The sequence below is a fragment of the Verrucomicrobiota bacterium genome, assembly GCA_039192515.1.
GTDB lineage: Bacteria > Verrucomicrobiota > Verrucomicrobiia > Methylacidiphilales > JBCCWR01 > JBCCWR01.
The window spans coordinates 1-57,671 of the sequence record JBCCXA010000007.1; the positions used below are offsets into that span (position 1 = coordinate 1).

At 43.3% G+C, this 57,671-nt stretch carries 49 protein-coding genes (1 of these 49 running past the window's edge); 28 read left to right on the forward strand and 21 right to left on the reverse strand.

Going from position 1 to position 57,671, the window contains the following annotated elements; genetic code table 11:
• From AAGA18_04660 to AAGA18_04675, 4 genes are all read right to left on the reverse strand, one after another.
• A partial coding sequence (locus AAGA18_04660; GenBank protein ID MEM9444625.1) for a S8 family serine peptidase occupies window positions 1-2,674 on the reverse strand: 2,674 nt, incomplete at its 3' end.
• Between the two features lie 1,186 nt (window positions 2,675-3,860).
• Window positions 3,861-7,613 carry a S8 family serine peptidase gene (locus AAGA18_04665; protein MEM9444626.1) on the reverse strand — a complete coding sequence of 1,251 codons (3,753 nt, stop codon included), beginning with the start codon at window positions 7,611-7,613 and terminating at the stop codon, window positions 3,861-3,863.
• Between the two features lie 15 nt (window positions 7,614-7,628).
• The gene (locus AAGA18_04670) at window positions 7,629-7,916 is read right to left on the reverse strand and encodes a hypothetical protein (protein MEM9444627.1); all 288 of its coding nucleotides are present in this window, start codon (window positions 7,914-7,916) and stop codon (window positions 7,629-7,631) included.
• 1,218 nt (window positions 7,917-9,134) lie between these two features.
• Window positions 9,135-9,305, reverse strand: a complete 171-nt coding sequence (locus AAGA18_04675; protein MEM9444628.1) for a hypothetical protein — start codon at window positions 9,303-9,305, stop codon at window positions 9,135-9,137.
• A 136-nt stretch (window positions 9,306-9,441) separates the two neighbouring features.
• Here AAGA18_04675 and AAGA18_04680 point away from each other — a divergent pair, with 136 nt between their 5' ends.
• From AAGA18_04680 to AAGA18_04700, 5 genes are all read left to right on the forward strand, one after another.
• Window positions 9,442-10,449: an AraC family transcriptional regulator gene (locus AAGA18_04680; protein ID MEM9444629.1), complete on the forward strand. Its 1,008-nt coding sequence runs from the start codon at window positions 9,442-9,444 to the stop codon at window positions 10,447-10,449.
• A gap of 117 nt (window positions 10,450-10,566) precedes the next feature.
• Entirely contained in the window at window positions 10,567-11,433 is an 867-nt protein-coding gene (locus AAGA18_04685) for an NAD(P)H-binding protein (protein MEM9444630.1), read from the forward strand.
• 73 nt (window positions 11,434-11,506) lie between these two features.
• Complete coding sequence (locus tag AAGA18_04690) at window positions 11,507-12,001, forward strand: anthrone oxygenase family protein (GenBank protein ID MEM9444631.1); 495 nt, start codon at window positions 11,507-11,509, stop codon at window positions 11,999-12,001.
• Window positions 12,002-12,145: 144 nt separating this feature from the next.
• Window positions 12,146-12,700: an NAD(P)H-dependent oxidoreductase gene (locus tag AAGA18_04695; GenBank protein ID MEM9444632.1), complete on the forward strand. Its 555-nt coding sequence runs from the start codon at window positions 12,146-12,148 to the stop codon at window positions 12,698-12,700.
• A gap of 694 nt (window positions 12,701-13,394) precedes the next feature.
• Window positions 13,395-18,059, forward strand: a complete 4,665-nt coding sequence (locus tag AAGA18_04700; protein MEM9444633.1) for a hypothetical protein — start codon at window positions 13,395-13,397, stop codon at window positions 18,057-18,059.
• A 421-nt stretch (window positions 18,060-18,480) separates the two neighbouring features.
• On the opposite strand, the gene AAGA18_04705 is transcribed toward AAGA18_04700, so the two are convergent.
• From AAGA18_04705 to AAGA18_04720, 4 genes are all read right to left on the reverse strand, one after another.
• Entirely contained in the window at window positions 18,481-19,500 is a 1,020-nt protein-coding gene (locus AAGA18_04705; protein MEM9444634.1) for an NAD(P)H-binding protein, read from the reverse strand.
• Between the two features lie 224 nt (window positions 19,501-19,724).
• Window positions 19,725-20,309 (reverse strand): tRNA (adenosine(37)-N6)-threonylcarbamoyltransferase complex dimerization subunit type 1 TsaB, encoded by a 585-nt coding sequence (gene tsaB / locus AAGA18_04710; protein MEM9444635.1) that lies wholly within the window; start codon window positions 20,307-20,309, stop codon window positions 19,725-19,727.
• A gap of 3 nt (window positions 20,310-20,312) precedes the next feature.
• Complete coding sequence (locus AAGA18_04715; GenBank protein MEM9444636.1) at window positions 20,313-21,059, reverse strand: SprT family zinc-dependent metalloprotease; 747 nt, start codon at window positions 21,057-21,059, stop codon at window positions 20,313-20,315.
• Between the two features lie 373 nt (window positions 21,060-21,432).
• The gene (locus AAGA18_04720) at window positions 21,433-21,927 is read right to left on the reverse strand and encodes a hypothetical protein (protein ID MEM9444637.1); all 495 of its coding nucleotides are present in this window, start codon (window positions 21,925-21,927) and stop codon (window positions 21,433-21,435) included.
• Window positions 21,928-22,074: 147 nt separating this feature from the next.
• On the opposite strand from AAGA18_04720, the gene leuB reads away from it, so the two are divergent.
• The 8 genes from leuB to AAGA18_04760 all read left to right on the forward strand — a co-directional run bounded on the left by leuB (window position 22,075) and on the right by AAGA18_04760 (window position 28,074).
• Window positions 22,075-23,151, forward strand: coding sequence for a 3-isopropylmalate dehydrogenase (leuB, locus tag AAGA18_04725; GenBank protein ID MEM9444638.1), 1,077 nt, complete (start codon window positions 22,075-22,077; stop codon window positions 23,149-23,151).
• 115 nt (window positions 23,152-23,266) lie between these two features.
• Entirely contained in the window at window positions 23,267-23,461 is a 195-nt protein-coding gene (locus AAGA18_04730) for a hypothetical protein (GenBank protein ID MEM9444639.1), read from the forward strand.
• A gap of 36 nt (window positions 23,462-23,497) precedes the next feature.
• The gene (locus AAGA18_04735) at window positions 23,498-23,746 is read left to right on the forward strand and encodes a hypothetical protein (GenBank protein ID MEM9444640.1); all 249 of its coding nucleotides are present in this window, start codon (window positions 23,498-23,500) and stop codon (window positions 23,744-23,746) included.
• Window positions 23,736-23,996 carry a hypothetical protein gene (locus tag AAGA18_04740; GenBank protein MEM9444641.1) on the forward strand — a complete coding sequence of 87 codons (261 nt, stop codon included), beginning with the start codon at window positions 23,736-23,738 and terminating at the stop codon, window positions 23,994-23,996. Before AAGA18_04735 ends, AAGA18_04740 begins: the two co-directional genes overlap by 11 nt.
• A gap of 3 nt (window positions 23,997-23,999) precedes the next feature.
• A complete protein-coding gene (locus AAGA18_04745) occupies window positions 24,000-24,857 on the forward strand; it encodes a PA domain-containing protein (GenBank protein ID MEM9444642.1) in 858 nt (285 codons plus the stop codon).
• Window positions 24,858-24,952: 95 nt separating this feature from the next.
• Window positions 24,953-25,543: a hypothetical protein gene (locus AAGA18_04750; GenBank protein MEM9444643.1), complete on the forward strand. Its 591-nt coding sequence runs from the start codon at window positions 24,953-24,955 to the stop codon at window positions 25,541-25,543.
• Window positions 25,544-25,801: 258 nt separating this feature from the next.
• On the forward strand, window positions 25,802-26,254 hold the full coding sequence (locus AAGA18_04755; GenBank protein MEM9444644.1) for a hypothetical protein: 453 nt from the start codon (window positions 25,802-25,804) through the stop codon (window positions 26,252-26,254).
• A gap of 17 nt (window positions 26,255-26,271) precedes the next feature.
• Window positions 26,272-28,074, forward strand: coding sequence for a PA domain-containing protein (locus AAGA18_04760; GenBank protein ID MEM9444645.1), 1,803 nt, complete (start codon window positions 26,272-26,274; stop codon window positions 28,072-28,074).
• 662 nt (window positions 28,075-28,736) lie between these two features.
• Here AAGA18_04760 and AAGA18_04765 read toward each other — a convergent pair.
• Genes AAGA18_04765 through AAGA18_04775 form a run of 3 tightly spaced genes read right to left on the reverse strand, consistent with a single transcriptional unit; the run spans window position 28,737 to window position 30,478 of the window.
• Window positions 28,737-29,765 carry a hypothetical protein gene (locus AAGA18_04765; GenBank protein ID MEM9444646.1) on the reverse strand — a complete coding sequence of 343 codons (1,029 nt, stop codon included), beginning with the start codon at window positions 29,763-29,765 and terminating at the stop codon, window positions 28,737-28,739.
• A gap of 18 nt (window positions 29,766-29,783) precedes the next feature.
• Window positions 29,784-30,119, reverse strand: a complete 336-nt coding sequence (locus tag AAGA18_04770) for a helix-turn-helix transcriptional regulator (GenBank protein MEM9444647.1) — start codon at window positions 30,117-30,119, stop codon at window positions 29,784-29,786.
• On the reverse strand, window positions 30,116-30,478 hold the full coding sequence (locus AAGA18_04775; protein MEM9444648.1) for a type II toxin-antitoxin system RelE/ParE family toxin: 363 nt from the start codon (window positions 30,476-30,478) through the stop codon (window positions 30,116-30,118). Before AAGA18_04775 ends, AAGA18_04770 begins: the two co-directional genes overlap by 4 nt.
• A gap of 468 nt (window positions 30,479-30,946) precedes the next feature.
• On the opposite strand from AAGA18_04775, the gene AAGA18_04780 reads away from it, so the two are divergent.
• Window positions 30,947-31,120: a hypothetical protein gene (locus tag AAGA18_04780; protein MEM9444649.1), complete on the forward strand. Its 174-nt coding sequence runs from the start codon at window positions 30,947-30,949 to the stop codon at window positions 31,118-31,120.
• Window positions 31,121-31,264: 144 nt separating this feature from the next.
• Here AAGA18_04780 and recA read toward each other — a convergent pair whose 3' ends face one another.
• The 4 genes from recA to AAGA18_04800 are packed head-to-tail and all read right to left on the reverse strand — an operon-like array spanning window position 31,265 to window position 41,803.
• Window positions 31,265-32,347, reverse strand: a complete 1,083-nt coding sequence (gene recA / locus AAGA18_04785) for a recombinase RecA (GenBank protein ID MEM9444650.1) — start codon at window positions 32,345-32,347, stop codon at window positions 31,265-31,267.
• 18 nt (window positions 32,348-32,365) lie between these two features.
• Window positions 32,366-33,622: a competence/damage-inducible protein A gene (locus AAGA18_04790; GenBank protein ID MEM9444651.1), complete on the reverse strand. Its 1,257-nt coding sequence runs from the start codon at window positions 33,620-33,622 to the stop codon at window positions 32,366-32,368.
• On the reverse strand, window positions 33,612-34,799 hold the full coding sequence (locus tag AAGA18_04795) for a small ribosomal subunit Rsm22 family protein (GenBank protein MEM9444652.1): 1,188 nt from the start codon (window positions 34,797-34,799) through the stop codon (window positions 33,612-33,614). The genes AAGA18_04790 and AAGA18_04795 overlap by 11 nt, the downstream gene beginning before the upstream one ends.
• Window positions 34,800-34,816: 17 nt before the next feature.
• Window positions 34,817-41,803: a PAS domain S-box protein gene (locus tag AAGA18_04800; protein ID MEM9444653.1), complete on the reverse strand. Its 6,987-nt coding sequence runs from the start codon at window positions 41,801-41,803 to the stop codon at window positions 34,817-34,819.
• 144 nt (window positions 41,804-41,947) lie between these two features.
• Here AAGA18_04800 and AAGA18_04805 point away from each other — a divergent pair, with 144 nt between their 5' ends.
• Window positions 41,948-43,456 (forward strand): carboxypeptidase M32, encoded by a 1,509-nt coding sequence (locus AAGA18_04805; GenBank protein ID MEM9444654.1) that lies wholly within the window; start codon window positions 41,948-41,950, stop codon window positions 43,454-43,456.
• Window positions 43,457-43,463: 7 nt separating this feature from the next.
• Here the strand turns inward: AAGA18_04805 and AAGA18_04810 are convergent, their stop codons facing one another.
• Window positions 43,464-43,889 (reverse strand): thioredoxin family protein, encoded by a 426-nt coding sequence (locus AAGA18_04810; protein ID MEM9444655.1) that lies wholly within the window; start codon window positions 43,887-43,889, stop codon window positions 43,464-43,466.
• Between the two features lie 50 nt (window positions 43,890-43,939).
• On the opposite strand from AAGA18_04810, the gene dnaX reads away from it, so the two are divergent.
• The 4 genes from dnaX to AAGA18_04830 are packed head-to-tail and all read left to right on the forward strand — an operon-like array spanning window position 43,940 to window position 47,296.
• Window positions 43,940-45,700, forward strand: coding sequence for a DNA polymerase III subunit gamma/tau (gene dnaX / locus AAGA18_04815; GenBank protein ID MEM9444656.1), 1,761 nt, complete (start codon window positions 43,940-43,942; stop codon window positions 45,698-45,700).
• Between the two features lie 45 nt (window positions 45,701-45,745).
• Window positions 45,746-46,060 (forward strand): YbaB/EbfC family nucleoid-associated protein, encoded by a 315-nt coding sequence (locus tag AAGA18_04820; GenBank protein MEM9444657.1) that lies wholly within the window; start codon window positions 45,746-45,748, stop codon window positions 46,058-46,060.
• A 7-nt stretch (window positions 46,061-46,067) separates the two neighbouring features.
• Window positions 46,068-46,664 carry a recombination mediator RecR gene (recR, locus tag AAGA18_04825; protein MEM9444658.1) on the forward strand — a complete coding sequence of 199 codons (597 nt, stop codon included), beginning with the start codon at window positions 46,068-46,070 and terminating at the stop codon, window positions 46,662-46,664.
• Entirely contained in the window at window positions 46,661-47,296 is a 636-nt protein-coding gene (locus AAGA18_04830; protein ID MEM9444659.1) for an HAD-IA family hydrolase, read from the forward strand. Before recR ends, AAGA18_04830 begins: the two co-directional genes overlap by 4 nt.
• Window positions 47,297-47,304: 8 nt before the next feature.
• Here the strand turns inward: AAGA18_04830 and AAGA18_04835 are convergent, their stop codons facing one another.
• Window positions 47,305-48,108, reverse strand: coding sequence for an Hsp33 family molecular chaperone HslO (locus AAGA18_04835; protein MEM9444660.1), 804 nt, complete (start codon window positions 48,106-48,108; stop codon window positions 47,305-47,307).
• A 120-nt stretch (window positions 48,109-48,228) separates the two neighbouring features.
• On the opposite strand from AAGA18_04835, the gene AAGA18_04840 reads away from it, so the two are divergent.
• The 3 genes from AAGA18_04840 (at window position 48,229) to AAGA18_04850 (ending at window position 50,500) form a co-directional block, all read left to right on the forward strand.
• Window positions 48,229-48,522, forward strand: coding sequence for a hypothetical protein (locus AAGA18_04840; GenBank protein ID MEM9444661.1), 294 nt, complete (start codon window positions 48,229-48,231; stop codon window positions 48,520-48,522).
• Between the two features lie 94 nt (window positions 48,523-48,616).
• The gene (locus AAGA18_04845) at window positions 48,617-49,396 is read left to right on the forward strand and encodes a ParA family protein (GenBank protein ID MEM9444662.1); all 780 of its coding nucleotides are present in this window, start codon (window positions 48,617-48,619) and stop codon (window positions 49,394-49,396) included.
• Between the two features lie 84 nt (window positions 49,397-49,480).
• The gene (locus tag AAGA18_04850; protein MEM9444663.1) at window positions 49,481-50,500 is read left to right on the forward strand and encodes a DUF4126 domain-containing protein; all 1,020 of its coding nucleotides are present in this window, start codon (window positions 49,481-49,483) and stop codon (window positions 50,498-50,500) included.
• Between the two features lie 354 nt (window positions 50,501-50,854).
• Here AAGA18_04850 and AAGA18_04855 read toward each other — a convergent pair whose 3' ends face one another.
• From AAGA18_04855 to AAGA18_04865, 3 genes are all read right to left on the reverse strand, one after another.
• Complete coding sequence (locus AAGA18_04855; protein MEM9444664.1) at window positions 50,855-51,190, reverse strand: P-II family nitrogen regulator; 336 nt, start codon at window positions 51,188-51,190, stop codon at window positions 50,855-50,857.
• A gap of 179 nt (window positions 51,191-51,369) precedes the next feature.
• Window positions 51,370-51,714 carry a P-II family nitrogen regulator gene (locus AAGA18_04860; protein ID MEM9444665.1) on the reverse strand — a complete coding sequence of 115 codons (345 nt, stop codon included), beginning with the start codon at window positions 51,712-51,714 and terminating at the stop codon, window positions 51,370-51,372.
• Window positions 51,715-51,789: 75 nt separating this feature from the next.
• Window positions 51,790-53,175 (reverse strand): ammonium transporter, encoded by a 1,386-nt coding sequence (locus tag AAGA18_04865; GenBank protein MEM9444666.1) that lies wholly within the window; start codon window positions 53,173-53,175, stop codon window positions 51,790-51,792.
• Between the two features lie 391 nt (window positions 53,176-53,566).
• On the opposite strand from AAGA18_04865, the gene AAGA18_04870 reads away from it, so the two are divergent.
• Window positions 53,567-54,577 carry a 2-hydroxyacid dehydrogenase gene (locus AAGA18_04870; protein ID MEM9444667.1) on the forward strand — a complete coding sequence of 337 codons (1,011 nt, stop codon included), beginning with the start codon at window positions 53,567-53,569 and terminating at the stop codon, window positions 54,575-54,577.
• A gap of 13 nt (window positions 54,578-54,590) precedes the next feature.
• Here AAGA18_04870 and AAGA18_04875 read toward each other — a convergent pair whose 3' ends face one another.
• Complete coding sequence (locus AAGA18_04875) at window positions 54,591-55,172, reverse strand: polymer-forming cytoskeletal protein (GenBank protein ID MEM9444668.1); 582 nt, start codon at window positions 55,170-55,172, stop codon at window positions 54,591-54,593.
• Between the two features lie 123 nt (window positions 55,173-55,295).
• Here AAGA18_04875 and AAGA18_04880 point away from each other — a divergent pair, with 123 nt between their 5' ends.
• From AAGA18_04880 to AAGA18_04900, 5 genes are all read left to right on the forward strand, one after another.
• Window positions 55,296-55,616: a Dabb family protein gene (locus AAGA18_04880; protein MEM9444669.1), complete on the forward strand. Its 321-nt coding sequence runs from the start codon at window positions 55,296-55,298 to the stop codon at window positions 55,614-55,616.
• Window positions 55,617-55,942: 326 nt separating this feature from the next.
• Window positions 55,943-56,218, forward strand: a complete 276-nt coding sequence (locus AAGA18_04885; protein ID MEM9444670.1) for an HU family DNA-binding protein — start codon at window positions 55,943-55,945, stop codon at window positions 56,216-56,218.
• A 104-nt stretch (window positions 56,219-56,322) separates the two neighbouring features.
• On the forward strand, window positions 56,323-56,949 hold the full coding sequence (locus AAGA18_04890) for a beta-ketoacyl synthase N-terminal-like domain-containing protein (GenBank protein ID MEM9444671.1): 627 nt from the start codon (window positions 56,323-56,325) through the stop codon (window positions 56,947-56,949).
• The gene (locus tag AAGA18_04895; GenBank protein MEM9444672.1) at window positions 56,933-57,604 is read left to right on the forward strand and encodes an SDR family oxidoreductase; all 672 of its coding nucleotides are present in this window, start codon (window positions 56,933-56,935) and stop codon (window positions 57,602-57,604) included. Before AAGA18_04890 ends, AAGA18_04895 begins: the two co-directional genes overlap by 17 nt.
• Window positions 57,605-57,669: 65 nt before the next feature.
• Window positions 57,670-57,671 carry a 2-nt sliver of a phosphopantetheine-binding protein gene (locus tag AAGA18_04900; GenBank protein MEM9444673.1) on the forward strand. Its footprint extends 262 nt past the window's final position, so just 2 of its 264 coding nucleotides fall inside the window; the start codon is cut by the window's right edge — 2 of its three bases fall inside, at window positions 57,670-57,671; its stop codon lies beyond the right edge, outside the window.

Sequence of the window (57,671 nt, forward strand, 5' to 3'; positions counted from 1 at the left end):
GGCCAAGTAATTGCTTTGCTCTCCACTTGTAGGGCGCTTTTTTATGTCGCATCACCAGATCATCATCCAAGTAGAGTTCCACATAAGTGACTTTCCCGTCAGGATCCGAGGCTTCCGCCTCGATGTAAATGGAGCTATAGTCTTTGTCCAGATCCAAAGTGGATGCCGCTTTAAAGAACACTAAAGGCGGTCTATTTAGAGGGTCATTTGGGTCATTAGAACTAACTGAACGGCCTAAGTCACCCGGATCCACCACCAGCCAACGAACCTCTTCCATAGCATGGGTTGCATCCATATCGTATGTATCAAGTGAAAAGTCTTCCTCTAAATTGATGCCAACAAATTTGGAATCATACATAGGTATATTCCAAGCGTTGCGAACATTACAGGTATCATCCTCGTTAATGGTGCTGAGCTGAGCAAAGAAATAAATATCACTATATTTTTTTGAAAAGTAAACTGAGGTATACTTCGTGTCTTTAGCCATTGTCAAACCTATCTCAAAGCTCATGAATTCTGTGCTGCCCGATTTCGCATTGTCATCTTGAACTGCAATGAAATGCACGGTTTCATTCGGATGAACCACGCCACCTTTTTGATTGACCTCTGCTTCCTGTAGCAACATATTGAAGGTGTTTTTGTTAATATCCTTGAGACGCACCACCACTGCGTGATTACTATTATCCCCATTAGAACCAGCTGTGACTACCTGGGGCAAAACGGTCTGTGACCCGGCAAAAGCGTTATCAAGTGTAACCTGTTTCCAGTCCTGGTTATTAACTTGCGCGCTACCTGCCTGCCAATGCCTGCCGCCGATGTAGTGCAGTCCTTTTTCCATGACCATGAAAAAAACGGTTTCTTCGAGATGTGCACCTCCATCACTACTATTAGCACTATCACTCCATTCTTCGATTTTGGCATCAAAACTGGTTGGTGTCACATTTCGTATTCTGACATGAGCGGGCTCCTGATCATATACAGTAAGAGGACTGGCTACGACTATTGGATTCGTGTAGGTATGGGAAAACTTGAAGGTTTTCCAATCCTCACTGCTTTCAGCGTCGAAGTCGGTTACTTTAATGAACTCATAACCTGGGAATCTTAGTGTGAGAGACTGGTAAATGTTTAGCCTACCCGCACCATATTGGTTGTAAGTATCGCCGTTATTACCTGGTACTTGATCCGCTCCATCTTTCAAATAACTTCTGATCTTTTCAGGAGTCAAGGTATTATCTATCGATAAAAATAGGGCTGCAGCCCCGGCTACCATAGCTGCAGCATAGCTGGTTCCCGACATCAGGTAGGTGCCACTTCCTGTGTTTACTGAAACTCCTGGTGCGACTAAATCCACTTCCGGACCATAGTTACTACCTTCGACTAACTGCGGTTCACCTCCAGAGTCGTTTAATTCGTAATACCATATTGCATCATTGTTATCGACAGCCCCAACGGCAATGACTTCTGGATACTTTGCCGGGTAGGTAACCTCATTTAAGCCGTTGTTCCCAGTGCCTGAGACCATAACAACTTTCTCTGCGCTGGCAGCTGCCACTGCATTTGAGACAACATTGGAATATCCGGGTGAATCAAAGCCCATATAAATAACATCAGCATTAAATGCTAGGGCGTCTAGAATGGCCTTAGAAGCTATAGAATCTGGCACATTACGGAGATCGTCCATAACTTTTAAGGGCAGGATTTGACAGTTCCAGTCTACACCCGCTCCTTTAGTGTTATTATTGGCATTGCCGGCGAGAATACTCGTTGTTTGGGTTCCGTGAGCAGTGTAACTCTTGTCAAGTGGAAGATAATTGTTATCGACAAAATTCCATCCATTCGAGTTGATGCGACCGGCAAATTCGTTGGATTGGCTAATAAGCTTGCCATTGGTTAGGTCTCGTTTTAACGAAGCCAACCCAGTGTCCAAAACGGCTACCAGCACTTCATCACTTCCCTTGGTCATTCCCCAGGCCGCTTCTGATTGTATCTTTTGATGATGCCACTGACCGTTATACTCGGGGTCATTCGGCGGGATGGTATCAGCGCCGGTAGCTCTGCCTATGCCGTCGAGTTCAATCACCGCACCGGTATCTAAGAGCAGGGAGGTAACCTCCTCCAGGGTTTTATGGATCTCTTGGGGAGTATGCCCTTTGGGAGTCAGATAAAGAAAAGGCGTGAATTCGTAGGGCTGACGAACCTCAAAGCCTGATTCACGCAGTAGCGCAGCCAATTCAGTGAGGTCTGTTTTGTTGTGGGTAGGCGATATGACCAGATGCTCCGCACTATACTTACGCACTTTGCCGGTGCTCCTATTTTGCTTCACCAATACTTTGCCCAAGAAGGCAGAATCCGTTTCGATAACACTGTGAATTTCTCTTTCCCCGGAAGCAGTGGCTATGTCATCGACTGCTAACACCTCTAAGACATTCATATCATCGAGAACCTCGGAGGGTAGCTGGTATGTATTTGTTGAAGCGCCTTGAACCGCAACAACCCCTACTCCAGCCTCTCTATCCTTGGATAGTGAGGGGATTGAGTCATAAGAGGCAGTTTCTGAGGTAATCTTTTGCTCCGTTTTACCAGATGGCAAGATGCGACTTAGCTGGGATACCCCAATTAAGGCTAAAATTGTTAGCGCAAATAAGGCTAGCGTTCGTTTTCTATTATCCTTCATATAGATCTCCTCTTTGAGTTTAGTTTGTTCGTTGAATCATTAAACTTGGGATTCCTTTAGATCAAAAATATCTTGTGGCCTATAGCCCAAACTCAGATGCGCAGAGAACAAAACTACCCAAGACCGCAAAGCCGCTATGAGGTGCTCTAATGCCCCCCTAACTCGCCCATGATCCTTTCTCGAAAGATGGGCTAAAACCAAGCCGATCGTTTTGGTCTTGCGAATTTGGTTAGAGAGGCAGGTGCGTTGCTTTGATCTGAGTAGTAGCATCATTTGAGCGACCCAATCGAGTTAGGAATGTGTGGTTCATTATTTGTTTAGCTCCTGACTTGTGCGATATTTCACATTTGTAGTTATTTTTTATATCTAGAAACAAATTTGTCCTGGACGATCTAAATTAAATAATTAAGTGTCTGAGTAAGTCTGTGTATAGTATTTATAAGAAACTCTGTTTTTTATATATGGAGGAGTTAATATGGTAAAGAACAAAATTTCTTTTAGATAAGATGACTTTGTTTAGTCTCATCTCTTTCATAGAGACTTTGTATGGAGAAAAACAATCGTAGGGAGAGAAAAATATAAGCTTATCAGGCAAATTATGGATTTATTACTTAGATACCGCTCTTGAGTTAAGTAAGGTGATGCTTTTGCAGAAATCTACTGGATTCCCCAGTCGAGCCGGAGGATGGCAGTTGGGGGGAGTCGTGCGGGATGACGTTAGGTTATGGGTTGGAGGTGAGGTATGGTGTTAGGGAGGAGTCATGATATGATCTGGGCTTGGGTAAAGGATCATACCCATGCGATTTAACACCCTTTACGTCACAACCCGATTGAATCGGGTTGTCCAGGGGAAACAAGCAGGCCTGTTGCATGAGTCCTTTTATCGGAGTATCCTTTTCCGCAAGAGTCTTGTCGGAATAGCGTAGTCCTCTACTCTAATTAATCTTCTGGATTCCCCGATCAAATCGTGGAATGACCGGTATAGGGGGAGTCATGGGATGATCTGGGACATGGGCAAAGGATCGTGCCCATACGGTTTAACACCCTTTACGTCATACCCCGGTTTAACCGGGGTATCCAGGGCAAGCAATTTTTAAGCATTGCCTTGAGCGGATCTACTCTTGAGAGAGCATGTCATCTCCCAAGACATCAAAAGTCATAGGGATTCGACAAGCAGACTGGAGGCTTAACGTTTTTTAGCTTGAGTGGACTTGACGGTCAGGTTCTTGGTAGCTTGAGCTGTAGCGCCATCATTATCGGTTGCCACCAGCTTGAGCTTGTAGGTTCCTGTTGCTAAGCCCTGCAATCTCTTGTTATTGATGCTCTTCCACAGGTAGGGGGCGCCTCCCTGTCGTCCCACCGATTTGTTGCCAAGATAAAGCTCCACCTGGGTAACACTTCCGTCTGCATCCGAGGCCTTGGCTTCTATCAAAAGGGAGCTCTTTCCATAGCCCTTATTTAAATCCAGGGTGGAGGAGGATTTAAAGCTCACCGTAGGTGGCTTATTACCGCCGCCTCCAGGTCCACTGCCGGATCCTCCCACGCTCAGGGTGGCAAAGGCCTGGGAAGTAGCCCCCTGGTTATCGGTGGCCTTGAGTTCTATCTGATGGGTTCCCTTACCCAGGCCCAGTAAGTTCTTACCACTCCACTTGTAGGAGGGCTTTGTTTGTTTCCCCTTGGATTTGTTGCCTACAAAGAGTTCCACCTGCGCAATATTCCCATCCGGATCAGAGGCCTCCGCTTCAATGGTCATAAACTTATACCCTTTATCCAGATCCAGAGTGGATGAAGGCTTGAAGCTCACCGCAGGCGGCTTATTGCCGCCGCCTCCAGGTCCACTGCCGGATCCTCCTACGCTCAGAGTTTCAAAAGCCTGAGCGATAGCTCCCTGGTTGTCAGTGGCTTTGAGTTTTAACTCATAGCTCCCTGGTTTCAATCCCATTAGCTTTTTGCCTCCACTCCACTTGTAGGCTTGTGTTTTTTGTCGCCCAACGAAATCTCCATCCAGATAGAGCTCCACATGGGCAATACTTCCGTCCGGGTCATAGGCATCAGCCGCTACGGTAATGGACTTGTACTTCTTATCCAGATGAAGGGTGGATAACTCATCAAAGTAGACTTTCGGGGACTGATTACCCGCTCCTCCTCCGATGGTCAGGGTCTCAAAGGCCTGGGCAGTGGCCCCTTTCTTATCGGTAGCCTTGAGTTTTAGGTCGTAGGTTCCAGGTTTTAAGCCCACCAAATCAGGATCCGCCTGATCCCATTTGTATTTGGGGCTGGTGTCCTTTCTGACCAATTGGCCATCGAGATAAAGCTCCACCTTGCTTATCTTCTTCTTACTGGAAGCCTCCGCCTCAATGTAAATGGAGCTATAGTTCTTATCCAGATTTAGAGTTGATAAGGAGACAAAGTTTACGCCTGGCTTATTAACCGGGTCGCCTGAGTCATCCGAGTCATTAGAACTGACTAAACGACCCAATTTACCTGGATCCACCACCAGCCAACGAACCTTTTCCGTAGCATGGGTTGCATCCCTATTATCGCTTGTATCACTTGAAAAGTCTTCCTCCAAGACGATGCTTGCCGTTTTAGAGTCTTGCAGAGGTACATCCCAAGCGTTGCGAACATTACAGGTATCATCCTCGTTAAAGGTGCTGAGCTGAGCAAAGAAATAAATATCACCATATTTTTTTGAAAAAGAAACTGGGGCAACCTCAGTATCTTTAGCCATTGTCCAACCTGTCTCAAAGCTTATGAAGTTTGTGCTGCCCGATTTCCCATTGTCATGTTGAACTGCAATGAAATGCACGGTTTCATCCGGATGAACCACGCCACCTTTTTGATTGACCTCTGCTTCTTGTAGCAACATCTTAAAGTGTTTTCCGTCAATCTCCTTAAGACGCACCACCACTGCGTGATTACTATTACTATTTTTCACATGAGGAGTCGTTGTGACTACTTGGGGCAAAACGGTCTGTGCCCCGGCAAAAGCGTTATCAAGTGTAACCTTTTTCCAGTCCTGGTTATTAACTTGTGCGCTACCTGCCTGCCAATGCCTGCCGCCGATGTAGTGCAGTCCTTTTTCCATGACCATGAAAAAAACGGTTTCTTTGAAATGTTGACCTCGATCAGGACTAAAAGCACTATTACTCCATTCTTCGATTTTGGCCTGAAAACCTGTTGGTGTCACGTTTCGTATTCTAATATGAGCGGGCTCCTGATCATTTACGGTGAGAGGACTGGCCACGACAATTGGATTCGTGTAGAGTTGGTTATAATTGAAGGTTTTCCAATCCTCACTGCTTTCAGCGTCGAAGTCGGTTACTTTAATGAACTCATAACCCGGGAATCTTAGTTTGAGAGACTGGTAAATGTTTAGCCTACCCGCACCATACTTGTTGTCAGGATCACCGTTAGTACCTGGCACTCGATCCGCTCCATCCTTCAAATAACTTCTGATCTCTTCCGGAGTCAAGGTATTATCCAACGATAAAAATAAAGCCGCTGCACCAGCTACCATAGCCGCGGCATAGGAGGTCCCCGTGACCATCTCATAGCCTTCTCCGTCTTCTCCTACAAATCCTGAGTTTACCAAAGCTCCTGGTGCGACTAGATCCAGTGCCGGACCATAGTTACTACCTTGGACGTTCACCGGTTCACCTCCAGAGTCGTTTAATTCGTCATACCATATTATATCATTGTTATCGACAGCCCCAACGGCAATAACTTCCGGATACTTTGCCGGATAGAAAACCTTATTATCGGCGATGTTCCCTGAAGGTGCGACCATAACGGTACCAGCTGCGTGGGCAGCTCCCACTGCCTGTGAAAGAAAAAACGAATATTCGCTATTAGCAAAGCCCATAAGAATGACATCAGCCTCATAGGATAGGGCATATTCAATTGCTGTAGCAGCCTGACTATTACTCACATAGCCCGAATTATCCATAACTTTTAAGGGCATGATTTGGCATTTCCAATCAATGCCTGCACCATACAACTTGTTATTTGCATTGGCGGCAAGAATACTCGTCATTGCGGTTCCGTGATGATCGTCACTTTCATCAAGTGGTGCACTAAGGTAATCGAGAAAATTAGCCGCATTCGGGTGGATGCGATCGGCAAATTCCTCGGAGTCGCAAATAACATGGAAGTCATGGGGGTCAAATCTTAAATCAGCCAACCCGGTGTCCAAAACGGCTACTAGCACTTCATCACTTCCCTTGGTCATTCCCCAGGCCGCTTCCGATTGTATCTTTTGATGATGCCACTGATCGTTATAGTCGGGGTCATTGGGCGGGATGGTATTAGCACCAGCCGCTCTGCCTATGCCGTCGAGTTCAATCACTGCATCGGTATCCGAGAGCAGGGAGGTAACCTCCTCCAGGGTTTTACGGATTTCTTGGGGAGTATGTCCCTTGAGAGTCAGATAAAGAAAGGGCGTGAATTCGTAGGGCTGATGAACCTCAAAGCCGGATTCACGCAAGAGCGCAGCCAATTCGGTGAGTTCTGTATTGTTACCGGTAGGTGATACGACCAAATGCTCCGCACGATACTTCCGCACTTTACCGGTGCTTCTATTTTGCTTCACCAATACCTTGCCCAAGATAGAATCCGTTTTGATAACACTGTGAATCTCTATCTCACCGGAAGCCGTCTCTATCTCATCGGCAGCCAGGACTTCTAACACGTTCATGTTATCCAAAACTTCTGCTGGTAACTGGGAGGGATCTGTGGTGGCTCTCTGAGCTCTGACGAGCTCTGAATGAGCTGCTTCACTTTGAGTCAATGATGGAATTGATTGCTGGGAAGTCGCTACTGAGGCAACTCTCTGATTGCTTTCATGGGGCTTGAATACATGGCTTAGCTGGGATGCCCCAAGCAATACCAAAAAAGTTAGCGCAAATAAGGCCAGAGTTAAGTTTTTTCTATTTTTCATGATTCTTTCCTTTCCTTACGAGGTTGATTCCATTTTGTTTTGCTTGCAAACAAGCCTCCATTCAGAGATTTCCAAGTTGACTGCTTGAGTAAAGGTATCGAGGGGCTTATCACAGAGACAAAGATTGGGAGAAAACAAGTTGACCCAAGATTCTAAAACCCCCATGAAGTGTCCCCGTGACTTCGTGGTTAGCTCATAACCTTTTTTCAAAGGGTGGGCTAGGGCTAAGCCGCTAGCTTTTTTCTGGGGAGCTTGGTCAAAAAAGTATGTGCCTAGCTTTAATCTTAGTAGTTGTAGTATCATTTAAGTGTCCTAATGCGGTAAAGTACATAGGGTTCATATTCTTTTTATCAGTCGTCTCGGAGTAATATTTCACATCTGCAGTCACTTTTGTGTATAAACAAACTAACTGGCTGCAATTACCCTAAAATAGGTCTTTGGCGATTGCTGCCAGCGTAATTTGTCCTAAACCATACAATTCGGGAATTTTTATACATGCACGAATTATATAGAAAAGAATAAAATATAATTTTTAGAAAATTTTCGAATTGTTGGCTTAGCACCTTTGAGCGCTATATCGACTTGAATGAGGAAAGTGTCTGGGGGCTTAATCCAGATGTAAAAAGCGATGAATAATCACCTCCTTAGATTTAATCTCCTGATGCTGACCTTGATCTAAGCAGTGTGGTCCTTTGCGCAAATCTTCTGGATCACCCGGTCGAGCCGGAGGATGACAGTATGGGGGAGTCATGAGATGATGTTAGAGCATGGGTTGGCGGTGAGGTATGGTGTTAGGGAGGAGTCATGAGATGATCTGGGACATGGGCAAAGGATCATACCCATACGGATTCACATTCTTTATGTCATAAGTCGGTTTAACCGGGGTATCTAGGGGAAAAAGTTTTAACCCGAATGATGCAATAGAAATTGAACGAGATGCGTAAAGGCTTGTGAGCCACAAGGCAAAGAGCGTCGAGGAAGATGCATCAATCACATCGCTCCAAAAGATGATACCTCTAGGAGGCTCTCTCTTTCTTGGGACCAAGATCTTGCGCAGATTTTTAAGTTCCTACTGTCATCATCCGGATTGAATCAAAGGGTCTACCAATAGATTGAAATTAATGCGTTTTGTCTGTTAAAGACTAGAAACACGGTTTGATAATAGCATAGGCTTTTGCCAAGGAGGAATGGATAAAATACCAATCTATTACTATATGGTTGGGTAATATAGCGGAGACGTGTATGGGTATTACTATGGTTCTACCGCTGATGATACTCTATTTAAATATTAGAAAAGCAGCGACTATCGTTTTTATTTAAACTGAAACCGTTATCGGGCCTCCGTATAGTGTTGGAACTAGTTCAGGTGTGGTGAATTTTCATGTTCTGAAAAGGATTTGTCTGATGTAATTTTATCAAATCTCTCAGCATTTAATTTTCAACTAATAAGAGAGAGCGCCACATCTACTGCTATTTTTTGATCATACTTTGCCCGATCTTAATTTTCCTGATCCTCAAATTCTAAATGATGCGGTTGCGGATGCTTCCATTCTTGCCGATGCCATTTGGTCCAACTAGTACCTCGAATGGTATTGCTATGCGAACAACGCTTGTTGTTGATAATTTCCCTTCTACCGATGCGCCTAGTTCTAAAGGATCTGTTTCTTTTGCTGCTATCCCAGAACCTTCCACCTAAGCTCCGGTTCTAATTGGTCTTGCGCTCTTCATAGAAAAAGCATTTCTTTGTAACTGTCTTGAAGGCGAAGTCTAGCTTGTGAGAGTGTATATCAGACTTTGACATTTAGGTTATCCAGTTCATATATCATGGGTGGGCTACGTTACGGCATTGTTTCCTTGGAAGGTTATCCAACAAGTTGATGACAGGATTGATAAAGATGCTGCCTTAGGCTCACTGGGCATTGATCCAAAAGCTCCCATAGATCCTTCCTTGATGGTAAGAGACACAGAGTATTATGATTTTCTGGAAAGGCTTGCGAGAGAGGATCAAAATGGTAAGACGATTCCTTTAAAAGCTGGAGAATCGATGCGGTGTGATGATTATGGCGCTTTTGGGCTGGCCTGGAAATCAGCAATCAATCTTCGCGGTTCTTATGACCGGGCTCAGAGATATGCCAGGGTTTTGACAAGTGTCTCAACCTATCAGGTTGAACAGATAGAAGGTGGAGCACTCATGCATCTGCATCGGGAGGGTGAGAGACGACTTGGTATGCGGCTTTCAAATGAAGCAACGATTGCTAGTATTGTTTCCATTAGCCGTCAGGTTTCCACGGCTGAGTTCAACCCAGTGGCAATCTATTTTAAACATGCTGCTCCTGAAGATATCTCGGAACACGAAGCTTATTTTAATTGTCCCGTAAAATATCATTCAAGTAACGATGCCCTCTTGGTTTCAAAAGAATCTCTAGAAACCCCTAACCATCTGGGTGATACAAGTATTTCGAAATTTTTTGAATCTCATCTTGAGAGTGAAGTTTCAAAATTAGAATCTAGTAAGTCCCTTGACCATCAGGTCCGTGTGATTGTTTCCCGGTCACTGAGTGAAGGCGTTCCTCATGTTCCGGATGTTGCCAAACAAATGGCTATGAGCGCAAGAACGTTGCAACGCAGACTCTCAGAGCAGGGGTATTCGTTCCAAACCCTGGTAGATGAGTCTAGGCGAAAGCTAGCTGAACGCCTGGTTAAAGAAACGGACTACACTCTTGCGGAAGTGGCTTTTATGACGGGATTTTCCGAGCAAAGCGCCTTTACCCGTGCCTTTAGGCGTTGGAAAGGGCAGTCACCCCGTTCGTATCGACTCAAGAGTAACTGCTTTTGAAAGAGCTTTTGGCGTGTCGGGTCAATTCATTGGCAGCCTTAGTCAATACGAACTGTGACTTTCTATGTATCGTAGTGTTTCTATTACACCATTCGAGTTCAACACATAAAAGGAAACATGATGATACAAAAACAATATACTAAAAGAAATAATACCGGATTAACACTTGTCATTGGAGGGTCAGGCAAAACAGGGAGACGCGTCGTTGATTTACTAAAGAAAAAGAACATAAAGGTAAGAGTGGGCTCCAGGTCGGCCACTGTGCCTTTCGACTGGAAGCATCAAAGTAGTTGGAAGGCCTGCTTAGAGGGAGTGAAGGCTGTCTATATTACTTATGCTCCTGATCTTGCTATGCCAGGGGCAGCAGATGCAATTCAGGCTTTTGTTTACTTGGCCAAGAGTGAGGGAGTGGAGCACCTCGTGTTACTTTCTGGCAGAGGCGAAGAGGAAGCTCAGGCTTGTGAAAAAGTTGTGCAAAATTCAGGAATCGCTTGGACGATTGTTCGCGCTAGTTGGTTTTTCCAGAATTTTTCTGAAGGTGCCTTTGTCGAGATGGTTCAAGGAGGCGAAATAGCGCTTCCGGCAGGAGATACACCCGAGCCCTTTGTCGATGTTGATGATATCGCTGAGGTGGTGGTAACGTCTATCGTTGAGCCTGGACATAAAGGAGAGCTTTATGAAGTAACAGGCCCTCGCCTGTTTACATTTGCTGAGGCTGCTGCTGAATTGTCTAAAGCGACGGGTAGAGAGATAAAGTACACACAAATTCCTCATAAGGCTTTTGTCTCAAGTGCAGAGTTGGCTGGAGCACCCAAGGATGTTATTTGGATGTTAGATTATCTTTTTTCAACCGTGCTTAATGGGAGAAATGCTTATTTAAGTGATGGCATCCAACGTGCACTGGGCCGTCCACCCAAGGACTTTTCAGATTATGCCCAAAAAGTAGCAGAATCTGGTGTATGGAGTGCTGAGATTGTCTGCTAGGAAAGATGATAGGGTATCGAGGCGGTTGAGAAGATTGACTCGATACTCATAACAAGAAGAAAAAGAAAGAATCATGAGTCTAATATCAGTTCTATTGATCCTATCAACCCTGTTCTGTTCGCTGGTTGCAGGATTTGTTTTTGCATTTGCAGTGGTTGTTATGCCAGGCATTAAGATGCTAGAAGATAAGGAATTTCTAAAAGCTTTTAAAGTCATGGATAAAGTTATTCAAGATAATCAAGTTATGTTTGTACTAGCTTGGCTAGGGTCGATTATTCTATTGCTTATTTTAACAGCCATGAGTTTTTGGCAATGGGAAGGTACGCAACGTTTGTGGATCATACTCTCCTGCTGTATTTATTTGTTTGGGGTCCAGTTGCCAACCTTTGCCATAAATGTGCCTTTGAACAATAAGTTGCAACGTTTTGAGCTCAACTCGGCTAGTGAACAAGAAATTCTTGAGCTTAGGAAGGCATTTGAATCGAGGTGGATGCCTTCAAATAGCTTTAGGACTCTCATGGCCACAGTGACCACACTCATTCTAATGATTCTCCTTTTACAATTTTAAAATGTTCTAGAGTAGCTCTTAAAGGTGCTTCAAATTATAAGGAATACAGGGAGGTGCTCTTGGAATAGTATTTGAGTATAAGGTGGAGAGATTTGATTGTGAATATGGGGATTTGCCACTAGCTTTTACATCGCTATTAGAACGATGAAAGTCCTTATTATTGTTGCACACCCGGACCTTGAAAATTCAAGGTTGAACCGATCACTTATAGAGAAGGTTCAGAGTGAAAAGAGTATTACAACTCACCTGCTATATAAAGAATATCTAGATTGGAAGATCGATGTTACTAGGGAACAGGAACTCCTTTCTCAGCATGATCGCATTGTCCTTCAATTTCCTTTATATTGGTATTCAACACCTCCTTTACTTAAAAAGTACATGGATGACGTTCTGGAGTATGGTTGGGCTTTTGGAGAAGGAGGTGGGAAATTAAAAGGAAAGCAGTTGATGGTGGCCACTACTTTGGGCGTCCATCCGGACGTGTATCGGGCTGGTGGGATTGGTCAATTTACTTTGAGCGAACTCCTTAGACCACTGCAAGCTACCGCCTCATTTTGTGGAATGATTTATCTTCCAGCTTATGCTATTGGGGGTGACCTTAGTGATGAGGCATTGAGCAGTCGAGCTGAAGAATATCTTGAAGCTGTTCAGTGTTTAAGGCCGCGTGGAACCACACTTCCTAAAGAGCTTGCCACATAAATTAACGTAATAGTTCAACCTGCACAAATCTCATCCTAGAGTTGAATTACCAAGTAAGTCCCTTTCTAGGAAAGTCTAGGAAAGCGATAGAGTGCGACCCCTGAGAGTCGCTCATGCCATTCTCAGGAGATAGCTCTAGAGAAGTCTTTCGGTTCTATATTAGCTTAAAGCGGATATGATCATAAAGTAAGATACGGTGGCTATAGCTTAAGTCCTCTTTACTTAGCTACTACGGGCTAATCCCTATCGAGTGTCACTGTAGATTTAGTTTGGCAATAGATTTTCTTCAGGATGGTTTTTGGTACAGTTAAGAAATCTTGGGATACAAGGATTGAGAAAACGTTCTCTGCAAAGCGGCTTTATGTTTTCTGCCAGTAAAATCTTATGGAGATCTTCCATCAGCTAACCAATCATGTGGGCTAATACTTGATGGCAAAAGGGCATTTTCCCTGGTTTTCTAGCGATCGGCTGCTATCCTTTAACTTTAAAGGAGAAGCCTATGAGATTAGTTTTATTCCCATTAATTTTGATGGCGCACGCAATAACTAAGTTTACTAGGGTCGGGGCCGTCTCAACAAAAGAGGCAGAGACACAAGTGGTGCTGGCAAATCTTCACTGCCTGCTAATGCGTCTTTTAAGCTCTGTGTCAATATGTTTAAATATTTTTAAACTCCGCCTTTGCTTCTAGATCACTATGCACCACAACACTGGACATCAATTAGTTTTCAGAGTTTTTCGATCATGGCTGGTTGCATGCTTTTTGATAGGGTGTTTATCGGATATCCACGCGGCACGTTACATGTACCTAAGAGATCATTATGACCGGAACCATGGGCCCAACGATGTAGGAATGCCGCCAAGTTTTGATACAGGATCAGGGATTCTGTCAGCAAATGCCTACGTGGTCGTGGTAGGAGAGCAAGATAATCCGATGGATACGGGTAAAGCCATGAAGATTTTTGACTCTGATCAAAAGGAGGAGGTCGAGTGGCAATATCGCTTTTCCATGGAAAAAAGCTTAGGGACATCCAACTTTCGTTTTAGCTTTGATTTTCGTTACACAGGGGAGGCTAGCGGAGATGGACAATTATACGTCTGTGCAGCGCAGTATATGGGATCTTACAGAAAAGATTTTGCTCGTTACGCTGAAGGCGTTTTGAATGCGGATGGTTGGTTTGCGGTTGATGATTCAAGCAAGCCTCTCGTAGACGTTTCCAAAGGAACTCATCGAATGGAGATGTATGTGAACGATCTTGAGAAATCTTTCACATACTTGGGTCCGGATGAAGTGCAAAGAACTATGGATGCGAATAGTATTCACTGGTTCATAGATGATGAATTTACAGCTTCAGATACGCTGCATCCAAAGGCAACAGCGGGCATGGTAGATAATTTTGGATCGGCTGGGTTTTATTCTTCCGTAAGTGGTATGGGGGTTTCCTATGTTATCGATAATATAGAAATAGAAGACATCAATGCGCCGGATCGTGATGTTGAACCAGCCACAACAGAACTCGCCAAGGTAGGCGAAGACGGTCGAATGCAATACGGCTATTACGCGAATCACGGACAGACCAATGCGGTGCATCGAATTCCTGATTGGTCACGCTCAGGGTACAGCGGCGGCGGTGTTGCTATACCCTTTGTGCAGAGTGTTCGCACTTTGGCGCCGAGTGGGAAAAATGACACTCAACGCATACAGGACGAAATCGATCTGATCGCGAAACTTCCTCTCAATGCAGAAGGATTTCGTGGTGCACTGCTTTTGGAAAAAGGCGAGTTTGTTATTGATCAGACATTGAATGTAAATGCTTCGGGTATCGTGATTCGAGGTAGCGGGCAAGGAATTGATGGTACGACCATTCGCATGTCAACTGCTAAGCAGATCGAGGGAGTCCGCTTTACGAGCAATAACACGCGAAAGGTGGAGCATGAAACACGGACTCAAATTACAGATAGCCTAGTGCCCGTAAGATCTGGGTCTATGGCGGTCCAAGATGCCTCTGTTTTTGAGGTAGGTGATCAAATCATTGTCTATAACAATTACAATCAGAAATGGCTAGATGATATCTATGCTCCAGATAAATCTACGAGTGACATACCCGAAGAAAATCCGCCATATGGCTGGAGTATAGACCGATACGGTGAGACTGGATTCCCGAACGTTATTGTCGGGATCGAAGGTGACACATTACTCTTACAGACTCCAACAATCAGTCCGATAGAGGACCAATACGGCGGTGGTTCTGTTGTTCGGTATACGCACAACCAAGTCAATCAGGTGGGGATTGAGAATCTTCGTTTCACGGCGGATTACTCATATCCTCTTTCGCATGATATGCCATGGGTAGCGGTATCCTTTAATGCATCTAGAAATTTTTGGGCTCGACAAGTAACGGGTCAATACATTGGCAAAACACTTGTCAGCGTGACGGGTAATTGTGAATTTGGGACGGTCCAAGACAGCGCTATGATCGACTACCGAGGCATAGAGGAAGGAGGTGTTCGCTATGGATTTTATATTGATGATTCAACACACATTTTATTTCAGAGGCTTTATGCGCGAAATGGCCGGCATGATTTTATCGTTGGATCCACTTGTCCCGGTCCGAATGTATTTGTCGATAGCTTTTCTGAACACGCCTTTACTGACGTTGGTCCTCACTCCCGGTGGTCACGTGGCTTTCTCTGGGATAATCTTAAGGTAGAAATATTAAACATACAAAATCGAGAGAGTGCGGGCAGTGGGCACGGTTGGGCAGGAGCTCAGCATATGGTGTGGAATAATGAAGTCCAAGCAATGACTGTGGATGCTCCGGCTGGATCTATGAATTGGAGCATCGGGAACTACACCAAACAGACTGAGGGCCGTGTCATTGAGAGTTCTCCGGGTATCTGGGAATCCTTAAATGTGCCGGTGAGCCCTCGCTCTCTTTATTACCGACAATTACGTGAGCGCATGGGGTGGGGCGCCCTACGCAAAGTGATGGTGCCGCAACAGCAAAGTGGCCGTATTTGGGATGAATTACAAGAGTGGGGTGGAGAGGGACGCTTTCTTCCTGGACTGACTCTTTTTGCCGTAGCTGAGCAAACCAGTAACCAGAGTGCACAATTGGATGGAATTGTTCGAGATCTAAATTTGCTGGAACGCAAGCCTCTAATGACTTGGAAGAAAATCTCTGGCCCGGGGAAAATAGTCTTCGATAATCCGAATGCTCAGAATCCCACGATTACTTTTGATGCCTTGGGAATTTATGAGCTTCTTTTTAAGGTGCGTGATGGGGACAAAATATACAAGAGCACGGTCGTTCTTGATCTCAAGGATCTTAGGCCCTCCCTCCCCACAGGCCTTGTGGCTTCCGGAGAAATAAACCAAGTGTTCCTAGACTGGGATGACAATGAAGAAACCTTTTTAGAATCCTACTCAGTTTATCGAAGCAATGAATCTGGCGGACCTTTCGTGTTGCTCGAAAAAGATCTGAAAAAAAGTGACTATTTGGATACGAACGTAGAAGTCGACGAGTTGTATTATTACAGAGTCACAGCGACGAAGTTGAGCGAAGAAAGCGCACCCAGCGCTGTGGTTTCTGTGAGCGCGATTTCTGGCATCTATGAATTTATTGGTCAGAATGGAGATGACTTGAACACGGATGCAAGCTGGTCATCAGGGAGAGCTTTAACCTCGGGTGAGACGGGCCTGATCTATAATAAGGTTTTTCGCTACACGTCGTCGGCTTCAGTTGAGGAAGTTCAATATATCTTAGAGGGCGATTCTGAAATGCAATTCCATTCCCGTCCAAAAATTAATAGTGTTTCCATCGAGTTTCATGATACCGCTCGTTTTGATTATGATCGAAGCAACATGGAGTTTCGTTTGGGTGATGATTCAGGAAGTGATGTGAAGTTAGATTATCGATCGACAGCCACTAGCAAGATAAGAGCATCCGCATTTTATCTTGGAGAATCGGGAGAGAGGAGTGCGCATGTAAAACTTTTGGATGGCGAGTGGGCTGTCGAAACGCCTATGTATTTAGAAAATGCCTCGAGCATGGAACTAAATGGAGGAGATTTAACCTTTACCAAACCGAATGCTTCCATCGAGTTCGATCCGGGAGCATCTATTAATTTTTCTCAAGGTTCGGGCTCGGTTATCACATTTACTCAAGCATCTAGTAAACGCGAGATGGACTCTGCTATTGAAGCCGGTTTTTTTAAAATTGACGGATTTATAGAAACTCATGTCGACGCGTTCGAACGAAAATTCGAGAACGGGGTGCTTACTCTGTCGCCTTCTTCGACCTTTAGGCACCACTTTGTTGGACCTGCTGGGGGTGATTTGAACTTGCCAGATAACTGGTCGAACAGGGTTGCACCAAAAGTTGGTGAAGTGGGTCGCGTGCATGACGTAGATGTCAATTTTAATGACAAATCATCTGTGCCAGGGCTTACTTACATCTTTACAGGAAATGCTAGAATGGAGTCCGGGGCCCGACCCAACATACATAGCATCGTTCTGGACTTTCGAGACAAAGCTACCTTTCAGTACCCTAGATTTCTCAAAGAATATCGTTTCGGGAGTGGAGCAGGATCAGATGTGCAGATAAACTATGATTCTAAAGGAACAAGTGTTGTCGAGGCATCTAGCTTTGTATTAGGTAAGAGTGATGAAGCTTCTGCTATGGTCAATTTAAAAGAGGGGACATGGTCGTTGGATACGACCCTGAAACTTGAAAACAACTCGTTCGTTAATCTTAGTGGTGGAGATCTATGGCTTACTGCCCCGAATTCTCAGATCGAATTTGAGAGCGGCACTTATATCAATTTTGACCGCTCGGGAGACTCTGAAATAAGAATAAAGAAGGCCGCAACAGATAAGAAATTCTTGAATGAGCTTATTAAGGCAGGGTATTTCCGTATTGATGGAGAAGTCGTGACCCGGCTACAACCTTTTTCGAGGAGCTACTCAGATGGTGTTTTTATACTAAGCGCTAGGTCCGCTTATGAACTTTGGGCGGATACTTGGAGTGTCGACATCGGTCAAGTTACGGAAGACTTTGATGGCGACTCACTGAGTAACTTAAAAGAATTCGCCCTCGGAGGTGATCCAACGGATCCCGGCTCTGTAGGATTTATTCCTTCTATAGAGCCCGAAGCCGGATCCTGGCGTGTTTCACATCCTTTTCGTAAAGCAAGCAACTTGAGTTACCTTTTACAGTCCTCAAACGATTTGGAGCTGTGGGAAAATGTAGAATGGATCCCAGAGAATATCCAAAGTCTGAACGAAGATTTCGACTTATATCGCTATGACCATCCAGGCGACCTCAACGCGATTTTCATACGCCTTAAGATAACTAAATAGTATCAAGCATTTCTACTAATCTAGTAACGAATCAACCGAGTGCATTTTTGAAGGAATGGCTGGAGTGCCTAATCCAAGCTGTGATTCTCTGGGTTCATGACTGAAGGTCTGCAGAGATCTGCGTAGCACCTTGGTGCTTGGACCCGTGTTGATATCAGGGCATCCATCCGGTGGAAATTCTATGAATACTTAGGTCTCCTGGATAGCTCGGTTGAGCCGGGGTAAAATGAATTCAAAAATGGATCTAGCATGGCGATTTGCTGGACGATACGCGTAAATGGAGCACGGTTTACTTCTTCCTACAAATAAAGGGGTTGAGTTGTCACCTCTGTGAGTATTTATTCTCTAAGCTTGCGGTGAAAGCAGTGTCTAAAGACTTTACGTTGCTTGGTCAGCTTTTGGAGGTGATTAAAGCGGGAGACTAAAACAAGTAGGCCTTAATGCCCTCGGCAAATGGCCTGGTAGTAATGCCGAGGTCCTCTTGGAGAGGTTGAGAGTCACCAAACTGGCTTTCTTCAAGCATGGTAAGCTGATCTTCACTCGGGATGAGCTTGGGCAGGGGGAATTCCAATTCAAGAAGCTTTTGATGTAAAAATGACAAACCTAAAGCTTGATAGATAAAGACTCCGATACGGCATAATGGCATAGCAACAGGAATGACAATCGGGTAGTTCCCTGCCATTAAGTTGAGCAGTCCGATGAATGGTTGAGCAATAGGTGCACAATCTAGAAAGACAGGCTTCTTTCCCTTAGCCTTGGCTATCTGGCATAGCATCTCTTGAAATTCTAAACTAGGCCCAACAACATCATAGGTTTTAAGGTGTGCTTTTTCGCTGGCGAGTGCATTGAGAATACTACTAGCCACCTCCTCAACTGCTACAGGTTGGAATAGATTGGTGCCGTCGCCAAGACAAGGCATGGTTCCTTTGGCAGCAATGTTGAAAGGAAAATCCAGTAAGCTTGCAAATAAATTCGAGAAGCTATCATGTTTGCCATAGATGAGGGACGGTCGAAAAATCGTCCAAGGCAATGAACTTTTACGAATCAATTCTTCAGCCTGCCATTTACTTTTGTGATAGTTTGATGCGGCATATTCTCTAGTGCCTATGGCGCTGACGTGTAAAAAGCGACTGACAGAGGCTTTCTTGGCGGCAGTTACCACATTACGGGTGCCTTGAACATGTATCTTCTCGAAGCTAGAATCTCTGATTTCAGCAATAATTCCTACAAGGTGGACAACTGCACGAACGTCTTGAAATGCTTTCTTTAAAGTGGTTGTTTCAAGGATATCACCTTGCACCACTTCAACTTGTTTGCTGCCGAGGATGCTTTGGGCCTTTTCAACATCTCTAGCTAATACCCGAACAGAGTGTCCAGCATCAACAAATTGCTTAACTACCTCTTGTCCGACAAAACCAGTTCCACCTGTTATTAAAATCATATCGATTATAGACTACGTAACTTCTTTCTTGGTTTGCAACTTACAGAAAAGATTCTCAGAACACAACAGGCAATGCGAACTTTCTTAAAGCTGAATCATGCAACAGAGACTAAAGGATTTATGCAAGATCTTGGCCTCAACAAACAGGGAGTTTCCTAGAGGTATGACCTTTTTGAGACTCAACTCTCACCGCTAACTGACTAGTTGCTCCGTGTGGATTTGAATCATTTCTTGAGTGTAATAGAAGGCCTTAGATGGATAGGCTCCAGGATAAGTGACTTTTTTTCGGGGCCAAAGTTACAATCGTGTCGAATTAGATCCCCTGCGCTCAGCGAAACGCTTTCTGGTATATTCGCGTCTTTTTCTGCGCTAATGGCTAGCGAACATTTACTCAAGTAATCTTCTAAAAGCTTGGTATCGAGCACCTGAGTGGGCTCTATTAAGGCACCTTCTTTATAGGGCGTAAAAAAGTATTGGTGGCGTCGAGCATCGGCGAAAACTCCCAGATAGGAGACATGTTTCATTTTCCAGGCTAGAGCATTCGAGCTCCTGACCCCTCTTATCGAAGCGTTCCAAACGGTGCTTAGACCTTGCGCGGTTGCCACTGCAACTCGAATGCCACTGAAGGAGCCTGGTCCCACTCCGACGATGATTTCCTCAACTTCTGTCAGTAGGTCTCTATGCTTCTGTAAGCTGGCTGCTAGGGCACTTGAGGCACGGTCTTTCAAAAAAAATTCAGTAATCGTGCCGTCTTTGCTTTGGGTCGCCCATGATGTAATCGAGGTGGAAGCATCTATTGCGAGCAGCATGTCTTATAGGCCTAATCTGGCAGCGTTTAGACGAAGCCAAGATTCTAGCTCTTTATAATTAGGACAACTTCCGCTGACAAGTGCCCAAAATCGATTCGAGTGGTTGAGCTCAAATAAATGCATGAGTTCATGAAGTATAACATAATCGCGGACATCTGGAGGAGCTTGTATCAGTCTCCAGTTCAGTGAAATAGAGCCTTGTTCAGAGCAAGATCCCCAGCGCGAACTTTGATTCCGAACCGTCACGCGCTTTACGGAGAGGTCATGTTGCTTAGCCATTTGATGGGTGCGAACAATGAGCTCTTTCCTGGCGATTTCCCGCAAATGACTCTCAATGATAGGTCTTAGGTTGGGCGCAGTATTGGTAGGATAGATCTTTTCCCCTCCTAGATAGATGACGGTTCCAACTGGCTCATGTTCTGTTCTAAGTGTTACTTCCTGGCCACGAAATAAAATAGTGGTTCCATCTTTCCAAATTTTTGGAGGGATCAGCTGGGCCTCTAGTCTTCGTAGTTGTCTTCTAATCCAGTTGTTTTTACTTTCAATAAACTCTGCTGCTTCGCTTTTATTTCCTCTTCGCGGAATGGTGACAGATAGAGAGCGTTCGGTCCGAACATATAAAAGATAGTTCCTGGCGCGGGCATTTTTTTTATAGGTAACTGGTAGCCACTCGCCATCTATTAGATATTTATCTTCAGGCCTACTAGGAGCCCTCTTGATGGGATTTAGAAATTTAAAAGCGAGTTGCATATTTATTGGGTTAATCCTAGATCGCCGCACGCTTTTGTACAGCTTCTATTCTGCTCATGGCCCAAAAAGCCTCAAGAAGCATAGAGTCTTCTAAAGCTATCACCTTTTAAATACATCTTCGTCGACTCTCTTTTTCTTGTGACTGAAGCTATGACGCATTTCATTCAACTTCTATGACATGATTGAGCTTTAATACCAATCATAGGTATGTTCAAAGCCGTCCCTTTTTAAGCGCCATAGGACTATCTTAGATGGCGCGTCTGTCATCTAATTTGCGCGGCAAATCACCTCCAGATTCTTCTATAGGTGTCTGCCTAGGCATAGTATAAACTCGTCAACTAGCTTTGCAGTAGCAATCTCGAAGATTAGATCTCTAGTAACCTGGTTGTGTTTGCGTGGGTATAGGGTATTCGCGTTTTTTCTTGGATTCTATGAGGAATTTCTCGTATTGCGCAGTGTCAACAAGCGCATGAGTCATTTGTTGTACAATAGCTTGAGCAGTCAATCTTGCCGTATCCTCTCCCAACTCTTGAGCTAGAAATAGATCAGCCCCGGCTTGGGAGGCTTCAAACTCTACTAGTGGATCAGGCGCAGAACTACTCACGACGAGGGTCCCATGCGGGTTTTTGGCTTTCAATAGGCTAATGAGCTGTATCCCATCAAAACTCGGATAATGCGAATCGATAATCATAAGATCACAGTCATGAAGATCCATCCCTACTAATGAGCAGGGGTCTGAATAGATGGATATAGATAGCATTCCCATGAGCTGCCTATTTAATTCCTTTTCTAATACACTCGCGTATATTTCATTGTTTAGGACAATGATGCCTTTCATGACTCTGGTTTGTAATTTCGTCGTTTCCATATAATCTCCTTGGGATATAATCCCGAGCACAATAGCTAGATTTTTTAAACATTTGTTCGATTCATTCGTTTTTCAAGAACTAGAGCTATTGCAATAGTATAGTATTCGACATAGTGAATCTTTTGTTTATAGAAATTATCAATTATTATGAAAAAAGTTGCAATTCTTAGTGGCGACGGCATTGGTCCAGAAGTGATGAAGGCTGCCTTGGCGGTTCTAGATGTAGTAGAAGAAAAATATCAGTTTAAGTGTGAGAGAGTAGAGGCGTTGGTTGGCGGGATTGCCATAGACGAAAAGGGGTCCGCTCTCCCAGAAGAGACAGTCAATATCTGTCGAGATAGCGACGGAATTCTTTTTGGCTCGGTAGGCGGTCCAAAATGGGAATCTCTACCCCCATCTGAGCAGCCGGAGAGGGCTGCGCTGCTGCCGCTGAGAAAGATTTTTGGACTTTATGCAAATTTGAGGCCAGCCGTTTGCTATGCCGAGCTAGTAGAAGCTTCCCCCATCAAGACCAAGCTCATACCCAATGGGTTTGATGTCTTAGTTGTCAGGGAACTGACTGGTGGTATCTATTTTGGCCAGCCAAAGATGACTGAGCAAATCGATGGCGGGGAAAGGGCGGTGGATACACTCGTCTATACGACTCAGGAAATCGAGCGTGTGACACATATGGCTTTTAAGGCAGCGCAAAGCCGCCAGAAAAAGGTAACTCTAGTAGATAAAGCGAATGTTCTAGAAAGTTCTATTCTTTGGAGAAAAACCGTAACCGAAATGGCGAAGCACTATTCTGAGGTCGAGCTTGATTATATCTATGTAGATAATGCAGCGATGCAGGTGCTAAGAAATCCTGGTCAGTTTGATGTGATGCTCTGTGAAAATATGTTTGGAGATATCATTAGCGATGAGATTGCAGCAGCTACAGGATCGCTTGGTCTGCTGCCCAGTGCCTCTCTTGCCGATGGTGCATTTGGCTTATATGAACCGAGTGGCGGCTCAGCTCCAGACATTGCGGGACAGGGTATTGCGAATCCTATAGCACAAATTCTTAGCTTGGCATTATTGCTAGAGTATAGCCTCGATGAAGTTGAGGCAGCAAAAAGTATTCAGAAGGCGGTTAAGCAAGTGATTGCTGACGGTTTCAGAACAGCAGAAATATTCACCGAAGGGATGACTAAGGTAGGCACGGCTCAGATGGGGCAAGAAATAGCCTCCAGAATAAACTAGCGATAATTATCGCTAGGGAATCAGACGCAATTTAAGTGCAATAGTTGACTCAATCTGCAAGGATTAAGGTGTGAATAAGAGGTGACCTCTTAACCTTAGGGTAGATATCACTGTCATGAGAAAAAGATTGCTGGTAGGAGTGGGAATTACCCTGGTTCTTATTGTTTCGCTGCTATTCCTGAAGTCCTTGGGGTCCGTTCAAGTTATAAAAATGAATAAGATAACAACAGGTAGCCGAATTAGCTCGGTATCTGGTAGGGCTGCGGATATCTCCGAGCAGAGTCTTTCCAATTTCGTCCATCACAGCTAAAAGCGCCGTGAGGTGCCACCTGAATTTTTGGAAGATATGAAGCGATTGGAAGTAAGTATGGAGCGATCCATCAAGAATCTTCAACTGATCGATCGCCCCGATGGGGGCAAGAGACTCTCACTTAACGGCGCATTTCAATTTGTTTCCGCGGCCAGAAGAATGCCTGATGGGTCTATAAAAGTTGGCTGCTTTGAGCACTACGACAAATTAGAAAGATTTCTTCTGGATGACCCCGCAGTGTCTCAAAAAAATAAACAGCAGAATCAACCAGAGTATGAAAAATAAGCTTCAATGTGCTAAGATTTTGGCCTTAGCTGCGGGTGTTACTATCTCTTCTATCACCTACGGTGCCACCTTTAGTTTTACCTATCTTGACGCTGCAGGTTTTGGATTTAATGACGCAACTCCGGTTTCTCCAATTGGAGGTAATAATGGAACAACCTTGGGGGAGCAGCGCAGGAACTTATTGGAAGAGGCTGGGAATACTTGGGGTGTGTTTCTGGATAGTAATATAGAGATTAAAGTCCAAGCTTGATTTTTGTCTCAAAGTTGTACTGCTTTTTCGGGAGTGCTTGCCAGTGCAGGCCCAATTTTTATTGATAGAGACTTTCTCAATGCTCCTCAGAGTAATACTTGGTATGTTTCATCCCAAGCCAATGCCTTGTCCAACTCGGATATTTTTCCTAGCGCTAATGATCTAGCTGTAAATGTTAACAATAATATTGATGCAGACCCTGTTTGCTTAGGAGGTGCGGGCTTTTACTACGGGTTTGATCATGATTCGGGTTCACAAGTGGATTTGCTGAATGTCTTGTTACATGAATTAGGTCATGGGCTGGGCTTTTTATCTCTTGTTAACGATGCGGGTGACTTTTCCTTTCCAGATAATACACCGGATACTTTTTCTAGAAATATGTTTGATCTAACAACTGATAAGAACTGGGCAGATATGTCCAATGCTGAGCGTCAAGCTTCATCGACCAATGATCCGGAGTTGGTATGGACAGGAGAGTACTCCAAAGCCGGTAGTCGTGCTATTTTGAAATCTGATACGGTTGTCAATGTCCTTGAGCCGCTAGATATAGCGGGCAGTTATAGCACTGGTTTGGCTGGGTTTGGCCCACCATTGCCGCCCGGTGGACTTGTGGGTGAGGTCGTTTTAGTAGATGACGGGGTTGGAGTAACATCTGATGGTTGCGAGCCTGCCTATCTAAACGCAAATGACCTAGTTGGAAGAATTGCCTTAATTGATAGAGGAAGTTGCTTCTTTACGGAGAAGGTGAAGAATGCTCAAGATGCCGGTGCCATAGCTGTGCTTATTGCTAACAATACTAGCTCGCCTGCGTTGATTACCATGTCAGGTAGTGATCCTGCTATTAGCATTCCTTCCGTTTAATTTCCTTAAGCGATGGCAATTCCCTTAAGACAGGTTTACCGAATCTTCTTGTTGAGTTAACACAAGACGCCGACCTTATAGGAACCAACGAGACTTTGGTTCGTCTATATGCCCCGAACCCCTTCCAGTTAGGCTCAAGGCTTTCACATTGGAGTGAGGATACATTTCCTGATCTACTAATGGAGCCTTCCATATCACAAAATTTGCGCCAAGATCTAGACCTAACACTCACAGCATTCAAGGATATTGGCTGGCAGCTGAATGAAATTCCCTTCCCCCACCAATCTTATACAACTTTTGTAAACGAGTCTTTTCCGTCAGGTGCTAGTCTTACCTCGCCTGCCGATAACCCAGATGGCGATGATAAAACGAATCTAGAGGAATATACTTATGGATCTAATCCCTTGGTGGCTGACTCATCAGACAATGCCATTTCTTTAAGCGTATTGGCTTCGAATTCCGGTCTCCTTACGTATAAGCGTAATCGATTAGCAACGGATATAGACTTTTCTCTAGGAATATCCTCCGATCTTGCATCATTTGTGGAAGCAATCTCTGGCACAGATTTCTTGCAGACCCATGTTCAACAACTTAGTAATTCTGTGGAAGAACTAACAGTAGAGGTTAATCTTTCAGCACCCCAGTCTTTCTATGAAATAGGTCTCGAGCTTGATCCAACTCCCTAGTGGCTGCTCACATTCTAAACTTCGTTTTACTTCTCTAGTTATATATTTGACGGAGCCTGAGTAGGCAAAATTCTTAAATGCATTAAATAACTAATTACTAATATTTTAAAAGTAGCGTAGATGTTATTATGCAGATAATAAATAATATCTAATGCTTTAGAGCAAAAAATATAAAAAAGAAGTGCGGTTATCTTAGTTCTTTGTTAATAATAAGTTATTGTAAAGCTTTAGTTATAATGTGTTGAAGCCATTGTTATAATGAAAAAAAGATTTTTTGCTGGAATTTTGGTCTTGTTATCGGTTTTCCTGTTGTGCTTTGTGTTAAAGTCTATGCGCTCTTCTGAAGTTTCTGAGGATCAAGAGAAATCTAGTTCAAATGAAGTGAATTTAGTCTTTGGTGAAATGGGCAGAGCCATCTCTCGACAGAAAGCAACGTCAATCAATCATAGTCGTAAACGGCGAGAAATATCCCCAAAGTTCTTAGAGGAGGTAGAAAAAATGAAAAGCCGGATGAAAAGAAATATTAGTAATCCTAAAATTATCAAGCGTCGGGATGGAGGGGAAGGACTTTTGCTAAATGGGGCTTATCAATCTGTTTCAGCTGCTAAAGTTATGCCGGATGGGAAGGTGGTGGTGGAATGCTTTGAGCATTATGGGTCTCTTAGAGAGTTTCTTGTTAAGGGTGCTTCTGCCAGCACAGGAGATAAATAATTAAACCTAACTTGAAAATGAAAAAGAAATACATGCAAGCTGCTATAACTGGCTTTTCTTTGATCCTGATTGGTCATTCATGCTTTGGCGCCAGCTTTAGTTTTACTTACCTCGACGCCCCTGGTTTTGGGTTTAACGACACCACTCCTGTTTCTCCAATTGGAGGTAATAATGGAATAACCTTAGGGGAGCAACGCAGAAACTTATTAGAAGAAGCTGCTAATCGGTGGGCGCTCTTTCTTCAAAGTGATATTGAGATTGAAGTGGAAGCTCAATTTGAAGCGCTGCCCTGTACGGCTATTAGCGGGGCACTAGCGAGTGCTGGCCCAGTAGCAGTAGAGAAGGACTTCCCTAACGCTCCAATCAATGACACATGGTATGTTTCATCTTTAGCTAATGCCCTGTCAGGTGCGGATCAGTTCCCTTCCGAAAATGACATAATAGTCAATGTAAATATAAATGTGGATGCTGATCCAGCTTGCTTGCTCAGCCTAGGATTTTATTACGGACTTGATAATGAGCCCGGTCTGCAGATTGACTTATTTAATGTTTTATTACATGAGCTGGGTCATGGTTTGGGGTTTCTGACGCTGGTGGATAACGATACGTTTAATTTCCTAGAAGGCACTCCTGACGCTTTTGCCAGAAATATGTTTGATCTTGAAACTGATAAAAGCTGGGTAGATATGACCGCACTGGAGCGAAGTGTTTCGGCAACCAACGATCCTAACCTTGTCTGGACGGGCGAGTTCTCTAAGGCGGGTAGTCGTTCCATAATTAAATCGCAACCCATTTTAAAAATTCTTACGCCAAGCAATATTGCAGGTAGTTATGATACAAGATTAGCGGAGTTTGGGCCGCCATTTCCACCTGGGGGTCTAGAGGGAGAAGTGGTTTTAGTTAATGATGGGGTAGGAGTTTTATCAGATGGCTGTGAGGCACCCTTTGTGAATGCGAATGAATTGGTGGGTAGAATTGCTCTGATAGATTGGGCTACATGTTTATCTCTTGATAAAGTGAAGAACGCCCAAGATGCAGGTGCCATAGCAGTTATAGTTGCTAATACGGTGAGCAATCCTTTATTAAGAACGATGCTAGGTATTGACCCTGAAATAACAATTCCGTCCGCCTTTGTTTCTTTGGATGATGGCAATACCCTGAAAGCAAATTTATCTCATTTATTTGTAAGGATCTCTGAAACTCCGGATCGCATAGGTACCAATGAAAGTCTAGTCCGCTTGCATGCACCAAGTTCATTCCAGGCCGGTTCGAGCATTTCGCATTGGAGCACGAACATTTTCCCTAATTTATTAATGGAAGCCGCACTTCCTCTGAATCTCCGTCCAGACTTGGATCTAACACTTACTGCTTTCAAAGAAATAGGCTGGCCGCTGAATGAAATTCCCTTCCCTCATCAATCTTATACAACTTTTGTAAACGAGTCTTTTCCATCAGGTGCTAGTCTTACCTCGCCTGCCGATAACCCAGATGGCGATGATAAAACGAATCTAGAGGAATATGCCTATGGATCTAATCCCTTGGTGGCTGACTCATCAGACAATGCCATTTCTTTAAGCGTATTGGCTTCGAATTCCGGTCTCCTTACCTATGAGCGTAATCGATTAGCAACCGATATAGACTTTTCTCTAGGAATATCCTCCGATCTTGCATCATTTGTGGAAGCAATCTCTGGCACAGATTTCTTGCAGACCAATGTTCAACAACTTAGTAATTCTGTGGAAGAACTAACAGTAGAGGTTGATCTTTCAGCACCCCAATCTTTTTATGAAATAGGTCTCGAGCTTGATCCAGCTCCCTAGCGACAGCTCTCATATCAAACTTGGTTTTGCTTCTCTAGCTATATATTTGACGGAGCCTGGGTAGGTAAATTCTGGAAGCCTGGGGTGTCTAGAAGACTGGGAGTGATCTGAGTGTAGCAATAGACTGAGACCATCATGGTTAAGCTATCTATTGAGTCTAGTCATAGGTCTATGCCTCCGTTTGGAGGCATGGTGCTGAAAAAATTTGTGGATCAATAGGAATAGATGAAGATCTAAAGGGACTTGATTTGCCAAAGCTAGGCTCTCACAGAGGCTATCAGGCAAAAGAAGTTATTGAGAGTTTCAAGAAAGTAATTCATCGGATACTTCTCCAACGCAATAAATTAGGCGTGAAATCATTTTTCGGAATGACAACCGAATAACCTTTTCTATATTACCTGCCCCCAATTTATCCGTTAGCACTCTATCCACCCAACCTTGAGCTAAAAAATAAAATATCTCGATCTTATTCCCAGATTTTTTATGTTTTGCAACCTCTTCTAGAGTGCTCCAATCACATAGCTTCCAAGTTTTTTCTGAGCTTGAAGTCTTTCCGAAATTAAAAAAGCAGTGCCAAGAGGCATTCAAACTTACGCTTAATAGAGAAGCATGGAGTTGATAGCGTATAAGAACTTAAGTTTTCAGAAGATTTGAAGTTTTAATCAAGCTTTACCCTTATTATTCAAAACGCCTGAAGAGAAATGATATCGGAGTGGCAATTTAGGGTCTCTGTTTTCTTCAGGTATAACTTCAAAGAAAACTTTGATATGCGATGGAAGATGACCATCCAAAAGTGCAATCAATAAATCCTCATAAAACTTCAGCAAATTATCAATGCACGTGTTCATCACATCTAATAAATTCTGAGGTCTACCCATGTCATAGTCAGGATGTACAAACCTCCATGTAGGAAGTCTTATTGTACCATCAGGCTCTAATGAAAAATCAAGTGTTTCCACAAATTCATCTTTTTTGGGATGTTCCAGAGTATTTCGTATGTCGATCCATGTTTTTACCCAAACCTGATCACCAGCTAACATTTGAGCTAACAAACTGTCCTTTCCTTTTTCTTTCTCAGCCCATAATTGCGCTTTATGAAATTTTGCGTTCTTGAAGTCGTCTTTATTTGTTAAAGGCAAAAATAATTTTGAAATTGTTTGCAGACCTCTCTTCACCTCATTTACAAAAGATCTAAATTCGATATTAAAGTGATCGATTATAGGCAGGGTTTTCGGTTTATCAGGCCTTGTGTATTCCTCCAAATTTTCCTCTATGGTGCGAACATGATTTTCTACCTGCTGCTTTAATCTTTGCTTGATAAACCGCAAAGACACAAGCGAGTTCATAACCTCCCAGCTAATATCTGATATCTCTGCATGCTTCTTGGTTCCTTTAATGAAAAAATTCTGAACGAGGTTTTCAGTCTGAATAATAGTCCTTGCTACGATTGGATCAGATGCACCGTGTGGAAGAATAAGGTTTTGTGTCCAGGGGACATTTTCATGTTCAAGATTGGGATCTATATCGTCTGGTGATCTATACCGTAAAATCTTGTTCCTGGTGATGTAATATAAACCGTTTTCTCTACCTATAAAACTGACAAATTCATCGCCCTCTTCGAGGTCTATTTCCAGTGTCACTGCCCCATCACGACTCTTTCTAATTTTTTCTTTACTGCTTGGTGAAGCCATATTCCCAGATAATTTGTATCAAGCTCCTACAAGCTCCAAGACACCTTGTTTGGCCTTGCTTCTAGGCTTAAGCACTTGAATTTGAATATTACGGTCGAGCTTGAGCAGGAAAGAAAACAGCCGATCCATCGTAAAGCCTGTTAGATTTCCCTTTTTCAATTTGGAGATATCAGGTTGCGTTGCTCCAATCAAATCAGCAGCTTTTTTCTGAGTGAGCTTACGTCTTTCAATGGTTCTGATGACCTGAAAAGCAAGATCAGCTTTGGCCTTATATTCAGATGAGTTTTCAAAACCTAAATCCTGAAAAACATTTCCAGAACCTCTTGTAATACTTCCTTTAGATGCATTTTTCATTTTCTGTTTTCCTTCTTCTGATCCTCAAGAGCGATCTTGAGCCTTGTTTTAATTAAATCCATATCCTGTTTCGGTGTTGCTATCCCGCTTTTCGATTTTTTCTGAAAGCAGTGGAGCACATAAATCTTGCCCTTCAGCTTGGCAATATAAACAGCGCGATAGGTATTGCCGTCATGGTTATCTCTTAATTCATAAACACCTTTAAATTCTTTTCCTTTTAACGGCTTGGCATCATAGGGTGTCACACCATGTCGCACCTCATGAAGCCGGAAGCCAAAAAATTGCTTCACAGCGATGGGAAAACCCTTTAGGTCTTCAAGAGAACTGCCAATCCAATCAATAGGTTTTTCACCATCCATTAAATCAATATAGCATATCTACTATAAACAATAAAGCCCCAAATATAGTAAATCTACTATATTTTATCGTAATAGATATCGTAGACTTTAGAAGGAATGGTCTTAAGTCAGCTCTATTTTAAGCATCTCTGAGGCCAGGAAATCACGAAAACAATACGTGGTAAAATTCTCGAATCCGGGGGGTCTAGAAGACAGGGAGTGATCTGAATGTAGCAATAGATTGAGACCATCATGGTTAAGCTATCTATTGAGTCCAGTAATAGGTCTATGCCTCCGTTTGGAGGCATGGTGTCGATGAAAAAATTTGTGGATCAATAGGAATAGATCAAGATCTAAGGGGACTTGATTTGCCAAAGCTAGGCTCTCACAGAGAGCTATCAGGCAAAAGAAGCTATTGAGAGTTTCAAGAAAGTAATTCGTCAGATATTTCCCCTACGCAATAAATTAGGCGCGAAATCATTTTTCGGAATGACAGTTAGCATCCAGACTCAGACATCGACAGATCTTAAAACCTATGTTGAAAACGCGACCGAAGAAAAGTCACGCTTAGCGAGTGATGTGACGAAATGGATTGTGAGCACAGCGGCGGATACAGATAGAAAATTCCTCTCTGCTACAGCAAAGGGCAGGGAGAGTGACTAGAACTTAATGGGAGATCACTTGTTGCTAGGCCTTGTCGAGCTCTCCTTTCTTCTGGCTCAAGCCCTTAGGCCTCTTGTTCAACTTCTATGACATCACCCAGCTTTAAGCTCTCAAAGAGGAGGGTTGTCGAGCTCGTCTTGGATTTTAGCTATCTACTTCAGCAAGCTTGGCTAGCACTTCTACTTCGATTTCATTGTATAGCTCAGGCTTATTCTTAAGCTCTTCCTTGGCAGCGTCTCTTCCTTGAGCAACTTGGTTGCCTTTGTAGGAGATCCAGGCACCACGTTTTTCAACGATTCCTTGCGCTATGGCAAGGTCCAGTAACGAGCCGGTCCTGGAAATACCTTCATTGTACATGATATCAAATTCGGCCTCTGTAAATGGCGGTGCTACTTTGTTCTTAACCACTTTAATTTTTGTGCGATTACCGAGAACGGTTCCGTCAGTCGCCTTGATTTGACCAATGCGCCTGATGTCAATTCGCACACTAGAGTAGAATTTCAGAGCCCTTCCGCCAGGGGTGGTTTCAGGATTACCGAACATGACACCTATCTTTTCGCGGATTTGGTTTGTGAAAATGGCGATGGTTTTGGCTTTGCTGATAAGCGCAGTGAGTTTTCTCATTGCTTGGCTCATCAAACGGGCTTGGGCACCTACCACGGTATCACCAATTTGTCCCTCCAGCTCATTTTTGGTAACTAGTGCAGCAACGGAATCTAGGACCACGACATCAAGGGCATTGGATCTGATAAGGGTTTCCGCAATGCCCAAAGCCTCTTCACCAGAGCTAGGTTGTGAAACGAGTAGTTCTTCCATGTTTACACCAAGCTTGCGCGCATACTTAGGGTCAAGTGCGTGCTCAACATCAATAAACGCTGCAGTGCCGCCAGCCTTTTGCGCATTGGCAATCGCTGTTAAAGTGAGGGTTGTCTTACCAGAGGATTCTGGCCCATACACTTCTACTACACGTCCTCTGGGGAGGCCGCCGACACCGAGTGCTCGGTCTATGACTATAGCGCCAGTAGGGATAACATTGATATCCATTTTGGCATTTTCATCACCAAGGCGCATGATGGAGTTTTCTCCATACTGTTTTTGGATAGCTTGTAATGCTAGATCGAGATTTTTGCGTTCAGCCTCTTTTTCTTTATCGACTTTTTTCTCAAGTGGTTTTTTGGTCGCCTTTATTTCTTTTGCTTTGGGCTCGTCTAATGTTTTTACCGCCATGTCCATTCTCCATTCTAGCTATTTATTTGCTTGTTGATGTGTTACTAAAGTTTGTAAATCCCTTCGCAGTAGATCCAGTGCAATTTGCGATGCCATTACTTTAAAGCTTTCTCGATTCTGTACAAGTCGCTTTTCTAAAACTGTTATCTTTGGCTTGTCACCATGGCTAGATGCGCAGGCGATATAGACGAGTCCTACCGGTTTATCAGAAGTACCACCTCCAGGACCTGCAATGCCAGTTAAAGCGATGCTGAGATCGGCTTTAGATTTTTGTAAAGCGCCGATTGCCATTGCCTTAGCTACGTTTTCACTTACTGCTCCATGCTCATCAATAAGTTCTTGTGGAACGTTCAATTCGGAGGATTTGCTGGTGTTTGAGTAAGTGACCCAGCCCCCACAAAAAACCTCAGAGGATCCTGGGATATTGGTGAGTCGATGCGCTACGAGTCCCCCAGTGCAGGATTCAGCGGTAGTTATTTTCTTGTTTAGACCTCTAGCAAGTCTGACGACAGCTTCCTCTATTTTGATGATCTCATTCGCATAAATGAATTCATTAAAGAGGTTGGTGACTGCTGTAACAACTTTACTCAGGCTTTCAGAGCTTGCACTAACTAGGCGAATATCCAGTTCTCCCAGTCTAGCGCAATAACCTATATCAACATCATGAGGTATATTTAGGCTGTCCATGATCATGTCCTGAGCAAGAGATTCTCCTAAACCAGTTAGTCTGAGTATATTTGTTTGTATGGTATTTTTATGAGGTAGTAAGGAATCAAACCATGGCATTATTTGCTCAGAAAACATAGGATACAATTCTCTAGGTGGGCCAGGCAGGCAGATAATCCATTTGTTTTTATGTTGCAGTCTTAGGCCTGGAGCCGTTCCGTGGTTATTCTTAAGAATATCGGCACCCTCGGGAATCATCGCTTGGATCGTATTACTTTCGGGCATCTCGTAGTCTCGCTTCTTGAAAAATACTTTAATGGTTTCCAAGGTGTCGGTATCGAGGGTTAGTTTTTTTTTCGTCACTTTAGCGATAGCTTGACGAGTGAGGTCATCAGTAGTTGGTCCTAATCCGCCAGTTATCAGGATTAGGTCTGCCCGTGCCAGGGATTCTAAGAGAGCCAACTCAATAATTGAGCCGTCGGGCACCGTAGCTTGTCGGCTTACCTGTAGGCCCTTCAAGGCAAGTTGCTCGGAGAAATATCGCAAATGCGTGTTGAGGACTTGACCCAGCAATAGCTCTGTGCCTGTGTTGATAACTTCAATGATCATGTTGATAGATGGTTTTGTATGAGTCCTTGTTTTTGATGCGGAAGGAATTTTCTCCCTTTAATGGCTCTTTAGCATGAATGGATAATAGATCACCGCGTGAGAGTTTTTTGACTCTCTTTTTGTCCTTAGCCTTGAAGCCTCTGGTAAGCAAATCATGATGTTCTAGTAATCCGTTGGAAGAGCAAATGCTCATTTGTAACTTACCTGCTGTCTCAACAACAGGTGAGACCATGCGGCCTAGATCCCCTTCAGGTAATGGGCTTGCTTCATGGCCAAATGCTAAATAGCTAAATTTCAATTCTTTAACAATACGAGGCTTATCTAGATTTTTGTTAATATCCAAAAGGGTTTGTGGAGGTTGCCACAAGTGGACTTCGTGGCACCAATGTTTCTCTCCGTATTTTGAGAGCATGGGACAAGCTGATTGATGTAAACAGGGGCCCCAGATTTTGAAATCCCTGTTTATTAAGTAGTCGTGGAGTTTTTCAAGCCGAATAGCCGTTTCGGAAAGCGCGGGCTCTATTAAAAGGCAAATACCCTCTTTTTTTAAGTGCGATAATATTGTATCTAGCCAACTCGTAGCTTTTTCATGTGGTGCTTTGTAAAAAAATTCTCCCAGAGAGAAGCTGGCTATAATAATATCCCAAAGGTTCTGTGAAGGAAACTTGTGTGATTCTAGGATGTTTCTAGCGTCTCCCATGTGAGTAATCCATCTTGTCTGAGGCCATAGAGTTCTATGTGCTGTGGCACATTTCTTTAATAAGTCTAATTGGACTCGAGACTGGTCAACAGCATCTATTAGCACTCCGGTCGTAAAATGACGGCTCAAACGATAAGCTAATGCAAAGGATGCAGCGCCTAAGCCACAGCCTAAATCCAAAATTCTAAGGGGTTCTGGACTATTTGGGTTCCAGTGGCGAAATTTAATTAACTCATTGATAACATAGTTTATGCGAGCAAAAGTCTGAGGAAAAAAGTAGCAGCCGTAAGCGAGCACTGCTTCAGTGTCCATGGCATAACCTGAAAAATCTTCGTCTCTGTCCGAGGTGAAGACATCGCTTAAAACTTCAGCAGCAGACGCTAATCGCTTGATCGTGGTGTGAGTGCTGGAGGAGAAATAATAGCTAGATGCTTGTTCCAACCACCAAGAGTCGAGTGCCTCAGGATAATGTGTCATATCATCCTAGCCTTGCATTAATCAATGAGGTAAAGTCGCTCTTCAATTTTATTGATTAATGAGAGATTTTTTTGTGCCAAATTATCTCTATCGGTGAGACTAAGTTCCTTTTGCAATTCGGGGAGTTCTTCCATAGCAGTAGAACTTAAGGCAATAAGCTTCTTGTTAAAAATATTAGCTATATACGTATTGAGCTCAGATGAGTTTTTGATCTGTCCTTTATCAGTCAGTTCTTCTTCTAACTGGTTCAAGCTCTCGGTATCCCTGAAGATAATGGCCGTACCTTTCAATTCTCCGCTAATATCCATGAGAGGTTGAGTGCTTTGGATTAGGTCAATTTTTCCTCCTGAGGTGTGGCGAATAGAGGTTTCCAGTAGTATATGACTCGATGCGGCGCCTTCTAGGTGTATCTGCTTTTGGTTTAATACATGATAAACCTCACTGAGCTCTTTGCCTATGCAGTCCTGGTAATCGCATCCAAGAAGGTCCGAGGCTTGGAGATTCATCAAGGATATTCTTCCGTTGTGGTCAGCGGTTAAAAATGCTTCAGAGTTGGGGTTGGCCTTGTTGTTATTAACGATTTGGCTCTTTGCAGCGGGAAATTCAGTTTTCTGAGGAGTATTAACAGGCGTATCTTCTGCTAGAGGAGTTTCTTGTTTGAGGGCTTCTTTATCTGCTTCAGAAGATTTGCTTTTCTTGCTAGGGAGTTTGAAAGGAGTGATAGAGGATGCTCCCGTAAAGCTCTTAAGGGGTAGGTTTTTAGCAACGTCCAAAGGCAATTTTAGATTCTTTTTACTTTCAGACTCTGGTGAGGGTGGCGGTTGTACACCTTGGCTTGGTAATGGAGGAGGTGGTGTGTTGGCCTCATCCAAGGTGACTCCTTCAAGCAGAGGCGATATGTTAGGACTTCTTTTTTCCAAAAACACAAAGATACATTCTAACTTAGCATCCGCTGTGTAGACGCCATTCATTTTTAAAACAGCGGAGAAGGTTTGGTTTTCTTGATTAATAAACTTATCCTCTATTTGGACTTCAGTCCGTAATTTCGACTCTAATTTTTGCTGGAGTGAATCTATGGCGCTTTTTGCTCCTTCCACAGCTAGTTCAGAAAATTTTCTCCCTTTCCAGTCCTCTTCAGATTGGAATTGAAATAGTGTACTCAAAGCAGAGTTTGCTTCCATGAATCTACCCTGGTTGTCTAGCATAGCTGACGGATAGTCCACTGAGCCAAACAGTGTGCTAAGTCGGGTTTCGGCCACTTGCAAATCCAGCAATGTTGAAAAATTTTCTGTTTCTGTAGTTGTTTGAGATTCTTGTATCTGCTCGAAAACGTAAAACTTGCACCAGATGCTTCCATCCCCACTGCGAACTGCATTAATGGAACAACGTGTTTTCAATGCACTGGTTACAGGAGACTCCCAATGGATTTCAGTAACATATTGGTTTAGTTTGCCAGACAGTAAATCGGAGGCTTGATCCATATTGGTTGGTATAAAGCCTTTGCTGTGAAATTGATTGAGTTTTCGTTGCAACAATGAGTCTCTACTTTTGCCTAGCCAATGCGCAAAGGTCTGGTTTGCGAAAACAATCTCATCTTCAGCATTAGTCAAAGCCACTCCCATGATACTGGAGGAGGCTAGTCCAATGAATCGGGTCTCGGCATCGTCAGCTATGGTCTTTGCCTCATTCAACTTAGATAAATCTTCCATCAAACAGATTATCTTAGAGTCGTCTAATATGCTGGACTTGAAGCCGTGCACTCTTGCCCATGTGGCTTGAGTATTTTTCTTAACCAATGCTCCATCGGCTTGATATTGTTCTAGCTCATCGTGCCAGCATTTGGTTCTGAGCTCCTTTTCGTCTACTCCCTCTTCAGCAATGAAAAGGGCATTCATGTGGATTTCCTCTGCGTTATCGTACCCTGTCCATTCTAGAGCTTTACGGTTGACATGGGATGCTTGTCCTTCCTCGTCAAGGATGAAGATAGGCACGGGCCACTGCTCTATTAGATTAGTTAGTGCTGATTTTTGGGACTCTAAAGTTTCTTTTCTATCAGAGAGCCTATTCTCTAGATCTATATTATTTGTATTGGCCGCTTCTAATTCAGACTCGTGTTCCCTGATTTGAGCGTTTGATTTTTCCAAAGCATTTTCGAGTTCAGCAATGCGAAGTTTTGTTTTATCTAATTCTGCGGTTGATTGGTTGAGTGAGACTTCGTGGGATTCTATGGTGTCAGTCTTTTGGGATAAACGGTTCTCTAGTTCCCTGGTCCTTTCATTAGTAGAAGCTAATTCTTGATGCAATTGGCTTTGTTCCTCCTGCGAGCTTTCTATTGTAGTATTTAGTTCTTGGATCTGTCTTTCTAAATCCTTGGCGATAGTGCGTTCCGTTTCTAATGAAGCTTCGCTCTTTTTTAGATCTTGGTTTGCGCTATCTAAAGCAACATGTTTAGCATCCAATTCAATTTTAGTTTCGTCTAGTGTGTTGTTTATATCAGTGAGGTCTTGCTCTAATTGTGAGATGTTTTCTTTGGCTTGCTTAAGAGATTCTTCTTTTTCTGATAAATAATTTTCAGATTTTTCGAGGGAAGTGATTGTTTCATTAAGCGTTTCGGTTGTTTCTGACAAGCTGCTTTTCATTTCCTCTAGCTCATGGCGTGTTTCCTGGAGCTTGGAGGTAGTTTCGCTGTGAGAGTTATTTTCTTCAGCTAGCTGCTTTTCTAGTTCTTTGATCTGAGACTGGGTTTCTTCAAGTTGCTTTCTGTGGTCCTCTAAGCTGGACTCGAGAGAGATAATAGTTGTTTTCCTGTCTTGCAGTTCTTCGCCTAGGCTCTGCTTGTCTTCGTGCTCAGTCTCTAGCTCAGCTTGGAGCTGCTTAATTTGAGAAAGGTCCTCAATCATCAATACTACTGACCAGTCAGATAGCCCCTCTTGTTTGATCAAGGAACCAGTAAGTTGGACGGGTATCAGCTGTTCATGGATCACGAAGCTAGCTTCAATGCGGAAAGCATCTCGGGTTTTCTCGTGGCAGTCGAGGAGAAGTTTGTCTAAAGATTTACGGTCATTTTCACTTATATAATCCAATAAAGAATGGTCACTGAGCTCTAAGGCATTATCAGAAAAGAGTTTCTGAGCCAAACGATTTGATTTTAGGATGTGGTTTGACCCATTAAGAATCATCGCAGGCGTTGCCTCTTGTTCAAAAACAGCACTGAGATGGGCTTCTGTCTTTTTGTTGGATTTTTCTAACTGTCTGATTTTGGATAAGTCCGTTAGAATAGAAACAGTTAAAGACGTAGGGCCTTCAAGATTGTTGAAGGTGATACGGCTTAGATTTAACCGGCCCCAGATAGTTTGGCCTGATTTTCCTTCAAAACGTTTTTCTATTTCATAAAATGGATGATCTCCACTATTGAGCTTGTTCCACTCATCCTCCTGAATCGGGCTGTCTCCAGGGTGAATAAGGTCATCCCAAGTTTTGAAACGCAGTTCTTCGGATGTGTAGCCTAGTAGGCTTAAAAAAGAGTGGTTAGCTCGTAGGAAATTTCCTGTGTCATTGGTGAGCGCTACAGTTAACGTTGGGTGGTTGAAGAGTTTGTCTAGCTGCTCAGATTTGTTCTTTAAACTGTTCTTATCTAAAAAGCTTTCGGTGCGATTATCAACAAGGAGTATGAAGTACTGGGTTTCATGATGTTGGTCACGTATACATTCTAGAGTTAAAACAACAAAGAGTTTTTTGCCGTCTAATCCCTCTATATGAAGATTGGTGCAGAGTTTGTCCTTTTTTTCTTTTACATACTCTTGCCATTGCTTAGAAAAGCTTTCTCCAACAAGTATTTGATCGATTGCCTTTCCTAAAACCTCCTCTTTAGTGATAGCGAGCATTTCAACAAAGGACTGGTTTGTCTGTTCAATAAGGCCATCCTTAGAGATGAAAAGTAGCCCCATGTTGTGAAGCTCTAAGGCCGATTGCACAGGTGTGTCGCTAGCTTTTAAAGCGGCTTCTTGTTTCTTGAAATCTGAAACATCTTGCAGTTCCACTATGTAGAAACTTTGATCGCCTTTACCTAGTAAGGATAGATGAATACTAATGATGCTATCTTTAAACTTTTGGTCTTTGCTGCTTTGTTCCCATTTAAATTGGTGCCTCTTACCAGCTAAGCAATGGCCGATTTGTTCTTGAATCTTTGCCTTTTCAGTTTTTAGGATATCATTGAGTTTCTTGCCGCTAAGATGTGCATGACCTAAGAGTGACTCTGCGGTGTTATTTGAATGGATAATGATGCCTTGATTATTGGCGATAATAAGTCCGCTTGTAGCGGATTTGAGCAGGATATTGAGCTTGCTGGCCTCTAGTTCGTAAAGTCCTTGTAGGTTTCTATAATCACTTTGAAGACCTTTAATTGGACTTAGATCTTCAGCAATGCCCAAGATATGAATTAACCCGCCTTCTTTATCCTGAATGGCTCGTATGGTGAGATTGCATGTTCGCTTTTCATTCTCTGCGGTCAGCAGAGAAATTTCTTTTTGCAGGCGACCTTTTTTGCTTTTGGATACTTCTTTAAGATAAGTCTGAATTTTTTTAAAGTCACTTTCAGCCAATACATCTGTTAGGCCAAGTTTCTTAAGTTCCTCTGTTGTTCTAAGAACCATGTTGGCAAAGGCTGGGTTTACAGCTTGGAATTTTCCTTCGAGGTTTAAAATGAACTGTCCGTTTGGTGAAGCTTGAAAAGCTTCATCGCTTGCAGTGACTTGTCTAGATAGTTGAATATCAAGAGTCTCTAAAGTTAGATTGTCCTCAAAGGTGAGTATACCACCTATGATTTTATTTTTTTTGCGAAGCGCAGTAAGGCTCAAACGGACTGGTCGAGGGGCTTTGTCCTTTTGACTAACCTTGCATTCGATCTGGCAGTGGTGTCTCTCTGATGAGCGAAATTCCTCGATGGTGGTGGTCCAATGAACTTTATTCTCATCGGATACAATATCGCTAACTTTCTTGTGTGTGAATTCTTGCTCGCTCCATCCTAGTAGAGTCTCAAGGGAATTGTTGCAACTGAGAATAGTTTCGAAATCTTGATCAAGAGTTGCGAGGGAGATGGGTGAATGATCGACGGCAGCTGCGTAGCGTGTTGATAGTAGTGAGGCTCTTTGTTCTTTTTCTAGCTCTGATGTGATGTCTTGGGCAGTCACTAGAATGGAATCCAGTTTGTCCTCCTCATTGTGCACGCTAGTGAGAGAAAAATTTATTTGCTTTCGGGTAGTGGTTTTACCTTTGCCAGTTTTTATTTCTACTTTGTGTTTGAAAACCTGTGATGTGGTATGGCCTTTCAGGCAGTCATCTAAGGCTTTGATATCTTTACTTTCTTTGATGCCAAGTAATGAAGTAAAAGAAGTCTTTTCAATTTCTTTGACATCAAGGCCTATGATCTTAGCAAATACTTGATTGCACTCGATGATCTTTGCCTTGTTATCTAGTATAACAATGGGCAAATGTGCAGAGTGCTTGATAGATTCGAAACGAGACTCATGAATGACCTTTTCCTCAGAAATACTTTTTAGGTCTTGCCGAATTTGGCGCACTTCAGTGAAGTCCTCTAGAACTTCTAGGAATAGAATCTCATCTGGATTGTCGCTATTGAGCAGCGTGACGTGAATTTTGCCCCAGAATATAGAACCTTCTTTGCAAACAAAGCGCTTTTCTAGGTCAAAGCCTTGCCGTTTGCCGTCTAGACATTCTTTCCGCAGTCTAGCCTCTTGTTCGTGATCTTTTGAGTCGGTGATGTCTGTGTGACGCTTCATGCGAAGTTCCCCCCAGCGGTAACCTAAACGCTCTAGCATGACGTTATTCATGCGCTTGAAGAAACCTTTGGCGGAGGTCGCACAACAGCCCATAGTGCCATTATTGAACAAAGCGTCGAAACGCCTCTGTAAATTAGCTAACTCAGCTTCAGCCTTTTTCTTGCCAGAGAAAAAGGCCACTTCAGCAGCAACTCTGCCACTGAGAGCTTTGAAGACGCCGCGAATAATGGCAATATTTTTGAGAGGCTTTGTATCGGCTGCGACTAGATATCCGCAAACTTTTCCTTCCGCATTGATTAATGAGATACCTGCAAAACCAGAAATTTTATTTTTCTTTAGAAAAGAATCTTCAGAGTATTTCTCTGAGGCCGCTTGGATTCCTGCAACAAACTTATTGGTAGCGATTCCCTCCAAAGGGGAGCCCTGTAGTGAATAGTTGAAATTTTCAACGCTTGCCCCCTGGCAAGTCACAGCAAGTGTCTTGGTGATCTCCCTTTTGGCTGGCAATTGTTCTGTGACAAAAACCCATTCGACTTCTAGTACTTCGGCTATTTTTTTGGTTAATAGGCCCAAGAAGGCAGTGCCTGATCGCTTGAAAAAAATTTCCTGAACAGAGCGGATAGCAGCTTCCTCCTTTAAGGTTCGTTCTTCTGATGCTTTCAGCGATAGGTAATTAATCAAAAGTGTGCCAGCATTCTTAAAACGTTTGTTTAAAGAGGGCGTCATGCGCCTTTCATTATCATCAACAAAGCACAGTGCTCCTATAACTTCGTCTGAAGCTCTTAGCGGCATGATCGCGCCAAAGCGGACGATTCCATCTGCGGGGTCTGTTTTGACACCTTTGGGGTAAGGGACTAGTTTTGAAAACGAGGCAATGTCATCATCCTTTGACTCAGTTAATTGCCTGGTGATGTCATCGTGAATCGAGGAGAGCTTGAAGGGTCTTTGGGAGTCTTCCCAAACGATTTCTGCTTCATGCGTGCATACAAAAACGCAAGGCGCTTTTAGGGAGTCCATCATAAGGGAACCAATTTGTTTAAAAAGCTCCTTACTAAAGTCGTTAAGAGTGAAAGGTAAATGATGGGCAGAACCTGCTGTCGGTGCAGGCACTTCGATGGAGTCTTCTTCGTTAATTAAGCTTTGTTTTTCTCTTGAAAATAAGCGGGCGACGTTACGGGTATTTAAATAAGGGAATGGTTTTTTCACAACCTACGCATTTGTTGGGGAATTATTCATCTGAAGGCAAAATCATGTAAACTGAGCATTAGGTTATAACCCTTGCCAAGAGATCACAAGTAAGATTCTATCTAGCGGTCTAGTCCGCAGCTTGAATTCTATGGATAAGTTTATATGGTGGTGAATATGGGTGCTAATGAGTCTTACCAAAACCTCTTAGAGCGAACCAGGCGAGTCGCTCTGCTTAACTCCACTTCTAGTCTTCTGAGCTGGGATCAAGAAACCTACATGCCAGAGCAGGCAGTCCAGTATCGCTCCGAGCAACTGGCTTTTTTATCCGGCCAATCGCATAGGCTATTCACAGCGGCAGAAGTTGATGGTTGGTTAAAAGACTGTGAGGATCATGATTTTGAAACGGAAGGTAAAGAAGCAGTTAATGTTCGAGAATGGCGTAGATCATATGATCGGGCGACTAAGTTGCCGTCAGTTCTTGTAGAGGATATCAGCAAAACGACTGCTCTGGGGCGTTCGGTCTGGGTGCAAGCACGCAAGAACAAGAAATTTTCTGAGTTTAAGGACACGCTCCAAAAAATTGTTCAACTTAATCTCCAGTGTGCGGAGCACTGGGGCTATGAGGATTCTCCCTATGATGCGCTTCTAGAGGAGTATGAGGCAGGTGCACGTTCCTCCGAATTACAGAAACTATTTGCTGAGCTTGGTCCCAGGCAGTCGGAAATAGTTAAAGAGCTGACAGAGAAAAGCCAAAAGATTCCAGAGGATTTGCTTTATGGAGATTACCCAGTAGAAAAACAGCAAGCATTTAACAGGCGAGTAGCAGAGGCATTTGGTTTTGATTTCGAGCAAGGCAGAATTGATCAAACCACTCATCCCTTTTGCACAGAATTGGGGCCAAGGGATTGTCGCTTGACTACGCGGTACAATATTAAAGATTTTACGCAATCGCTATATGGTGTTTTGCATGAAGCTGGGCATGGGTTGTATGAGCAAGGTTTACCTGAGGAGGATTTTGGAACGCCTTGCGGGGATGCTGTGTCTCTGGGAATCCATGAATCTCAATCTCGGCTTTGGGAAAACAAGGTAGGTCGTGCCAAAGAATTTTGGGAATACTGGCATCCTATTGCTTGTGAATATTTTCCGGGCTTAGCTAAACTCTCGGCAAGTCAGATTACAGCAGCAGTAAATCGTGTTCAGCCCTCGTTTATTCGAGTGGAAGCTGATGATGTGACCTATGATTTGCATATTTTGCTACGTTTTAAAATTGAACTAGAGGTAATGGAAGGAAGGTTGAAGGTAGAGGATATACCTGCTTTTTGGAATGAAAGATTTAATGAGCTATTTGGCTTAGATGTGCCGGATGATTCAGAGGGTTGCCTACAAGACATTCACTGGTCATTGGGTAGTTTTGGCTACTTCCCAACCTACTCACTAGGCAACTTAAATGCGGCACAGCTCTATCACAAAGCACTGGATCAAAATCCGAATATTTTGACCGAAGTACAAGGCGGCAATTACCGGGCCCTTCTCAAGTGGCTGCAAGAAAATATCCATCAGTCTGGTAAAAGACTTCTAGCACCCGAACTTATGGAAAAGGCAACGGGCGTCAAACTCTCAATCGAGCCTCACTTAAAGGATCTAAGGGCCAAGGCAGAGCTTATTTCCTAAGGCTCTCCTACAGTTTCTTGAGTGCATTAATGAAGGCCTTGGGCCCGCCTTCCATATAGCCTAACTGCCCCAGTTTCTTTTCTTTGCCGTCGAGAACAATAATGGTAGGGAAACCACGGATGCCATATTTTTTGGCTAAAGCGTCATTCGCCTTCTTTTGCTCGGCAGATTGCTTCTTTTTATTAGGGAAGTCGACTTCTAGTAAAACCAAATTTTCTGCGGCATACTTTTTGAATTCATCTTTTGAAAATACTTCTTTATCCAGCCTGATGCACCATCCACACCAGTCAGATCCGGTGAAATCCATCAGAAGCTTCTTATCTTCGTTTTTAGCTTGCGCAAGCGCCTTCTCATAATCAGTGAGCCATCCTTCTCCGGCTATCCCTGTGGAAGCCATTATTACAGCTATACATGCTGATAATAGAAATTTCATTGTAAGCGATCCTTTCTGTAACATTGTTTATTTGTATATACCATAGGACGTTGGATGCGGCCACTGCATTCCCTGATAATTTAAAAAAAGAAATTCCCTTTGCTGGGGTGGACGTTATGTTTTTTGCTGTGAGTTATCAAGTCCTGGCTAGAAAATACCGCCCCCAAAGCTTTGATGAGGTTGTTGGGCAGCAGCATGTCATTCGGACTTTGAAAAATGCCATTGCAACTGGACGTATTCCGCATGCCTTTTTATTTGTAGGCCCGAGGGGAATTGGTAAAACTTCGACAGCTAGAATTCTGGCAAAGGCGCTTAATTGCCAGAATGGTCCTCAATCTGACTTTGATCCTCAAGATGAGGTTTGTCTGGAGATAGCAGAAGGACGTTGCATGGACGTCTTAGAAATTGACGGAGCTTCCAACAATGGAGTGGAGCAGGTGCGTGATTTACGAGACAATGTCCAATATGCACCGACACGAGGTAAATTTAAACTCTATGTCATCGACGAAGTTCACATGCTTTCTACTGCTGCGTTTAACGCGCTTTTAAAGACATTAGAAGAACCCCCTGCTCATGTTAAATTTATCTTTGCTACCACGGAAGTGCATAAGTTGCCGGCCACTATATTGTCGCGTTGTCAACGGTTCGACCTTAAGCGCATATCTGCTGAGGATATTGCAGGGCATTTGCGCTATATTTGCGAACAAGAGGGAATTACTATTGAATCCTCGGCGCTTAAGGTTTTGGCCCGTAATGCTGAAGGTGGACTAAGAGATGCGGAATCGGCACTGGAGCAGCTCATTAGTTTCTGCGGTAAAGAAATTAAGGAGAGTGATGTTCTAGAAGTTTTTGGTCTAAGTGGGCCGTCTGAAGTATGGGAGCTAGCCAAAAATGTATTAGCTGCAGATTCTGCTTCTGCGTTAATACAGGTGCGTAGACTCGCTGCAACGGGCAAAGATACCGAGAGGCTTACTAAAGAGCTGCTATACTATTTCCGGAACTTTCTACTTTTCCTTCTAACTCCCCAGGAAGCGGAAGCTCAGCTAGATGTCACTGAGTTCGAGCATTACCAAGGTGTGAGCACTAAGCCAAGCCAAGAGCTTCTTTTGGCTTATATAGATGAATTAATGACGTTGGAGGAAAAACTTCGCTTTGTATTAGTTAAGGATGTGGCATTTGAGATGGCTATCTTGCGTTTGGCCCAGCAAAAACAGAAAATATCTTTGGAGGAAGTTATTCGTCATATTACAAGCGGAAGCCCGAATAAGGAGCTATCTACTAAAGCAGTAGCGCCTCCATCCGTGCCTCAACCTCCACCGAGCAGTCAAGCCGAAGTGACTCCTCAAGTCTTAACTTCTGGGAAGAAGGAAACGGCTCACATACTACCCGCAAGTGCCCCTAAAGCAGAAACGGTGCTGCATAAAGTGTCTGAACGGATGATCAAGAAAGATATTTCTTTCAGGCGCTATTTGGAAACCTGCACTTATAAGGAGTATGAGGAACCCAATTATGTAGTGAGGATGACCTCTGGGAAGATGCTTTACGACGCATTTCTTAAATCCCCCAAATTTAAGTCGATCGAAAAAGCGATTGAGCAAGAACTCGGTGTCGGCACTAAGTTAGTGATTGATTTTATAGAGCGCCAAGAGGAAATTTCAGAAGTAGCGGAGCAAGCAGTGCCTAGCGATGCGAGGTCTGCACCCAGAGAAGCTCCATCGGTGACAAAAGAAGAGTTCCTTAATGATCCTTTGATTAAGCAAGCCATGGAAGCCTTTGATGCACGCATAGTAGAAGTGCGAAATTCATCTTAGAAAATTTTACATGCACCTTAAACCTAATAGAATTGGAGAAAAGCTATGAACCCTATGAAACTAATGAAGCAAGCTCAAAAAATGCAGGCTGAGGCCCAGAAGATGGAAAATGAGCTCGCAAATAAACGATTTGAAGCTAGTGCTGGAGGAGGTGCCATAAAAGTCGTTGTAGATGGAAAAAGCCATTTACGTGATGTAGTAATTGATCCTGAAATATTAAAGGAAGGTGATGCGGAGATGCTTCAGGATTTCATTCTTACAGCTTATAGAGAATCCTCTGAAATGGCTGTAAAAGATCAAGAGGCTCAGATGAAGAAGCTTACTGCGGGCATGCAATTGCCTCCTGGGATGGGCTTCTAGACTTCAGGTGGATTATCCTCTTTCCATAAAACAGTTGGTAGGTGCTCTGCGAGCATTGCCTTCCATAGGCCCTAGAAGTGCGGAGCGCCTAGCCTTATTTCTGATCCAAGAAGATCCACATATCGGACGTGAAATTAGTCGGACGATTCTTGAGGCCTTAGAAAAAATACAGCGCTGCCCCGAGTGCGGCTTTTTTACTGAAGCGGGAATATGTGAAATTTGTCGAGATGAGAAACGGAATGGGAGATTAATTTGTTTGGTAGAAAGTGCTACAGATGTGCTGGCATTCGAGCGAAGTAAAAGTTTTGATGGTAAGTATCATGTCTTGGGTGGTGTACTTTCACCGCTTGACGGCATAGGTCCCGATGAGTTGAAAATTCCCAAGTTCTTAAGCAGAGTAGAGCGAGACTCTGTAAAGGAAGTCATTATTGGTTTGAACACGGATGTTAAGGGAGAAACGACTTCAATCTACATAGCAGATAAGCTTAAGAAGATGGATGTTAAAGTTACGCGCCTAGCCACGGGGCTAAGTGTTGGAGGATCGCTAGAGTTTGCAAATGCTCTAACGCTTGCACATGCGCTGCAGGATCGAAAAGCGATATGAAGATTTCAACGATTATTTTTGATATAGGGCGAACTTTGCTTCACTTTGATTTTTCTGTCACACTTAAAAAGGTTTCTGAGAACTCAGATTTATCACTGGAGCAGATTGAAGAGGTTGCCTTTGGGATTAATGAAGCAATTCACAAAGAAAGGGTGGGTATTATAGATCAATATGAATTAGGGCAAATATCTTCGGAAGAATTCTTTAGTTCCATGAAGGAGATGTTTCATTTTCATGGCTCCTTGGAAGATTTGGAAGGTTATTGGTGTGATATTTTTACGCCGCTTGAGGATCATATTCAATATGCGAGGCAACTAGCTCAATATTACCCTATGGCGGTTCTCTCTAATACCTCGGAGGCGCATATTCAACATTTCGAACGAGATTATGAATTCTTTTCCATTTTTCGGCAGCGCTTTTATTCATGCCGAATGAGCTTAGCAAAACCTGATGCTAAAATTTATGAGCAAACCATTGCTGAAATGGGTGCAGATCGGTTTGAAACACTATTGATTGATGATCGAGAGGAGAATGTTTTAGGAGCAATGCAGCAGGGATGGCAAACTATTCACCTCAGACCAGAAGTAGATCTTAAGCTTGCATTGCAAAGCTATGAGCTTACAGGGATTTAGAGCGTCGCTTAATCTGAGTCTTTTTCCGCCATGAAGGCCTCTAACATTTCACGTGAAATCGTAAACTTAGCACCGCATCGCGGGCAGTGAATATGGATTGTTTCTTCCCCTTCAAATAAAGATTCTGGGTTCGCTTTCATAGTTGGAACAAGTAACTTCATCATATTGTCTTGGTTACAGCCGCAGAACCACCTAAAATAGCGTTTTTCCAACAAACTAAGCTCTTCATTTTGGTCTAACACTCGGATTGCTTCCTTGTCCAAGCCCATTAGCCACTCTGTATCACAGTCAGGTTGAGCGGAAATGAGGACGAAATCTTCATCATCATATTCAAAGAAACGAGCGTGTCGCTGTTCGCTTTGATAATAAAAGTGTTCTGCTGCTCTGAAAGGCAATTGCCCCTCAAATGCTGTTACGCTGCGTTGCACTGCATTGTCTCCTCTAACTACTTCAGAGTAGAAAAGATTTTCTTTGCCTGGCTTTACGTCTTTAGTGAATATCTGACCGATAACGAGATTTTGCTGATTGTCACCTGTGACAAAAATATTGATTAAAGGATCTTGGAAATTGAGAGTCCAAGCAGAGACCTCTATCTGAGGTCGGGATGCCGAATGCAAACACATAGCTGCTAAAGCTTCCTTGAATATCTGGTCGTGTTTTGCTTCATAGCGCAGGCTGTTATCGGCAAGGTGAAGATAATAATCTACGTAGAGCTTTTCAAAATTTGCGCGGGCTAGGAGCGCATTACGTTTTCGGACAAAGTAGGTTCGAACTTCAAGCCCGCGGTCTTCACTTGCCTTATCCTCTCCCATTGCCTTCTAGAACTAGCAAATAATTCTCGTATACCAAGAAATTAGAGGGAGAGAAATAAATCTGTCTCATGTTTACATTAGAATTGCCTCGGGATAGCGATAAACTATGATTTATAGACTATGGTTTTTCACCGCGGAGGTGCAAAGCGCACTTGGATGGAAGAAGAGATTTTATCGCGTAAAGTAATGAGAGTATCTATTGGAATAGCCCAACGATTAGCTCCAGGTGCCCTAGAGCCCTCACAAAGAAATACGCCTATAGACTTTTTAGCAAAAGAGTTCTCAAATTTGGAATTACAGGCTGGTGAAGATTTGCTTTCAATTCACAACGCTCAAGCACTTGGTTGCTCCAATCCTTGGGGTTTTCGACTAGCATTGCTTATCAATTTTAACACCCCTATTTTAAAAAGATAAATGAAGAGCGTTATGAACTCATGGATTCGATCTGCAGCTTTAGCCTGTGAAAAGCGATATTATAGATCTTTATGTTTCTACGGTAAAAAATAAAATGAAAATTTTTGCAATCGTAAATCAAAAAGGAGGAGTGGGTAAAACCACAACGGCAGTTAATCTCTCTGCGGCTCTGACAGAATTGGGAAAAAGAGTTCTGTTAATTGATCTGGATCCGCAAGCAAATACAACAAGTGGTCTGGGAATGGAGGCTCAACAGGGTATGAGTTTGTACCCTGTATTGATTAGTGAAAAGGCCATTGAGGATCAAATCCAACGTACTCCTTATGCTGATTTAGATATTATTACCTCAGAGATTGATCTGGCTGGAGTGGAGATTGAATTGGCTGCACTAGAAAGCCCTATTCATCGAGTCAAGGAGACATTAGAGCCTATGCGATCTAATGAAAGTTATGATTATGCAATCATCGACTGCCCGCCGTCGGTCGGCATTCTCATGACGAGTGCTTTAGTAGCGGCGGATGGGTTGATTATACCAGTTCAATGTGAATTTTATGCGATGGAGGGTGTCACCAAAATCATGGATCTTGTTTCCAAAATGGAAGCCTTAAATCCATCGCTTAGCATTTGTGGGGTCATTATGACTATGTACGACGCGCGCACACGTATCAGTCAGCAGGTTGTTGCTGATGTAAGAGAATATCTGGGGAACATGGTATTCGAAACAGTCATTCCTAGATCGGTTAGGATTAGCGAGGCACCTAGTTTTGGGGAGCCTATCACAAAGTATGATCAATGGGGTATAGGCTCCAGAAATTATCGAGCATTAGCCGAGGAATTTGTTCAACGTTTAGAAGGCGTTCAAGCAGAAGCTTAGTTTTTTTATCCAAACTTAGAGGATTAAAAAATCTTGGCCTGAGAAGCCTGGTATTTTGGTTGATGGCCTATAGGATAAATAACTGTGGAGCATTTCAATCTCATTGCCTCAGCCCTGGGCATTGCAGCACTAGCCGGGGTTAATTTGTACCTAACGACATTTGTCATCAGCGCTTCACTTTACTTTAATATTATCCAGCTCCATCAAAGCATGGAGTCACTATCTGTTTTAGGGCATCCTACTATCTTAATTGCATCAGGTATCTTGTATTTGATTGAGTTTGTAGCAGATAAGGTGCCTTGGTTCGATTCTGTATGGGATGTCGTGCATACGGCGATAAGGCCTCTTGGAGGTGCTCTTTTGGGCGTCAGCATGCTTGGTAAGATAGATCCAGTCTTTATGGTCTTAATAGGGTTGCTCTGTGGTTCTACAGCATTAACCGCACATCTCACGAAATCCGCCTCCAGGTTGTTGGTTAATACCTCGCCAGAGCCTGTCTCAAATTCTGCAATAAGTTTATTAGAAGATGGGCTGGTGCTTACAGGGCTAGCTGTGACTTATTTTACTCCAGTTTTTGCTTTATGTCTGGTGGTTTTATTCTTTTCTCTTTTTTGTTGGAAAGGGCTGGCTTTATTTCGCTATTGCATGGTTAGCTTGCGTTTTATCTTCTTCAAACTAACAAGTATCAACCAGGTTCCAAAGTTATCGAGCAAACTCCCCAAAAGTCTTCCCAGTCAGTTGAGAAATCAGCTTAATAAGGACTTAGAGAAAGATAATTATTTAGTTTGGGCATTTCCGATTGTGACAGGGAGGGGGCGCTTCATTCCACTAAATCATCGTGCTCATTTATGTTATATTCTACCTAGTGATAGACTAGGATTGCTCATCAAGAAACGCAAAACTGTATGGCTGCGCCGCCAAAAATTAGTGCTTAAAGAAAGAGAAAAGCTGCTTTACGATGAAGTGCAGCTATTTGAAAGGAACAAAGAAAAATTTGGGTATTATCTGCGTTTCGCAAAACACGAAAAAGGCCTCAAGAATTCTTTTCTAGCAGACTTGGATGACAGGAGAAAAAATCTGAGTAGTTTTGCAAAGTCTAGTTAACGTATGTCCAACCCAAATGATGCTACAGAGACTCAAAGAATTGCGCAAGGTCTTGGTCCCAAGAAGCGTAGGTTCTCCTTGAGGGACGACCTATTGAGGCCTATGTTCCACCTCTATCCTGATGAGGGCTCCGTGCTTGATAGTTTCGCCTTCGCTTGGCCATTTTGGCTATTGAGGACTACGCTCAGACGATGTGATTGAGTGCCTCTTCTGCGGCTCTCTTATTTCTGGCTCAAGCTTCCCGCTCAACTTCTATGGCATCATCCGAAGTCCATTACGCATGCAAAGATCGAAAAGTCTTTTTGATGAGTTTTGCTGTTCTAGCGACTTAAGCCAAGGAGCGTGTAACTATATTTAGACGGCTAACTTACCGCGCTGTTCTGTGCGAATTCGAAGCACTTCTTCCACCTCTGAGATAAAGATTTTTCCGTCGCCTATTTTACCGGTTCTGGCGCTTTCTATAATGGCCTGGACGGCTGGCTCCAGATATTCTTCAAGGATGACTACTTCAATCTTGAGCTTTGGTATAAAAGAGATTAGCTGATTACCTGATTGTTCGCCCAGATTGCCTTTTTGGCGCCCAAAGCCTTTAACTTCAGTAATAGTCATCCCTTCTATACCTATATCCCCTAGGGCATCTTTTACATCTTCAAGTTTAAAAGGTTTAATAATAGCCTCAATTTTTTTCATAAGATTCATTAGCAATCTAGAGGCTGTCGGTTCAGTGTCAGCTTTTCATTTGATAAATATTTGAAAGTTATTAGCTGATCTACTTAGTAGAGGGGTACCATCAATGATGTGTAGGCAATGAAAAAAGTGGCTGAAGGAAAACCTTCAGCCACTTGATCATCAACCAATTCGAGTTTTAATTAAACTGCTTTATCACCTTTTTCTTCGGTGCGGATGCGAATAGCTTCCTCAACCGGCAAAATGAAGATTTTCCCATCACCAATTTTTCCAGTTTTGGCAGCCTTAACGATAGCCTCCACTGCCTTTTCGGTTAGGGATTCTTCTAAGACGACCTCAATTTTTACCTTAGGTAAGAAATCTACCGTGTATTCAGAACCGCGGTAGATTTCGGTATGACCTTTCTGACGGCCAAACCCCTTGACCTCACTCACGGTCAACCCTTCAATGCCGATTTCAGTTAGGGCTTCTTTTACTTCCTCAAGCTTAAAAGGCTTGATAATTGCTTCGAGTTTTTTTACTGCCATAAATTTTCCTTTCTTTGTCTTCTAGTTAGAGCGAGCTTATACACTCACTCTAAATTGGCGACTTATTAAATTCAATTAGCTCTTCACCGCCTCTTGGAAGTCTGGGTAAGCCTCTTGTCCGTGCTCGCCCTTGTCGAGTCCCATGGTTTCTTCTTCTTCGCTCACGCGAACCCCCATGATAATCTTGATGATGAAGAATACAACTCCTGCGAAAACAAAAGCCATCGCTGCAACTGCTAAAACACCAATCAACTGACCGACGAATCCATAGTCAGCGTGGAAAGCACAAGCTAGAATTCCCCATATACCACACACACCGTGAACGGAGATTGCTCCTACGGGATCATCAACTTTTAACTTATCTAAAATGATGATGGAAGGGACAACGATGATCCCTGCAACAACCCCTATAAAAATTGCCATCTTTGGCCCGAAAATATCAGCATTCGCTGTAATACCTACCAAACCAGCTAAAATTCCGTTAAGAGCCATGGAAAGGTCAGGTTTTTTAAGGAAGATCCAAGAAATTACAATGGAGGATAACGCTCCACCACATGCTGCTAAAGTTGTTGTTGTAAATACTTGGCCTAAAGGTCCAGGAGCTGCAGACAGAACAGAGCCACCGTTAAATCCAAACCAACCCAAGAAAAGTAGGAAGACACCAATAGCTGCTAGAGGCATACTATGACCCGGAATAGGCTTGATTCCCGTTTTGGTGTATTTGCCTTTGCGTGGTCCAAGGATGATTACACAAGCGAGAGCGGCGAACCCTCCAAACGCGTGCACGACTGCAGAACCCGCAAAATCTTTAAAGCCGTTTTCGCCGAGGTTCCCTAACCAGCCACCACCCCAGTGCCAAGAACCAACGAATGGGTATCCAATACCAACGAGGATGGTCGCGAAAATCATAAAGGGCAGAAGTTTAATACGCTCGGCAACCGCACCGGAAACGATAGTGGCTGCTGTGGCTGCGAACATAGACTGGAAGATAAAGTCTCCATACCCAGTCATAGCTAGTCCAACGCCGCCGTATCCAAAGGTGCCTCCACCATCAGCATTAAGGTCACCAATAGGGCTTCCAAAAGCAAAGAATCCAGGTATAAGCCAAGCATCACCTGGGTAATGGCTCATGAACCCCCATACAGCATAACTAACAACGCCCATGGAGATAATGAAAACATTCTTAAAAAGAATGTTAACTGTATTCTTTGATTGGCATAGGCCACTTTCTAGCGAGGCGAAGCCGAGGTGCATGATGAATACCAAAGCGGCTGCTATACATGTCCACAGCATACTTGTGGTAAAGAAGTCAAAGGCATACGTGTAATCACCTTGTTCAGCGACAAGTGCGTCGTAATCAGCCTTATAATCATCTGCCATAGCAACGCTAGGGTCCATAATCATGGAAATTCCTAGAACCAGTGCGAAGGCAAATAGTGTATTTTTTATCCATTTACTCATTTACATTTCCTTGTTGGTTTTAACTTTAGTTTTTTAATCCAGGATGTACTAATCACCTGGTGACTTGGCTCGCGTACTTAGCAGAGCTTGTGCCAAGTTGACGAATAGTTTGTGGAACATCATGAATCATATTTAAGTAAAAGGTTAAGAAAGTTTAGAAATAATGTGTCAATAACTGCAAATAACGGTATTGGTTTATTTTTTTACTCATTTATGGCCCATATGGATAAAAAAAGCCAATGGTTGAGATCAATGCAAGAAATCATGCTATAGATAAGTTAGATATTATCACTCGCATCTCGTTCGAATTCTATGACATCATCGATCTAAAATTGGCAGGGAGCAAATCTAGGTTTGGTGATCCACTCAGAAAGACCTAACCTTCTTATCTATGAAGATAGCAGTATTCAGCACTAAAAGTTATGATGAGGAATTCTTGGCGAAGGCTAATGAGGCTTTTGGTCATGAGATAAAATTTTTGGAGCCGAGATTAACTATTGAGACACTATCTTTGGCCAGTGGGTATCCAGCGTTATGTCTGTTTGTTAATGATGTGTTGACCGCAGATATGCTGGAGAGGCTTTCCGAGGCTGGGACTCGCATCATTGCATTGCGTTGTGCTGGTTTTAATCATATAGATCTTGCTGCGGCGCAGCGGCATAACATAATGGTTGTCCGTGTTCCCGCCTACTCGCCACAGGCGGTGGCTGAACATACACTCGCATTAATCCTCTGTTTGAACAGGCGCATTACGAGAGCTCATGCAAGGGTTCGAGAAAGTAATTTTTCTTTAGCTGGCCTGCTCGGTTTTGATTTATCGACGCGAACAGTTGGAGTTGTTGGGACTGGTAAGATAGGTTTAGCGGTTGTAAAGATATTGGCAGGCTTCGACTGTAAAATTTTAGCCTATGACCTTTACCCAAATAAAGAGGTGGTAAAAAAGGGTGGCACTTATGTCAGCTTCGAAGAGCTGATGGCCCAGTCAGATATTATTTCTTTGCATTGTCCGCTTAACCCGGGCACTCACCATATCATAAACGAAGAAAGCCTTGCTCAGATTAAAACAGGAGCCATGCTGATCAACACCAGTAGGGGAGGATTGATTGACACTCCATCTGTGATTCGTTCTCTGAAGTCTGGGAAACTGGGCTATCTTGGTCTCGATGTCTATGAGGAGGAAGGCGACTTGTTTTTTGAGGATCTTTCGGGAGCCGTTCTTCAAGACGATGTCTTTGCCCGTCTCTTAACATTCTCCAATGTAATTATAACAGCTCATCAAGCGTTTTTCACAGAGCAGGCCCTTGGGGAAATCGCGCATACGACTCTGCAGAATATCACCGAATTAGAGACTACTGGTAAGTGTGGAAATGTGGTGACTACTGAGCTCTTAGGTGCAAAGTAAGATTTTGATAATTCTAGTCGCTACTAGAGGAATTGCTGCGAGAGGACTTGCTGGGGGTTCCAGTACCATTTGATTTATCCAGTTGGCTGAAAATTTTAGAGAAATCGGTAGTGGGAGATTTGCCGGACAAGGTGTCGGAGCGTCCTACAAAAGTGACGCTGTCACTAATAGAAATTTGGGGGGCCTGGATGTCTCCATAAAGCTGCGCTTCACCCGTTACATCGACGCGATCTTGCGCTGCAATATTCCCTTGAACTTTTCCTCGCACTTCGACGGTTGCAGCGGCCGTGATAGATGCTTTGATAATGGCTGAATCTCCAATGATAAGTGGTCCTTCAGCGACTATATCGCCTTCGATACGACCATTGATTTCCGTGCGTGAGCTAAAATAAAGTGTCCCCTTAAGTTCTACATCCTCAGAGAGGTAAGCACCTGATGATTTGGAAGAGGATTTGCTTGATTTCGAAAGTAATGAATTTCCTGTTGTGCTCATAGTTGTTGCATTAGGTGTGTTGGAGCTATCGGAATCTGGCTTAAAAATTCCTCTGGTTAGCTCTTTGGTTTTGTTCACAAAATCATCGACGCCTGTAGTCATATTTGACTCGAATATCGTTATTAAATTTCGTATAGGCAATAAAATTCTTGAGAAAAAAGAAATAAAAAGGCTAGTTTACCTACGGATTGTTGAGATCAGCACGGATCTCTCTCTGGTAAATATATGGTTCATCACTTGCAATTGATTAAGCTCAAAGGCGAAGATCTCAATGAGGCTGCCGAGGAATTAATGATCGAGGCTAGGATTCGTCTTTTGAAGATACCAGAAGTCGTGAACCTTTTTTGCGGGAAGCGCATAGAGAAAGGGAAAGATGGACATGATTTCTTTTTGAGCATGGAATTCGAAAATATGTCCAAGAGATCTATAGCTTTGGAAAGTCCAATTTATATTACATTTAAACACAAAGTATTGGATCGATACACGGCTTCTATTACCGGAATGAATTTCGAAATGGAGCCAGGTAAAGATGTTAACTATTCCTAGTCCAAGGTAGAAAATTCTCTAGAAGAATAAAAGTTATTCACATTAAATCTATACTACTGCAGCTTAATATTTCATATTGTTGTCTGGCGTTTTCCCTTTCTAGGAAAGGCTATAAGAGTTGCGAGGCTAAAGAGATTCGAATTTTAAAGGGCTAATAAAGTATGGACTCTCAAAGTCAACTGTTTAAGAGGACTTAGAGGAGGTAGATTTTATAAATTAGGGTTGACCAATGGTTAAACTCTTGTATCTATTGAGTTATTCACAATATAGATGTTGGTATTTTGTGAATAACTAACCAATCCATAAGGAGTAATGAAAATATTATGATGAATCGTGCAGAACTCGTAGAAAAGATTCAAAAAGAACTTGGAAAAGAAACTAGCAAGGCGGCAGCTGAAAGAGCTCTGACTGCAGTTCTTGATAGTATCAAGGCTGGCGTCAAAAAGAGCAAAAAAGTGCAGCTTGTTGGTTTTGGTTCATTTGAAATTTCGAACCGCAAGGCTCGTAAAGGCGTAAATCCTAAGACAGGCGAAGAAATTAAGATCAAGGCATCAAAGACTATCAAGTTCAAGCCAGGTCAAGCGTTCAAAGATTCTCTGTAAGTTTATTTTTGTAATAAGCTCATATCGGCCTGAGATTCATTTCTCAGGCCGTTTTTTTGACGCATGCTTTTCAATTGTCATGCTTGTGCGTAAAGTTTTGTCGCATGGAATTAGTCATCACGAGTGCGGTAATAGCGTATGGGAGTGATAAGCATAGAAGATTGAAAGGGCTTGTTAGAGATCGGAAGATTCTCAAGGCACTCGATGATGCCGGTAAGTTGTTGCTAGAGGCGGGTGCAGGGTGTTTTAGTCTAGCAGGCATCGATATGGAAGATCATGTCGAGGAGCGTGGAGTCTCCCTTTCTGTGCCTTCTAGTCGTTGGCCAGAAGAGGTTTCTTATGGTGGGGAAATGGGAGGTATAGCAGCATGTGTAAAAGATTTACATCCGCTATGGATACTAAAATGTATTCCCAATATTGCTACTGCTGCTTTAGCCATCGAGACAAATTCACAGGGAGTGTCGCATACTACCGCAGAGGGCGGTTGGGAGGCTATGCGTCAAGGTGTTCGTGAGATTATGTCCGGAAGGACTGAAATGATGTTGTGTGGTGAGGTTCTTGTTGAGCCTAGAAGTGCTTCAGTTTTACTTCTTGAACATAGAGGACGCGCCGAAGCAAGAGGAAGAAAAGAGTATATTGAGCTGAATCATTTTTTGCTGGGTGATGCAGAGGCAAAAGAAATAGTGCTTACTAAGGCGATAGAGGAGATTCTTGATGGGTTTGCTAAATGATAAGGTAGTGTATATCACAGGATATAAGGGAGAGCTAGGGAGCAAGCTAGCACAATGCTATACTAGTTTAGGGGCGGTAGTAGTGGAGTGTGAAATGGATGTAACTAATCCAGCTTCTATAGATCAGTGTATAGATGAGACCTTGAAGCGGCATCGTCGTATAGATATTTGGGTTAATAATGCAGGAGTAAGTAGAAATTGTTTACTCGCTGCCGAAAAAGATCAAGAGTTGCGAAGGCTCTTTGAGATAAATCTAGAGAGTGTGATCAAATGTTCGCGTGCGGTAATTAAGGCTATGCTGCCAGCACGTTCCGGTGTCATTATTAATATTTCATCACTTGCAGCATGGCGCCCAGAAAATGGGCAATCTCTTTATGCCGCTAGTAAGGGAGGCGTAGAATCATTTACTAGAGCCTTAGCTAAGGAAGTAGCGGGGAAGGCAATTCGTGTGAATGCGGTAGCTCCAGGCTTTCTTGAAAGTAAAATGACTGAAGGCTTGGATGAGTCACATAAAGTGAATTTGGAAAAAAGGATACCACTTGGTCGTATGGGGCAACTAAATGAAGTCGCTGGGCTTGTCGCTTTTTTATCTAGCGATGAAGCTGCCTACATTACTGGGCAAATTGTGCGTGTAGATGGTGGGTTAGGTATGTAAGCTCTACGGTGAAATTATAGAAAGCGTTTGGTTTCGGTTGATGAAAATGCTTCTAAATAGTCTGAAT

What these genes read in the sequence shown, in the direction of transcription:
- AAGA18_04690 (MEM9444631.1), top strand. Translation starts at nt 11,507, where the DNA reads ATGAGTCTAATATCAGTTCTATTGATCCTATCAACCCTGTTCTGTTCG.
- AAGA18_04890 (MEM9444671.1), top strand. Translation starts at nt 56,323, where the DNA reads ATGGAATTAGTCATCACGAGTGCGGTAATAGCGTATGGGAGTGATAAG.
- AAGA18_04895 (MEM9444672.1), top strand. Translation starts at nt 56,933, where the DNA reads ATGGGTTTGCTAAATGATAAGGTAGTGTATATCACAGGATATAAGGGA.
- AAGA18_04700 (MEM9444633.1), top strand. Translation starts at nt 13,395, where the DNA reads ATGCACCACAACACTGGACATCAATTAGTTTTCAGAGTTTTTCGATCA.
- AAGA18_04755 (MEM9444644.1), top strand. Translation starts at nt 25,802, where the DNA reads ATGAAAAAAAGATTTTTTGCTGGAATTTTGGTCTTGTTATCGGTTTTC.
- leuB (MEM9444638.1), top strand. Translation starts at nt 22,075, where the DNA reads ATGAAAAAAGTTGCAATTCTTAGTGGCGACGGCATTGGTCCAGAAGTG.
- AAGA18_04705 (MEM9444634.1), bottom strand. Translation starts at nt 19,500, where the DNA reads ATGATTTTAATAACAGGTGGAACTGGTTTTGTCGGACAAGAGGTAGTT.
- AAGA18_04830 (MEM9444659.1), top strand. Translation starts at nt 46,661, where the DNA reads ATGAAGATTTCAACGATTATTTTTGATATAGGGCGAACTTTGCTTCAC.
- AAGA18_04860 (MEM9444665.1), bottom strand. Translation starts at nt 51,714, where the DNA reads ATGGCAGTAAAAAAACTCGAAGCAATTATCAAGCCTTTTAAGCTTGAG.
- AAGA18_04810 (MEM9444655.1), bottom strand. Translation starts at nt 43,889, where the DNA reads ATGAAATTTCTATTATCAGCATGTATAGCTGTAATAATGGCTTCCACA.
- AAGA18_04840 (MEM9444661.1), top strand. Translation starts at nt 48,229, where the DNA reads ATGGTTTTTCACCGCGGAGGTGCAAAGCGCACTTGGATGGAAGAAGAG.
- AAGA18_04765 (MEM9444646.1), bottom strand. Translation starts at nt 29,765, where the DNA reads ATGGCTTCACCAAGCAGTAAAGAAAAAATTAGAAAGAGTCGTGATGGG.
- AAGA18_04760 (MEM9444645.1), top strand. Translation starts at nt 26,272, where the DNA reads ATGAAAAAGAAATACATGCAAGCTGCTATAACTGGCTTTTCTTTGATC.
- AAGA18_04805 (MEM9444654.1), top strand. Translation starts at nt 41,948, where the DNA reads ATGGTGGTGAATATGGGTGCTAATGAGTCTTACCAAAACCTCTTAGAG.
- AAGA18_04870 (MEM9444667.1), top strand. Translation starts at nt 53,567, where the DNA reads ATGAAGATAGCAGTATTCAGCACTAAAAGTTATGATGAGGAATTCTTG.
- AAGA18_04715 (MEM9444636.1), bottom strand. Translation starts at nt 21,059, where the DNA reads ATGCAACTCGCTTTTAAATTTCTAAATCCCATCAAGAGGGCTCCTAGT.
- AAGA18_04820 (MEM9444657.1), top strand. Translation starts at nt 45,746, where the DNA reads ATGAACCCTATGAAACTAATGAAGCAAGCTCAAAAAATGCAGGCTGAG.
- AAGA18_04835 (MEM9444660.1), bottom strand. Translation starts at nt 48,108, where the DNA reads ATGGGAGAGGATAAGGCAAGTGAAGACCGCGGGCTTGAAGTTCGAACC.
- AAGA18_04770 (MEM9444647.1), bottom strand. Translation starts at nt 30,119, where the DNA reads ATGAAAAATGCATCTAAAGGAAGTATTACAAGAGGTTCTGGAAATGTT.
- AAGA18_04780 (MEM9444649.1), top strand. Translation starts at nt 30,947, where the DNA reads ATGACAGTTAGCATCCAGACTCAGACATCGACAGATCTTAAAACCTAT.
- AAGA18_04795 (MEM9444652.1), bottom strand. Translation starts at nt 34,799, where the DNA reads ATGACACATTATCCTGAGGCACTCGACTCTTGGTGGTTGGAACAAGCA.
- AAGA18_04875 (MEM9444668.1), bottom strand. Translation starts at nt 55,172, where the DNA reads ATGACTACAGGCGTCGATGATTTTGTGAACAAAACCAAAGAGCTAACC.
- tsaB (MEM9444635.1), bottom strand. Translation starts at nt 20,309, where the DNA reads ATGCTGCTCGCAATAGATGCTTCCACCTCGATTACATCATGGGCGACC.
- AAGA18_04790 (MEM9444651.1), bottom strand. Translation starts at nt 33,622, where the DNA reads ATGATCATTGAAGTTATCAACACAGGCACAGAGCTATTGCTGGGTCAA.
- AAGA18_04885 (MEM9444670.1), top strand. Translation starts at nt 55,943, where the DNA reads ATGAATCGTGCAGAACTCGTAGAAAAGATTCAAAAAGAACTTGGAAAA.
- AAGA18_04775 (MEM9444648.1), bottom strand. Translation starts at nt 30,478, where the DNA reads ATGGATGGTGAAAAACCTATTGATTGGATTGGCAGTTCTCTTGAAGAC.
- AAGA18_04670 (MEM9444627.1), bottom strand. Translation starts at nt 7,916, where the DNA reads ATGATACTACAACTACTAAGATTAAAGCTAGGCACATACTTTTTTGAC.
- AAGA18_04855 (MEM9444664.1), bottom strand. Translation starts at nt 51,190, where the DNA reads ATGAAAAAAATTGAGGCTATTATTAAACCTTTTAAACTTGAAGATGTA.
- AAGA18_04720 (MEM9444637.1), bottom strand. Translation starts at nt 21,927, where the DNA reads ATGGAAACGACGAAATTACAAACCAGAGTCATGAAAGGCATCATTGTC.
- AAGA18_04740 (MEM9444641.1), top strand. Translation starts at nt 23,736, where the DNA reads ATGAAAAATAAGCTTCAATGTGCTAAGATTTTGGCCTTAGCTGCGGGT.
- AAGA18_04730 (MEM9444639.1), top strand. Translation starts at nt 23,267, where the DNA reads ATGAGAAAAAGATTGCTGGTAGGAGTGGGAATTACCCTGGTTCTTATT.
- AAGA18_04685 (MEM9444630.1), top strand. Translation starts at nt 10,567, where the DNA reads ATGATGATACAAAAACAATATACTAAAAGAAATAATACCGGATTAACA.
- AAGA18_04880 (MEM9444669.1), top strand. Translation starts at nt 55,296, where the DNA reads ATGGTTCATCACTTGCAATTGATTAAGCTCAAAGGCGAAGATCTCAAT.
- recA (MEM9444650.1), bottom strand. Translation starts at nt 32,347, where the DNA reads ATGGCGGTAAAAACATTAGACGAGCCCAAAGCAAAAGAAATAAAGGCG.
- AAGA18_04735 (MEM9444640.1), top strand. Translation starts at nt 23,498, where the DNA reads ATGAAGCGATTGGAAGTAAGTATGGAGCGATCCATCAAGAATCTTCAA.
- AAGA18_04695 (MEM9444632.1), top strand. Translation starts at nt 12,146, where the DNA reads ATGAAAGTCCTTATTATTGTTGCACACCCGGACCTTGAAAATTCAAGG.
- AAGA18_04665 (MEM9444626.1), bottom strand. Translation starts at nt 7,613, where the DNA reads ATGAAAAATAGAAAAAACTTAACTCTGGCCTTATTTGCGCTAACTTTT.
- AAGA18_04845 (MEM9444662.1), top strand. Translation starts at nt 48,617, where the DNA reads ATGAAAATTTTTGCAATCGTAAATCAAAAAGGAGGAGTGGGTAAAACC.
- AAGA18_04865 (MEM9444666.1), bottom strand. Translation starts at nt 53,175, where the DNA reads ATGAGTAAATGGATAAAAAATACACTATTTGCCTTCGCACTGGTTCTA.